General features: G+C 35.9%; 65 protein-coding genes and 1 other annotated feature (2 of these 66 running past the window's edge). Of the genes, 46 read left to right on the top strand and 19 right to left on the bottom strand.

From position 1 onward, the window contains the following. The 11 genes from M014_RS0108510 to M014_RS0108460 all read left to right on the top strand — a co-directional run. Positions 1-1,828, top strand: the 3' portion of a protein-coding gene (locus M014_RS0108510) for a sigma 54-interacting transcriptional regulator (RefSeq protein ID WP_026591343.1). Its footprint begins 302 nt before the window's first position; only the last 1,828 of its 2,130 coding nucleotides appear in the window; its start codon lies off the left edge, out of view; the stop codon is at positions 1,826-1,828. Positions 1,829-2,031: 203 nt separating this feature from the next. Continuing rightward, positions 2,032-3,525 carry an aldehyde dehydrogenase family protein gene (locus M014_RS0108505; RefSeq protein ID WP_026591342.1) on the top strand — a complete coding sequence of 498 codons (1,494 nt, stop codon included), beginning with the start codon at positions 2,032-2,034 and terminating at the stop codon, positions 3,523-3,525. Next, positions 3,526-4,908 (top strand): putrescine aminotransferase, encoded by a 1,383-nt coding sequence (locus M014_RS0108500; protein WP_026591341.1) that lies wholly within the window; start codon positions 3,526-3,528, stop codon positions 4,906-4,908. A gap of 99 nt (positions 4,909-5,007) precedes the next feature. Beyond that, positions 5,008-6,195, top strand: a complete 1,188-nt coding sequence (locus tag M014_RS0108495; protein ID WP_026591340.1) for a CaiB/BaiF CoA transferase family protein — start codon at positions 5,008-5,010, stop codon at positions 6,193-6,195. Between the two features lie 13 nt (positions 6,196-6,208). Beyond that, the gene (locus M014_RS0108490) at positions 6,209-7,426 is read left to right on the top strand and encodes an acyl-CoA dehydrogenase family protein (RefSeq protein ID WP_026591339.1); all 1,218 of its coding nucleotides are present in this window, start codon (positions 6,209-6,211) and stop codon (positions 7,424-7,426) included. Between the two features lie 126 nt (positions 7,427-7,552). Further along, the gene (locus M014_RS0108485; RefSeq protein ID WP_026591338.1) at positions 7,553-7,930 is read left to right on the top strand and encodes a GntR family transcriptional regulator; all 378 of its coding nucleotides are present in this window, start codon (positions 7,553-7,555) and stop codon (positions 7,928-7,930) included. Next, positions 7,930-8,628 carry an ABC transporter ATP-binding protein gene (locus M014_RS0108480; protein WP_026591337.1) on the top strand — a complete coding sequence of 233 codons (699 nt, stop codon included), beginning with the start codon at positions 7,930-7,932 and terminating at the stop codon, positions 8,626-8,628. Before M014_RS0108485 ends, M014_RS0108480 begins: the two co-directional genes overlap by 1 nt. Continuing rightward, positions 8,625-9,416 carry a hypothetical protein gene (locus tag M014_RS0108475; protein WP_026591336.1) on the top strand — a complete coding sequence of 264 codons (792 nt, stop codon included), beginning with the start codon at positions 8,625-8,627 and terminating at the stop codon, positions 9,414-9,416. Before M014_RS0108480 ends, M014_RS0108475 begins: the two co-directional genes overlap by 4 nt. 14 nt (positions 9,417-9,430) lie before the next feature. Further along, on the top strand, positions 9,431-10,333 hold the full coding sequence (locus tag M014_RS0108470) for an ABC transporter ATP-binding protein (RefSeq protein WP_026591335.1): 903 nt from the start codon (positions 9,431-9,433) through the stop codon (positions 10,331-10,333). After that, positions 10,333-11,109 (top strand): ABC transporter permease, encoded by a 777-nt coding sequence (locus M014_RS0108465; RefSeq protein ID WP_026591334.1) that lies wholly within the window; start codon positions 10,333-10,335, stop codon positions 11,107-11,109. Before M014_RS0108470 ends, M014_RS0108465 begins: the two co-directional genes overlap by 1 nt. A 293-nt stretch (positions 11,110-11,402) precedes the next feature. Continuing rightward, positions 11,403-12,413, top strand: coding sequence for a CPBP family intramembrane glutamic endopeptidase (locus M014_RS0108460; RefSeq protein ID WP_026591333.1), 1,011 nt, complete (start codon positions 11,403-11,405; stop codon positions 12,411-12,413). 60 nt (positions 12,414-12,473) lie between these two features. Here the strand turns inward: M014_RS0108460 and M014_RS0108455 are convergent, their stop codons facing one another. Further along, positions 12,474-12,656 (bottom strand): DUF3913 family protein, encoded by a 183-nt coding sequence (locus M014_RS0108455; RefSeq protein WP_026591332.1) that lies wholly within the window; start codon positions 12,654-12,656, stop codon positions 12,474-12,476. A gap of 102 nt (positions 12,657-12,758) precedes the next feature. Further along, the gene (locus tag M014_RS0108450) at positions 12,759-13,211 is read right to left on the bottom strand and encodes an Lrp/AsnC family transcriptional regulator (RefSeq protein ID WP_026591331.1); all 453 of its coding nucleotides are present in this window, start codon (positions 13,209-13,211) and stop codon (positions 12,759-12,761) included. 123 nt (positions 13,212-13,334) lie between these two features. Between M014_RS0108450 and M014_RS0108445 the strand changes: the two genes are divergently transcribed. The 3 genes from M014_RS0108445 to M014_RS0108435 all read left to right on the top strand — a co-directional run bounded on the left by M014_RS0108445 (position 13,335) and on the right by M014_RS0108435 (position 14,828). Beyond that, the gene (locus M014_RS0108445; protein WP_231503918.1) at positions 13,335-13,751 is read left to right on the top strand and encodes a carboxymuconolactone decarboxylase family protein; all 417 of its coding nucleotides are present in this window, start codon (positions 13,335-13,337) and stop codon (positions 13,749-13,751) included. After that, complete coding sequence (locus M014_RS0108440) at positions 13,748-14,332, top strand: cysteine hydrolase family protein (RefSeq protein WP_035414773.1); 585 nt, start codon at positions 13,748-13,750, stop codon at positions 14,330-14,332. Before M014_RS0108445 ends, M014_RS0108440 begins: the two co-directional genes overlap by 4 nt. Positions 14,333-14,429: 97 nt before the next feature. Beyond that, positions 14,430-14,828 (top strand): SseB family protein, encoded by a 399-nt coding sequence (locus M014_RS0108435; protein WP_026591328.1) that lies wholly within the window; start codon positions 14,430-14,432, stop codon positions 14,826-14,828. 190 nt (positions 14,829-15,018) lie between these two features. On the opposite strand, the gene M014_RS0108430 is transcribed toward M014_RS0108435, so the two are convergent. Then, positions 15,019-15,930 (bottom strand): S66 peptidase family protein, encoded by a 912-nt coding sequence (locus tag M014_RS0108430; RefSeq protein ID WP_026591327.1) that lies wholly within the window; start codon positions 15,928-15,930, stop codon positions 15,019-15,021. A gap of 117 nt (positions 15,931-16,047) precedes the next feature. Here M014_RS0108430 and M014_RS0108425 point away from each other — a divergent pair, with 117 nt between their 5' ends. After that, positions 16,048-17,145 carry an NAD(P)H-dependent flavin oxidoreductase gene (locus M014_RS0108425; protein ID WP_026591326.1) on the top strand — a complete coding sequence of 366 codons (1,098 nt, stop codon included), beginning with the start codon at positions 16,048-16,050 and terminating at the stop codon, positions 17,143-17,145. 17 nt (positions 17,146-17,162) lie between these two features. On the opposite strand, the gene dltD is transcribed toward M014_RS0108425, so the two are convergent. The 5 genes from dltD to M014_RS0108400 all read right to left on the bottom strand — a co-directional run bounded on the left by dltD (position 17,163) and on the right by M014_RS0108400 (position 21,481). Further along, positions 17,163-18,338 carry a D-alanyl-lipoteichoic acid biosynthesis protein DltD gene (gene dltD, locus M014_RS0108420; RefSeq protein WP_026591325.1) on the bottom strand — a complete coding sequence of 392 codons (1,176 nt, stop codon included), beginning with the start codon at positions 18,336-18,338 and terminating at the stop codon, positions 17,163-17,165. Next, complete coding sequence (dltC, locus tag M014_RS0108415; RefSeq protein ID WP_003196126.1) at positions 18,335-18,574, bottom strand: D-alanine--poly(phosphoribitol) ligase subunit DltC; 240 nt, start codon at positions 18,572-18,574, stop codon at positions 18,335-18,337. Before dltC ends, dltD begins: the two co-directional genes overlap by 4 nt. Before the next feature lie 70 nt (positions 18,575-18,644). Beyond that, a complete protein-coding gene (gene dltB / locus M014_RS0108410; protein ID WP_026591324.1) occupies positions 18,645-19,811 on the bottom strand; it encodes a D-alanyl-lipoteichoic acid biosynthesis protein DltB in 1,167 nt (388 codons plus the stop codon). Beyond that, a complete protein-coding gene (dltA, locus tag M014_RS0108405) occupies positions 19,808-21,322 on the bottom strand; it encodes a D-alanine--poly(phosphoribitol) ligase subunit DltA (RefSeq protein ID WP_026591323.1) in 1,515 nt (504 codons plus the stop codon). The genes dltB and dltA overlap by 4 nt, the downstream gene beginning before the upstream one ends. 12 nt (positions 21,323-21,334) lie before the next feature. After that, a complete protein-coding gene (locus M014_RS0108400) occupies positions 21,335-21,481 on the bottom strand; it encodes a teichoic acid D-Ala incorporation-associated protein DltX (RefSeq protein ID WP_003206349.1) in 147 nt (48 codons plus the stop codon). Positions 21,482-21,795: 314 nt separating this feature from the next. On the opposite strand from M014_RS0108400, the gene M014_RS0108395 reads away from it, so the two are divergent. The 4 genes from M014_RS0108395 to M014_RS29595 all read left to right on the top strand — a co-directional run bounded on the left by M014_RS0108395 (position 21,796) and on the right by M014_RS29595 (position 24,881). Next, positions 21,796-22,974: an amidohydrolase gene (locus M014_RS0108395; protein ID WP_441296552.1), complete on the top strand. Its 1,179-nt coding sequence runs from the start codon at positions 21,796-21,798 to the stop codon at positions 22,972-22,974. Positions 22,975-23,353: 379 nt separating this feature from the next. Further along, positions 23,354-23,800 (top strand): flavodoxin, encoded by a 447-nt coding sequence (locus M014_RS0108390; RefSeq protein ID WP_026591321.1) that lies wholly within the window; start codon positions 23,354-23,356, stop codon positions 23,798-23,800. Positions 23,801-23,823: 23 nt separating this feature from the next. Beyond that, entirely contained in the window at positions 23,824-24,606 is a 783-nt protein-coding gene (locus M014_RS0108385; protein ID WP_155924323.1) for a hypothetical protein, read from the top strand. 101 nt (positions 24,607-24,707) lie between these two features. After that, positions 24,708-24,881 (top strand): hypothetical protein, encoded by a 174-nt coding sequence (locus tag M014_RS29595; RefSeq protein ID WP_026591319.1) that lies wholly within the window; start codon positions 24,708-24,710, stop codon positions 24,879-24,881. Here M014_RS29595 and M014_RS0108375 read toward each other — a convergent pair. Further along, entirely contained in the window at positions 24,878-25,774 is an 897-nt protein-coding gene (locus M014_RS0108375; protein ID WP_026591318.1) for an aminoglycoside phosphotransferase family protein, read from the bottom strand. The two genes, M014_RS29595 and M014_RS0108375, sit on opposite strands and share 4 nt — an antisense overlap. 105 nt (positions 25,775-25,879) lie before the next feature. Here M014_RS0108375 and M014_RS0108370 point away from each other — a divergent pair, with 105 nt between their 5' ends. After that, positions 25,880-26,401 carry a biotin transporter BioY gene (locus tag M014_RS0108370; protein WP_155924322.1) on the top strand — a complete coding sequence of 174 codons (522 nt, stop codon included), beginning with the start codon at positions 25,880-25,882 and terminating at the stop codon, positions 26,399-26,401. An 88-nt stretch (positions 26,402-26,489) separates the two neighbouring features. On the opposite strand, the gene M014_RS29590 is transcribed toward M014_RS0108370, so the two are convergent. The 3 genes from M014_RS29590 to M014_RS0108355 all read right to left on the bottom strand — a co-directional run bounded on the left by M014_RS29590 (position 26,490) and on the right by M014_RS0108355 (position 28,270). Next, positions 26,490-26,639, bottom strand: a complete 150-nt coding sequence (locus M014_RS29590) for a hypothetical protein (RefSeq protein ID WP_026591316.1) — start codon at positions 26,637-26,639, stop codon at positions 26,490-26,492. 18 nt (positions 26,640-26,657) lie between these two features. Then, entirely contained in the window at positions 26,658-26,837 is a 180-nt protein-coding gene (locus M014_RS0108360; protein WP_026591315.1) for a hypothetical protein, read from the bottom strand. A gap of 74 nt (positions 26,838-26,911) precedes the next feature. Beyond that, complete coding sequence (locus tag M014_RS0108355; RefSeq protein WP_026591314.1) at positions 26,912-28,270, bottom strand: MATE family efflux transporter; 1,359 nt, start codon at positions 28,268-28,270, stop codon at positions 26,912-26,914. 193 nt (positions 28,271-28,463) lie between these two features. On the opposite strand from M014_RS0108355, the gene bacA reads away from it, so the two are divergent. Further along, positions 28,464-29,258, top strand: a complete 795-nt coding sequence (gene bacA, locus M014_RS0108350; protein WP_026591313.1) for an undecaprenyl-diphosphate phosphatase — start codon at positions 28,464-28,466, stop codon at positions 29,256-29,258. A 28-nt stretch (positions 29,259-29,286) separates the two neighbouring features. Here bacA and M014_RS0108345 read toward each other — a convergent pair whose 3' ends face one another. Together M014_RS0108345 and M014_RS0108340 are read right to left on the bottom strand one after the other, a co-directional pair. After that, positions 29,287-29,841 (bottom strand): thioredoxin family protein, encoded by a 555-nt coding sequence (locus M014_RS0108345; protein ID WP_026591312.1) that lies wholly within the window; start codon positions 29,839-29,841, stop codon positions 29,287-29,289. 66 nt (positions 29,842-29,907) lie between these two features. Further along, on the bottom strand, positions 29,908-30,351 hold the full coding sequence (locus tag M014_RS0108340; protein ID WP_026591311.1) for a YrvL family regulatory protein: 444 nt from the start codon (positions 30,349-30,351) through the stop codon (positions 29,908-29,910). 340 nt (positions 30,352-30,691) lie between these two features. Here M014_RS0108340 and M014_RS0108330 point away from each other — a divergent pair, with 340 nt between their 5' ends. From M014_RS0108330 to M014_RS0108320, 3 genes are all read left to right on the top strand, one after another. After that, positions 30,692-31,111 carry a MarR family winged helix-turn-helix transcriptional regulator gene (locus M014_RS0108330; protein WP_026591310.1) on the top strand — a complete coding sequence of 140 codons (420 nt, stop codon included), beginning with the start codon at positions 30,692-30,694 and terminating at the stop codon, positions 31,109-31,111. Positions 31,112-31,328: 217 nt separating this feature from the next. Beyond that, positions 31,329-31,484 carry a hypothetical protein gene (locus M014_RS0108325; RefSeq protein ID WP_026591309.1) on the top strand — a complete coding sequence of 52 codons (156 nt, stop codon included), beginning with the start codon at positions 31,329-31,331 and terminating at the stop codon, positions 31,482-31,484. Positions 31,485-32,763: 1,279 nt separating this feature from the next. Further along, a complete protein-coding gene (locus M014_RS0108320) occupies positions 32,764-34,107 on the top strand; it encodes a TrkH family potassium uptake protein (protein WP_026591308.1) in 1,344 nt (447 codons plus the stop codon). Positions 34,108-34,140: 33 nt separating this feature from the next. Here M014_RS0108320 and M014_RS0108315 read toward each other — a convergent pair whose 3' ends face one another. Then, positions 34,141-34,503, bottom strand: coding sequence for an imidazole glycerol phosphate synthase (locus M014_RS0108315; protein ID WP_081810996.1), 363 nt, complete (start codon positions 34,501-34,503; stop codon positions 34,141-34,143). A gap of 199 nt (positions 34,504-34,702) precedes the next feature. Here M014_RS0108315 and ytfJ point away from each other — a divergent pair, with 199 nt between their 5' ends. Both ytfJ and M014_RS26615 read left to right on the top strand, forming a co-directional pair. After that, positions 34,703-35,104 carry a GerW family sporulation protein gene (gene ytfJ / locus M014_RS0108310; RefSeq protein ID WP_026591306.1) on the top strand — a complete coding sequence of 134 codons (402 nt, stop codon included), beginning with the start codon at positions 34,703-34,705 and terminating at the stop codon, positions 35,102-35,104. Between the two features lie 115 nt (positions 35,105-35,219). Then, entirely contained in the window at positions 35,220-35,309 is a 90-nt protein-coding gene (locus M014_RS26615; RefSeq protein ID WP_000608217.1) for a hypothetical protein, read from the top strand. Positions 35,310-35,692: 383 nt separating this feature from the next. Here M014_RS26615 and M014_RS0108300 read toward each other — a convergent pair whose 3' ends face one another. Then, the gene (locus M014_RS0108300; protein ID WP_026591305.1) at positions 35,693-35,932 is read right to left on the bottom strand and encodes a YkuS family protein; all 240 of its coding nucleotides are present in this window, start codon (positions 35,930-35,932) and stop codon (positions 35,693-35,695) included. A 189-nt stretch (positions 35,933-36,121) separates the two neighbouring features. Beyond that, positions 36,122-36,361 carry a DUF3911 family protein gene (locus tag M014_RS0108295; RefSeq protein ID WP_026591304.1) on the bottom strand — a complete coding sequence of 80 codons (240 nt, stop codon included), beginning with the start codon at positions 36,359-36,361 and terminating at the stop codon, positions 36,122-36,124. Positions 36,362-36,773: 412 nt separating this feature from the next. Here M014_RS0108295 and ilvE point away from each other — a divergent pair, with 412 nt between their 5' ends. From ilvE to M014_RS0108195, 20 genes are all read left to right on the top strand, one after another. Continuing rightward, positions 36,774-37,667 (top strand): branched-chain-amino-acid transaminase, encoded by an 894-nt coding sequence (gene ilvE, locus M014_RS0108290; RefSeq protein ID WP_026591303.1) that lies wholly within the window; start codon positions 36,774-36,776, stop codon positions 37,665-37,667. 27 nt (positions 37,668-37,694) lie between these two features. Continuing rightward, positions 37,695-37,924: a binding site (T-box leader), on the top strand. A 73-nt stretch (positions 37,925-37,997) separates the two neighbouring features. After that, positions 37,998-39,695 (top strand): acetolactate synthase large subunit, encoded by a 1,698-nt coding sequence (gene ilvB, locus M014_RS0108285; protein WP_026591302.1) that lies wholly within the window; start codon positions 37,998-38,000, stop codon positions 39,693-39,695. Next, positions 39,695-40,207 carry an acetolactate synthase small subunit gene (ilvN, locus tag M014_RS0108280; RefSeq protein WP_026591301.1) on the top strand — a complete coding sequence of 171 codons (513 nt, stop codon included), beginning with the start codon at positions 39,695-39,697 and terminating at the stop codon, positions 40,205-40,207. The genes ilvB and ilvN overlap by 1 nt, the downstream gene beginning before the upstream one ends. A 27-nt stretch (positions 40,208-40,234) precedes the next feature. Continuing rightward, positions 40,235-41,245 (top strand): ketol-acid reductoisomerase, encoded by a 1,011-nt coding sequence (ilvC, locus tag M014_RS0108275; protein ID WP_026591300.1) that lies wholly within the window; start codon positions 40,235-40,237, stop codon positions 41,243-41,245. Position 41,246: 1 nt separating this feature from the next. After that, complete coding sequence (locus M014_RS0108270) at positions 41,247-42,767, top strand: 2-isopropylmalate synthase (RefSeq protein ID WP_026591299.1); 1,521 nt, start codon at positions 41,247-41,249, stop codon at positions 42,765-42,767. An 81-nt stretch (positions 42,768-42,848) separates the two neighbouring features. After that, the gene (gene leuB, locus M014_RS0108265; protein ID WP_026591298.1) at positions 42,849-43,913 is read left to right on the top strand and encodes a 3-isopropylmalate dehydrogenase; all 1,065 of its coding nucleotides are present in this window, start codon (positions 42,849-42,851) and stop codon (positions 43,911-43,913) included. Then, positions 43,913-45,307, top strand: coding sequence for a 3-isopropylmalate dehydratase large subunit (leuC, locus tag M014_RS0108260; protein WP_026591297.1), 1,395 nt, complete (start codon positions 43,913-43,915; stop codon positions 45,305-45,307). Before leuB ends, leuC begins: the two co-directional genes overlap by 1 nt. Further along, complete coding sequence (gene leuD / locus M014_RS0108255) at positions 45,285-45,863, top strand: 3-isopropylmalate dehydratase small subunit (protein WP_026591296.1); 579 nt, start codon at positions 45,285-45,287, stop codon at positions 45,861-45,863. Before leuC ends, leuD begins: the two co-directional genes overlap by 23 nt. A 348-nt stretch (positions 45,864-46,211) precedes the next feature. After that, positions 46,212-47,474 carry an ATP phosphoribosyltransferase regulatory subunit gene (hisZ, locus tag M014_RS0108250; protein WP_026591295.1) on the top strand — a complete coding sequence of 421 codons (1,263 nt, stop codon included), beginning with the start codon at positions 46,212-46,214 and terminating at the stop codon, positions 47,472-47,474. Continuing rightward, positions 47,450-48,085 carry an ATP phosphoribosyltransferase gene (gene hisG / locus M014_RS0108245; RefSeq protein WP_026591294.1) on the top strand — a complete coding sequence of 212 codons (636 nt, stop codon included), beginning with the start codon at positions 47,450-47,452 and terminating at the stop codon, positions 48,083-48,085. The genes hisZ and hisG overlap by 25 nt, the downstream gene beginning before the upstream one ends. A gap of 13 nt (positions 48,086-48,098) precedes the next feature. Beyond that, a complete protein-coding gene (gene hisD / locus M014_RS0108240) occupies positions 48,099-49,388 on the top strand; it encodes a histidinol dehydrogenase (RefSeq protein WP_026591293.1) in 1,290 nt (429 codons plus the stop codon). Continuing rightward, positions 49,388-49,972, top strand: a complete 585-nt coding sequence (hisB, locus tag M014_RS0108235; RefSeq protein ID WP_026591292.1) for an imidazoleglycerol-phosphate dehydratase HisB — start codon at positions 49,388-49,390, stop codon at positions 49,970-49,972. The genes hisD and hisB overlap by 1 nt, the downstream gene beginning before the upstream one ends. Beyond that, positions 49,973-50,602 (top strand): imidazole glycerol phosphate synthase subunit HisH, encoded by a 630-nt coding sequence (hisH, locus tag M014_RS0108230; RefSeq protein ID WP_026591291.1) that lies wholly within the window; start codon positions 49,973-49,975, stop codon positions 50,600-50,602. It abuts the gene before it with no gap. Next, a complete protein-coding gene (gene hisA / locus M014_RS0108225) occupies positions 50,575-51,294 on the top strand; it encodes a 1-(5-phosphoribosyl)-5-[(5-phosphoribosylamino)methylideneamino]imidazole-4-carboxamide isomerase (protein WP_026591290.1) in 720 nt (239 codons plus the stop codon). Before hisH ends, hisA begins: the two co-directional genes overlap by 28 nt. Beyond that, a complete protein-coding gene (hisF, locus tag M014_RS0108220) occupies positions 51,288-52,046 on the top strand; it encodes an imidazole glycerol phosphate synthase subunit HisF (protein ID WP_026591289.1) in 759 nt (252 codons plus the stop codon). Before hisA ends, hisF begins: the two co-directional genes overlap by 7 nt. Beyond that, on the top strand, positions 52,043-52,348 hold the full coding sequence (hisI, locus tag M014_RS0108215) for a phosphoribosyl-AMP cyclohydrolase (RefSeq protein ID WP_026591288.1): 306 nt from the start codon (positions 52,043-52,045) through the stop codon (positions 52,346-52,348). Before hisF ends, hisI begins: the two co-directional genes overlap by 4 nt. Positions 52,349-52,360: 12 nt before the next feature. Then, a complete protein-coding gene (gene hisE, locus M014_RS0108210) occupies positions 52,361-52,684 on the top strand; it encodes a phosphoribosyl-ATP diphosphatase (protein ID WP_026591287.1) in 324 nt (107 codons plus the stop codon). A 12-nt stretch (positions 52,685-52,696) separates the two neighbouring features. After that, positions 52,697-53,719: a histidinol phosphate phosphatase domain-containing protein gene (locus M014_RS0108205; RefSeq protein ID WP_026591286.1), complete on the top strand. Its 1,023-nt coding sequence runs from the start codon at positions 52,697-52,699 to the stop codon at positions 53,717-53,719. A gap of 68 nt (positions 53,720-53,787) precedes the next feature. Further along, positions 53,788-53,952: a DUF4025 domain-containing protein gene (locus M014_RS28095; protein ID WP_081810991.1), complete on the top strand. Its 165-nt coding sequence runs from the start codon at positions 53,788-53,790 to the stop codon at positions 53,950-53,952. A gap of 150 nt (positions 53,953-54,102) precedes the next feature. Beyond that, complete coding sequence (locus tag M014_RS0108195; RefSeq protein WP_026591285.1) at positions 54,103-55,074, top strand: NAD(P)-dependent oxidoreductase; 972 nt, start codon at positions 54,103-54,105, stop codon at positions 55,072-55,074. Between the two features lie 32 nt (positions 55,075-55,106). On the opposite strand, the gene pssA is transcribed toward M014_RS0108195, so the two are convergent. Both pssA and M014_RS0108185 read right to left on the bottom strand, forming a co-directional pair. Next, entirely contained in the window at positions 55,107-55,814 is a 708-nt protein-coding gene (gene pssA / locus M014_RS0108190) for a CDP-diacylglycerol--serine O-phosphatidyltransferase (protein WP_026591284.1), read from the bottom strand. Between the two features lie 285 nt (positions 55,815-56,099). Then, on the bottom strand, positions 56,100-57,671 hold the 3' portion of the coding sequence (locus M014_RS0108185; protein WP_026591283.1) for an LTA synthase family protein. 315 nt of this gene lie beyond the right edge of the window; only the last 1,572 of its 1,887 coding nucleotides appear in the window; its start codon lies off the right edge, out of view; it ends in the stop codon at positions 56,100-56,102.

The following is a 57,671-nucleotide window of genomic DNA, read 5'->3' as shown; positions in this document are numbered from 1 at the left end:
AAGAGGAGAGTTAACGGGATACATAAGAAGAGAAGATGTTTTTGCAGAACTATTTAAACAAGAAAATAAAAGTGTAGATATACTGAAAATTATTTTAACTTCCATTCCAATGGGGATTTTTGTAGTAGACCGTGAAAAGAAAATTGTAAATTGTAATGAATCTGGTTTGAAGATGATTAAATCTATTCCTGAAAAAGTAATGAATGTACCAGCAGAACAGATTTTTAATGGGGAACATATAAATAATGCATTTGCAACAGGAAAAACGATTTTAAATCAATTACAAATAACAAATGAGATGGGAGTATTAGTTGACTACAGTCCTATACCAAGCTTCGATCAAAGCATCGAAGGAATGGTTATTATTGTGCAAGATTTACCGATGGTCGAGGATATGGCTATGGAAATTGAATATATAAAGGATTTAAATAAAGACTTACATGCAATCTTATCTAGCATTTATGATGAAATATTAGTGGTCAATCATAAAGGGGAATTAATCCGTTATAGTGAAACCGTTGTTAATGATTTTTGGGGAAGAGATTTGAAGGATCTTTTAGGAAAAAATCTTTTAGATTTAGAGAAACAAGGGTTATTTAGTCCATCTGTTACGCGATTAGTGTTAGAACAAAAGAAGAAGGTATCGATTGTACAAGAAACAAAAAGTGGCAGAAAGATATTAGCAGTTGGAAATCCTGTGTTTAATGAAAATGGGGAGCTTCACCGCATTATTATTGCCTCAAGAGATATTACAGAAGCAACAAGATTAAAGACGGAATTACATGAGATAAAAAAGATATCTGAACAATATAAGAAAGAGTTAGACAGCTTTAAAAGTAAAGATCGTTTTTTGAAGAAACTTATTTATTGTAGTCCGAAAATGGAGCAAATTATTAATCAAGCAAAAAAAATAGCTGACTTTTCTTCAAATGTGCTCATTACTGGAGAATCGGGTGTTGGAAAGGAAGTGATTGCACAAGCGATTCACCAACTTGGAAACAGATCTTCAAAGCCATTTTTAAAATTAAATTGCGGTGCAATCCCAGAGACATTATTAGAAAGTGAACTGTTCGGTTATACGAAGGGTGCTTTTACCGGTGCTGATAAAAATGGAAAAGAAGGATATTTTAAGCGAGCGGATCAAGGGATTTTATTTTTGGATGAGATTGGAGAAATGCCTTTACATCTGCAAGTGAAATTACTCAGAGTATTGCAAGAACAAGAGGTAATTCCGATTGGTAGCACAATACCTACGAAAATCAATGTTCAAATTATTGCCGCGACGAATAAACGTCTTGAAAAAATGGTGGAGGCTGGCACGTTTAGGGAAGATTTATTTTATCGCTTAAACGTCATTCCACTGCAAGTTCCACCGCTAAGAGAACGGATGGAAGATGTTCCGCTACTCGCGTTTCATTTTTTACAAGAGTTGAATGAGAAATATAACAAGAACTATCATTTAACTCCTGATGCACTGAATTTACTAGAGTTTTATTCATGGCCAGGGAATGTAAGAGAATTGCAGAATATGATTGAACGTTTAGTAGTATCTGCAGATGATTCAGTCATTGATGCTGAATTTGTTAGTAAATTCCTTAATCCTGGATATGATTTTAAAAAATCAAAACCATTGATCACAAGGGTTTTGCCATTACAAGAAGCACTGCATTCTGTAGAAGAACAATTAATTTTACTTGCAATGAAGCAGTATAAAACGACAACAAAGGCAGCAAAAGCTCTTGGGATAAGCCAGTCTTCTGTAAGTCGTAAATATCAAAAAGTCATGAATGAAAAGGAAATAGCAATTGATACAATTTCATATTTTTAAAGGGGAAAGGGGGAGTCTACATAGACTGCCTCTTCTCTTTGGTGTAATTATGCGAAATATCATAACCTATGCAAATATGCATAATTTTGTGTAGGTTATTTAAGGAAATCATCAATTTTTGTATGGTTGCTTCGTATTTTAAATGTTGGCACAATTCTTGCTTATATAATATATGAATGATTTACAAAGGGGGACTATATACAGTGCTAGATTTAAAAATGTATCTAAACGGTGAATGGAGAGATTCTAGTAATCAAGAGAAAAGACCGATTATTAACCCTGCGAATGGCAAGGTTATCGCATATGCACCTGAAGGAACAATCGAGGATGCAAAATACGCGATTGAAGTGGCACGAGCTACTTTTGATAGCGGAATTTGGTCAGAAACATCCGCTGCGGAAAGAGCATCTTATTTATTTAAAATAGCAGATGAAATTGATAAAAATTTAAAAGAACTTGCGCAACTTGAAACAATGGACAATGGAAAAACATATCGAGAGGCAGAAGGAGATATTGGAGATGCGGCAGCCTGTTTCCGCTATTATGCGGGGCTTATTACAAAACCAGACGGACAAACGTATCATGTAGCCGATCCGATGCAAGCTATGGTAGTGAGAGAGCCAGTTGGTGTTTGTGGTTTAATAGTTCCTTGGAATTATCCGTTATTAATGAGTGTTTGGAAAATTGCACCTGCTTTAGCAGCTGGAAACACAATTGTATTTAAGCCTTCTGAGGTTACACCAATCACTGCAACAAAATTATTTGAAATAATGGAAAAAGTAGAATTGCCAAAAGGTGTTGCCAATATGGTAATGGGAGCCGGACCAATAGTAGGAAATGAGATTGCAGCAAGTAATAAAGTTGATATGATTTCTTTTACAGGTGGAACAAAAACAGGAAAGCACATTATGAGAACAGCGGCAGATAATATGAAGAAGATTTCGTTAGAACTTGGTGGGAAATCTCCAAATATTATTTTTGCAGATGCAGATTTTGAAACAGCTGTTGATTATGCGCTGTTTGGTATTTATGCAGGTACTGGACAAGTATGTTCAGCAGGATCAAGGATTCTTGTAGAAGAAAGCGTTTACGATAAATTTGTTAATTGTTTTGTAGAACGAGCGAACCAAATTAATGTTGGACCTGGTGATAATCCAGAATCAGAGATGGGGCCACTTGTAAGTCAAGAGCATATGGAAAAAGTATTACGCTATATAGAGATTGGAAAAGATGAAGGAGCAGAAATTGCTTGCGGAGGAAAGCGTATAATGGCGAATGGGAAAGGTGACGGTTTCTTTATTGAACCAACGGCCTTTGTCAATGTGAAACCTGATATGCGTATTGTACAGGAAGAAATTTTTGGACCGGTTGTAGTAATCCAGAAGTTTAAGAATGAACAAGAAGCGATTGAGCTAGCAAATGGTACAGATTACGGCTTAGCCGGAGGTGTATTTACAGTTGATGGTGCCAAAGCGATGCGTGTAATCCGCAAGCTTCGCGCAGGAATTACGTGGATTAATAGTTATCACCCAACATACAACGAAGCACCTTGGGGTGGGTATAAGCAAAGTGGTATCGGTCGTAGTTTAGGAACGTTTGGTTTAGAGGAATTTCAAGAAATTAAGCAGATTAATATAAATCTAGAAGTAGAACCAATTGGTTGGTTTGCAAATAAAAAAACTATAGAGGTGAAATAGATGGGAACGAATGTGAAAAGTAAATCAAATGAGCAAGATGTGAACAATACAAGTGTAAATGAGTATATTACGAAAGTACTGCAATTAATTGAAAAAGATAAAGTGTCCGAGGAAGAAGCAAGCTGGATTACAAAAGAAACAGTAGATGGGTTCCGTGAACATGTAAACCCAGGCTTCCTTGCATATAGAAAAACGGTAACAAAAGATGGACAGTTCGCGGCAGTAGAATGGTCTGATGAAGGGTCTTGCTTCATGGATATCAATGGTAAAAAATATATTGATTGTTTAGGTGGATTCGGGATTTATAATGTTGGACACCGTAATCCAAAAGTGGTAAAGGCTGTAACGGATCAATTAAAGCGTCAAGCATTGCATAGTCAAGACTTATTAGATCCACTTCGTGCAATTCTTGCAAAGATTTTAGCGGATATTACACCGGGAGATTTGAAATATGCATTCTTTACAAATAGCGGGACAGAAAGTGTAGAGGCAGCATTAAAACTAGCAAAAATGTATAGTGAGCGAACAACTTTTATTGCAACAACGCGCGCCTTCCATGGTAAGAGCCTTGGTTCATTATCTGGAACAGCAAAAGGAATGTTCCGTAAGCCGTTCTTACCATTAATTCCAGGCTTCCGTCACGTTCCATTTGGTGATATCGAGATGATGAGAAAAACATTTGAAACGTGTGCTTTAGTAGGAGAAGATGTTGCAGCTGTTATCTTAGAACCAATTCAAGGCGAGGGTGGTATTATTTTACCTCCAGAAAACTACTTGAAACAAGTAAGAGAACTTTGTGATGAATTCGGATCACTACTTATTTTTGATGAAGTACAAACTGGAATGGGACGCACTGGGAAAATGTTTGCTGCGGAATTATACGATGTAGTACCAGATATTATTTGTCTTGCGAAAGCATTTGGCGGAGGGGTAATGCCAGCAGGTGCAATTGTGGCGAAAGAAAAAGTATTTAAAAGTTGGTTTGATAATCCATTCATGCATACAACAACGTTTGGTGGGAACCCACTTGCATGTGCAGCTGCAATCGCAACCATTCATGTGTTATTGGAAGATAAATTACCAGAACGAGCTGCGGAAGTTGGAGAGTATTTCTTAAATGGATTGAAAAAAGCAGCGGAAGGACATGAGGACAAAGTTTTTGAAATTCGTGGTCAAGGCTTAATGATTGGGATTGAATTCCATAAAGATGAAATTGGCTATGAAGTATCGAAGGCAATGTTTGATCAAGGTATTCTTGTTGCCGGAACACTAATTAACTCAAAAACAATTCGTATTGAGCCATCGCTAACAATTAGTTATGAAGAAGTAGATACAGTAATCAATGCATTTAAATCCGTGTTATCACAAGTGAAAGCACAATAATTCTTTTACACAATAACTTTTAAATACAAGCCAGTAAAACCATCATGCCGCTTTTCTTTCTAATTGGTTTTACTGGTTTTTACTATAGGAGGATAAGAAGTGGAAGGAGCACTACAAGGGATTACAATTATTGATTTATCTCGGGTTCTTGCTGGTCCTTTTTGTACGATGATTCTTGGTGATTTAGGAGCCAAAGTGATAAAAGTTGAAAATGTAGGAAATGGTGATGATACGAGAGGGTGGGGGCCCCCTTTTGTAGGAGGAGAAAGTGCGTATTTTCTTTGTGCAAATCGTAATAAAGAATCTATTACATTAAATTTAAAATCAGAAATGGGAAAGGAAGTTTTGACAAAGCTTATTTCTCATGCGGATATCGTTGTGCAAAATTTTAAGCCTGGAACACTTGAGCGAATGGGACTTGGGTATGAAGTATTAAAAAAGATGAGGGAAGATATTATTCTCGCCTCTATTAGTGGATTTGGTCAAAGTGGTCCTACTTCCCAACTTCCTGGCTATGATTATATGATTCAAGCAATGAGTGGACTTATGAGCATAACCGGAGGTAGAGATGAAGGGCCTGCAAAAGTAGGGGTTGCCATTTCAGATGTACTCACAGGGCTTTTTACGTGTATCGGAATTTTAGCCGCTTTGCAGCACCGAAATAGAACGGGAGAAGGACAAGAAATTGATATTTCATTATTTGATTCACAGTTAGCAGCATTAGTAAATGTAGCGAGCAATTATTTATGTACAGGTGAATTACCAGAGAGACTGGGCAATCAGCATCCGAATATTGTTCCGTATCAAGTATTTGAAGCGGAGGATGGTGATCTTGTTGTTGCGGTCGGAAACGATGAGCAGTTTTATAAGTTCTGTTTGTTGTTAGATAGACAAGATTTATCCAGCCTAGAACGTTATAAAACAAATGCAGGCCGTCTTCAGCATAAAGATGAGCTCGTCAATATGATTGCAAATGAAATGAAGAAGAAAAAGAAAAAAGAATGGAAACAACTTTTGGATGAAGCGGGGATTCCAAATGGACCAATCCTCAATGTGAAAGAAGCGCTAGAAACAGAGCAGGCAGTGGCGCGAGGTATGACAATTCATATGGAGCATCCGACAATCGAAAACCTTAAACTTGTAGGTTCACCACTAAAGCTTTCAAAGTCACCAGTTCAGATGCAGAAACATCCGCCACTCCATGGGGAACATACAGAAAAGATTTTGCAAAGCCTTGGATATTCACAGGAAATCATTATGGAAATGACAAAAAATCAATACATATAAGGAGGCATTACAAATGAATTTTTCATTAACAGAAGAACAACAAAGTGTTAGAAAAGTAGTGAGATCGTTTGTGGATAATGAAATTATTCCATACATTAAAGAATGGGATGAAAAAGGACATTTTGAACAAAAAATCTTGAAGCGTTTAGCAGAATTACAATTTATGGGCGTTTGTATCCCAGAACAATATGGCGGAGTGGGCATGGACTATAATACACTAGCTATTATTTGTGAAGAATTAGAACGTGGTGATACTGCTTTTCGTACAGCTGTATCTGTACATACGGGGCTAAATAGCATGACACTTCTTCAATGGGGAACAGAAGAGCAGAAACAAAAGTATCTTGTTCCACAAGCGAAAGGTGAAAAGATTGGGGCGTTCGGTTTAACGGAACCAAATGCAGGATCAGATGTCGTTGCTATGCAGACTACAGCAGTAAAACAAGGCGATTACTACGTATTAAATGGATCTAAAACATGGATTTCGTTATGTGATGTTGCAGATCACTTCTTAATATTTGCAAAAACAAATCCGGAATTGAAGCACCGAGGTATTTCTTGTTTTATTGTAGAACGAACATTTCCAGGAGTATCAACAAAAGCAATAAAAGGAAAGCTTGGTATTAGAGCTGGAAATACAGGTGAAGTGTTTTTAGATGATGTAAAAGTACCGATAGAGAATCTCCTTGGAGAAGAAGGGGAAGGATTTAAAATTGCTATGTCTTCATTAGATAACGGACGCTTTACAGTAGCTGCAGGTGCATGTGGACTTATTCAAGCAAGTCTGGAAGCAAGTGTAAAGTATTGTGAAGAGCGTCAAACATTCGGAAAAGAAATTGGAAAACATCAGCTTGTACAACAAATGATTGCGAAAATGTCTGCAAATCTTGAAATATCACGTTTATTGGTTTATAAAGCAGGGTGGTTGAAAAACGAAGGGAAACGTAATACGCGTGAAACGTCTTTAGCAAAATGGATCGCTTGTGACGCTGCATTTGAAGCGGCAAATGATGCAGTGCAGGTGCACGGAGCATATGGATATTCAAATGAATTTCCAGTAGAACGATATTTACGAAATGCAAAGGCTCCAGTTATTTACGAAGGAACACGTGAGATTCATACCATTATGCAAGCGGAATACGCACTTGGTTATCGCTCTGATAAGGAACTTCGTAATATGTTACCGAAGTGGCCTTTTGAAGAAAGTGAGGCAGAAATGGTAACGAAATAAAATAGGAAGGCAGTGCAACGAAGGTTGCACTGCCTTTTTTGTTATCTTTTCAACTTACAAGTATTTACATACCTTTTGTCTTAGTGTACTATTTAACTAGTACACTAAGACAAAAGGAGGGGGGAAATGAAAATTGAGTTTTCTCCTAACATACCGATTTATATTCAGGTGATGGAATACATAAAAAAAGAAATTGTAACAGGTCATTTATTACCTGGTGAAAAAATTCCTTCTGTACGCGAATTAGCGAGTGAGTTACAAGTCAATCCAAATACAATTCAGCGTACATTTCAAGAACTAGAGAGAGAAGGTATCGTTGTAACACGCAGAGGAATGGGAAGATATGTAACGAGCGAAGGGGAGAAAATTATGGAGCTGCGCAAAGGTATGGCGAAAGAGTTGCTTCATTCTTTTATAAATGGAATGGATAATTTAGGATTTTCAGAAGAGGAAATTCTCTCGATTCTTCGTTCTTCATTGGAAGAGAAAAGGGAGGAGAAATGATGATGAACTTGCTCGAAATTAAGGAATTATGGAAGCGATATGGGTTAAAGGCAGTCATTCGCGATGTAAATCTAGTGATTACAGAAGGGAAAATCATTGGTCTTGTTGGCGATAACGGCAGTGGTAAGACAACATTATTAAAAATGATTGCAGGTTTGCAGCATCCTTCAGAAGGGAATATCAAAATTGCAAGAGAGAATGTAGGCTTAGAAACAAAAAAAATTGTTTCATTTATGCCAGATCGACCAGTATTTGATGAATGGATGACTGTAAAGGATGCTTTATTTTTCTATCGTGACTTTTATCCAGACTTTGATATTCAAAAGGCGGTTGATAAGGTCGCTGAATTTAAAATACCGCTGGAGGAAAAGATTACAGCTTTGTCAAAAGGAATGGTTGAGAAACTGCAGCTTATTTTAACATTTTCAAGAAAAGCGAAACTATATATATTAGATGAACCGCTTGGCGGGATTGATCCTGTTTCACGGGAGCATGTGCTAGAACTTATTTTGCAGTTTTATCGTGAGGATAGTACGATTTTAATTTCTACTCATTTAATTGGTGAAATTGAAAATATTTTTGATGAAGTTATTTTTTTGAAGGATGGAGAGATTGTACTACATGAGAATGTAGAAGAACTTCGTTTTAAAAGAGGGAAAGCGGTGACTGAATTGTTTAAGGATGTGTTTGGAAAATGAGTCAAACCCTTCGATATTTATACAATTGTAATAAAAAGAAGATATGGGCGATTTATTTTGGATTTATTACTATTTCATTAATTCTATTATTTAATATGAAGGGATGTACGGGAGTAAGGTTTTCAAGTAGACAAGATATAACATTAATCATATTTATATTCTTATTTTGTATAACTGCATTTTCTATCTTCTTACTAGCGCTTTCTTCTTTCCGACAAATAGTAAGAGGCTCTATGATTTGGTATGCAGCAATTCCATCAAAGAAATATATATACGCGAATTTGTTATTATTTGTAATCATGTTTAGCTTGTTGTCTTTAATAGGAATTGCTTTTTTACATTTTCTTTCCATAAACATATATGGGAATAAAGCAAATGGAGAGGTACAGCAAGCCATTAGTAGCTTATACAATTATGGCCTATTACACCACCTGTTCTCCCTCCTCTTATGGATTATAGATTTAGTAAGTACATTAGTTTCTCTGTATTTCATAATCATAGTTGTAAAACTATTTAATTTGAAATCTTCATTAAATAAAATGTTATTTATCATTTTATTTGTTGTTTTCGGTGGAATTCAGTTTTTTATAACTAATATGATAGATAAAATAAATATATATGTGTTTTCGATAAAAAATGTTGGGGTAATAGATAAAAATGGCTTTTTTGAAACATCTTTTTATTTGAGTGATACTTCAAATATTTCTTATCTAATTTTTAATTTATTATCAATTTATTTATTGGTGGTAATAACAAGTCATATCATCGATAAAAAACTAGAAGTCTAAAGGGGGAACAATCATTGGGAAACGTAGTAGTAAAATTAGAGAATGTCCATAAAAAAATAGGGAAAAACGAAATTATTCGAGGTCTTTCGTTTGAGGTATGTGAAGGGGAAGTATACGGATTTCTTGGTCCAAATGGGAGCGGGAAAACGACGACAATTCGGATGATGACCGGTCTTATTGCAATGACAGAAGGAGATATTACAATTTGTGGTCATAGCATTCGTACAGAACGTGAGAAGGCGTTAGAACACATTGGGGCTATTGTCGAAAATCCGGAATTATATGATTATATGACAGGGATGCAAAATGTAAAGCATTTTGCGAATATGGCAATTAAGCCGATTAGTAAAGAACGTATTACTGAAATTGTAAAACTTGTGGAGTTAGAGCATGCCATTCATAAAAAGGTAAAGACATATTCACTTGGAATGAAGCAACGTCTTGGAATTGCGCAAGCACTTCTTCATAATCCGAAAGTTCTTATCCTAGATGAACCAACAAACGGATTAGATCCAGCTGGTATTCGTCAAATTCGTGATTATTTACAACGATTAGCGAAAGAGGAAAATATCGCTGTCATCGTATCGAGTCATTTATTAAGCGAGATTGAACTGATGTGCGATCGTGTTGTTATCATTAAGAATGGTCAATTTGTACAAGCATATAACTTACATGAACAAGCGAAGAATGATGAAACGGTTGCTGTAACTTTTGAGGTGGATCAGATTCGGCGTGCAAATGAAGTGATTAAAGGTAAAGTGCAAGAAAATGTTGTTGTTGTCTCCGTAATGAAAGAAGAAATTCCGCAGATTGTGAAACAACTTGTGCATTTGGATATTCTCGTATATGGCGTTACAGTGCAAAATAAAACGTTAGAAGATGAGTTCTTAGCGATTACCGGGGGAGTGAAAGCATAATGTTAAAATTAATTCAAAATGAATTATTAAAGTTACATGCGAAAAAAGGGATGTATATATTGATAGGTGTGATTGCTACGTTAGAAATTCTTGGTGCTTTTGTAATGGTGAAATGGGGGGAAGCGAAAGATCTTAAAGGAACCTATCTAGATTATGCAATGACAGATACAGGTATAGTTATTTTATTTGTAACAATCTTTGGTATTACCATTGCATCGCGAACGATTACTGATGAATTCCAAAAAGGAACAATTAAGCAGCTGTTAATTCGCCCAAGAAAAAGGATTATGATTTTATTTTCTAAATATGTTTCGGTTTTATTAACGATGCTTTTTGTTATCGTTACAGGTACCTTAATTACAATGGTTATGGGTGCAATCGTTATGGATGGTGGTAAAACAGAATTAACGCTAGGGGTATTGTTTAAAGCGCTCTCATATAAACTTGTGTCTCCATTCTTCTTTGCAACACTTTCCTTCTTCTTGGCAAATGTTTTTCGAAAATCAGTATTACCATTAATCATTGCACTGTTTCTATTCTTCTTGCAAGGAGCAATTAGCATGATGCTCATGATGTTTGTTAAAGGAGTAGCTAAGTTTGTTGTATTCTCGCATTTAGATTTAAGTATATATGATGGTAATAAACTAATTAGCGGTGGTGCTACACCACGATTTACAGAATTCACTTTTACAACATCATTACTGCTCGTACTTGCTTATTTTGTAGTGTTACTTGTTTCATCAAGCGTACTATTTCAAAAACGTGATGTATTATAAACTGCTAATATATAGGAGCAGGTAAATGGAATCAATGTAATATTTGTTACGACAACAGGTGCATAATCCTCTTTATTCCTATTATAATAATATATTTTGGGAAAATAGGTATAAAAAAACGACATTTAACATTAAAACAGAAAATCTGATAAAGAAGAAATTCCGAAAAACAGATTTCGTATTATATAGTTTAATAGATATATTATGTAAGAGTAAACTGAGAAAAATAGGAAGAATTTTGATGATATTCATATTACAATATAACTATGAATATCATCTTGGGGGTGTTTTATATTCAGTACGCATTTTCACGTATACGACTTCGGAGTTTTTTTGCATGGATGATTTTAGGGATGTTAGTAACGGTGCTGCCGCTGGACATTATGGGAGCTTCAGATAGTGTCATGGATGTTGCGGTGCAAATTTCGGTGTTTTTTGTATTTCCACTATTATGGTTATATTTTAAAACAAGAAAAAACAATATTATATTTACTAGTTTCTTTGATAAATCTTCACGATTAAACTGGAAGTTGATTGTAATTGCAACTGCAATGGGAATGATTTTTTCATTCGGTGTATCTTTTATTCAATTTTACATACTAGCACATATTTTTCCTGATTTCTTGGTTGACATGTTGAACGATAATGGTGTGATTGATATGAGCAGTATTTCTACACAGATATTCGGTGTCATTTCAGCATGTATTTTTGCACCAATCATGGAAGAAGTCATTTTTCGAGGTTTCTTCTTACAGCGTATGACGTTTAAATGGGGAATAAAACGAGCTGTGATTGTGTCCTCCCTTATTTTTGGTTTAGGTCATTTTGATATCGTTGGTGCTTTTGTATTCGGTGTTGTGATGTGCCTTCTTTACATTAAAACGAAAAATATATGGACGAATATTGCTGTTCATGCATTGAATAATTGTATTGCAACCACCATCCAATTAACGAGTGGAGAAGGAACAGACGATGCTATTTCGATTGCTGAATTACAAGGACAAAGTAATTTATGGATTGGACTTATTGTGATTCTTATCAGTTTACTATGGTTAGTACCTTTTATTCGAAAAAATTGGCGAACTGTAAAAGAAGTAGGAGTACCGTCTCTTCGTTTCATCAATGAAGATAAGGCCTCTATACCATTACAGAAAAATGAAACATATAGTCAAGTCATTGTAACAGATCGACTCATGGCGGTAGAATTGCCGGATGAAGCCGTGAATCAGTTAGCACTAGAACAGAATGATTATGTAACGGTTACGGTAGAGGATAATCAAATTATTATAAGAAAAGCAAAATAGTAATAAAAGTATAAGAAACGAAAAGGCAGCTCTCCAATATTACTAAGGAGAGCTACTATTTTAATGGATAACAATTTCAACGTGAAAGTTGTTACCGTTTTTTACATATTTAATATCTGTGACTGTACGAACTGTTTTTAAAATTTCCACCTTTTCCCCAATTCGAGGGATGGTGGGAACATTGTCCCAAATGCCAAGTAAATCATCTACTTGAGTTGTTTTTTCGTAAAACCAAATTTTCAATGTAATGCCCCTTTCTCGAACTTTATGTATTTTAATACATAATAAATCATTTTTATTCTTTTTGTAAGGGGTTTTTTATGGAATTTTGAATAAAAATTAATTTTATTTTTCTGGAAAAATGTGTTCGATATCAGGAGTAAGGGATACTTCTGATAATACGATATGAGAAACGGTTGTTGCATATGAAGAAACATCATTAATAAATTCTTCAAGTTCAACTAATGACGGGACAGAAATTTTAACGATATAACAAAGGCTTCCTGTTACGCGATAGCAAAAGCTTGCGGATGGATACGATTGAATAAATTGTTGCATGCGCGTTGTATCACCATTTTTTAAGGTTATTTCTAAAATACAGTCTAAAACGAGTCCAGCTTTTTTATAATCAATATCAATTGTATACTTTTGAATGACGCCTTCACTCTCTAATTTACGAACACGTTCTGCAGTAGAAGGTGCGGATAAATTTACTCGTTTTGATAATTCCCGCATAGAGAGACGACTATCATTATATAATTCATTTAAAATTTTACGATCAATACGATCTAATTGCATTTGTAAATATACCTCCAATAAACTAATAATTTTTGTAAAGAAAATATATAAATTAAGATTCATATGAAATGTAAAACGGGTCCATTTTATTTTACAATAAAATAGAAAGGAATAGGGGGAGAAATGATGGAGAGAATTTCATTATCAGATGCAGGAGAAACAAAGTTTCAAAAATTATTAGGGCATAGCCCAGCTATATTACAATCTTGGAGTACACTTGAAAGGACCTTATATGAAAAGGGAAGTCTTTCTGAAGAGTTAAAGGAGCAAGTACGGAGAACACTTGCGTTTGGAAATGAATGTATGTATTGTATGGCAAAGGGAAAACCAGATGATGTACAAAAAATAGAGGAGATTAGTACCGCTGTTACTTTTGCACATGTATTTGTACATAATCGTTCAGCGATAGATGATAAGATGTTTGATGTGTTAAAACAGTATTGGAGTGAGGTAGAGATTGTAGAACTCTGTGCATATATTTGCTTTATTACAGCTTCACAACAACTTGGATTTTTATTTCAATTACAGCCAGGAGAATAGGAGGAGAAGTAGTGAATCAACCAGCACTAATTATAATTGATGTACAAAAAGCGTTTAATCTCCCGTACTGGGGAGAGCGAAATAACCCTTTAGCAGAAGAAAATATGAAGCGTTTATTAGAAGAGTGGAGAAGAAGAAGGCTACCAATATTTCATATTCAGCATGTGAATAAAGAAAATGTAGAGTCGATGTTTTATCTAAGTGCAGAAACCGTTCACTTTAAAGAAGAAGTCCAGCCATTACAAGGTGAAATTGTTATTCAAAAGAGTGTGAACAGTGCATTCATTGGAACTGATTTAGAAAAGCAATTAAACGAAAAAAACTGCGAGTCGATTGTTATTGTTGGATTAACGACGAATCACTGTGTCGAGACAACAACTCGGATGGCTGGAAACTTAGGATTTTCAACGTACTTAGTAAGTGATGCGACAGCTACATTTAACCGAAAAGGACCAGATGGAGTAAAATATTGTGCTGACGAAATTCATAATATGACACTAGTGAATCTGCATGAAGAGTTTGCTACTATTGTTACAACATTGGAGACAGTAGAGAAGATAAGGTTGAGTCAGTTAAATTGATACTATTTTAATAAAATATTTGAATAATTATGTAGAAAAAAATAAGAATATTTTGTATAATCAAAGTACAATTATTTTGAAACAGGGGTGGCAGCATATGGAGCAAATTCCAGTAAAGAAAATAGAAACAGTACTTGTTTTAGCAGAAGAGGATAAACAAAAACAAAAGGAATTTTATGAATTGTTGCTAACAACTCATTTTTATGTTGCTGGATCTATAGAGGCGGATGATTCTGCATCAGAAGGAACACTTCGTTTGCGTTATTTCCAAGGAGAGGGTAGATGGATTGTACCATTCTTTACACAATTAGAATTTGTGAAAGAAGTGTTGCCGGAAGAAACGCCCCTTATTACGATACGTGGAAAAGAATTGTTTGAAAATCTAGATAAAGAAGCAACAGCGGTATTGAATGTTGGTACGGAGATTAGTAAAACATTTATTCCAGAAGAAATTGCGGATATAGCATCTGGAAGAATTTTCAATTATTATCAATAAAAGAGTAAGTGTTGAAATTACTTTTTTGCAATTAACACAGCATAACAAAAAGGAAAAGCGATACATACTTTTCCTTTTTTTGTGTAAATAAAAAATTGCATCGAACACTTCTATTTATCGCAATATTGGTCAGTAACAAGGCTAATAATTAATGAAGGGGAAGAAAAACATTACGGATTAAAAGTTCATTTTATATGCATGTTACACCAGAAGGAATAGAAAATGTATTTTTTTCCGTATTTATTGTAGCAGTCACACCGAGTGGTATTCCGACATTTGGTTGTACATGCCCAATAGGAAGACCGAATAATACAGGAATATTGTATGGTGCGAGATAGTCATACAATATGTTTTGTAATGATAGGGACTGCTTTGAGGTAATACAGTTATGGCAGCTTGTGAATACAATCCCTGCACACTCATTCAATTTTCCTGCTAAATGTAATTGGTTGAACATGCGATCAATACGATACGGCTCTTCTCCAACATCTTCAAGTAATACAATTTTATTTGCTGTATAGATTTCATAGGATGTACCTAGTGTACTTACCAATACGGTTAAATTGCCTCCAGTTAATGGTGCAGAAACAATGCAGGTAGATGTGGCATTGATACATTCTGCTGCTTGTAAAATAGTAGAATACGGATGGAATAGTTGATTGAAAGAGGAGAATGAGAGAGAATCAATTCCTCTGCCTAATTCCTCAATCATCGGTCCATGGAAGGTAACAAGTCCTGTATATTGTGAAAAAGCAATATGCAAAGAAGTAATATCGCTATACCCCCAAAAAATTTTGGGGTTATTTTGAATGAGTTCATATTGAATATAAGGGAGAAGACGACCGCTCCCATATCCACCTCTTGCGCAAAAAATAGCTTTCACTTTAGGGTTTGCAAATGCTTCGTGTATATCATGAAGGCGGATTGCATTATTTCCAGCTAGATAGCCGTATTTCTCGTAAACACTTTGACCAATTATTACGGATAGACCCATTTTTTCCAATACTTTTTTTCCTGTAAGGACCTGGTCTATTACTGGTGGTCCTGCTGGAGCAATAATCATTACCGTATCGCCTTGTTGTAAGGCAGTTGGTTGAATCATGTAAATCTCCTCCTTCACTTTCAATATATTCGTTTATAGCCAGTTCAAGCCTATTAAAAGAAGGAAAAACTTGTTGAAACAAGAAGGTATAAGAGGGGATAGGAAGGGAGAAGAATGATGTTTACAAGCAGAGTAACTGATATATTACAAATAAAATATCCAATTATTCAAGCGGGCATGGCAGGAGCAATTACGACACCAGAACTTGTTGCGGCTGTAAGTAATAGTGGGGGATTAGGAACACTTGGGGCTGGCTATATGAGTCCAGAACAAATTCGTCAATCTATTTATAAAATACGAAAGTTAACAGATAAGCCGTTCGCAGTCAATCTGTTGCTTACGAAGGAAATACAAATTGAAGAAGAAAAAGTACAAACAGCTAGAATTTTATTAGCGTCGATACGAAAAGAATTAGATATTGATGAGTATAATCAACCCTTGCAACTTCCGAAAAGTTATAAAGAACAACTACAAGTGTTAAGGGAAGAAAAAGTTCCAGTTGTCAGCTTTGCATTTCACACGTTAGAACAAGAGGAAATGGCATTATTGAAGAAAGAGAACATAAAGATAATTGGCACAGCTACAAATGTAGCAGAAGCGAAGGTGCTTGCTGAATTAGAGGTAGATGTAATTGTTGGACAAGGTAGCGAAGCTGGGGGACACCGTGGGACATTTATTGGAAATGAGCAAGATTCTATGATTGGTACATTTGCATTAATTCCACAAATGGTAGCCGCAGTACCACATATCCCAATTATAGCGGCAGGTGGTATTATGAATGGACAAGGTGTTGTTGCAGCTTATGTATTAGGTGCAGAAGGCGTTCAAATGGGGTCTGCCTTTTTAACAAGCGAAGAGAGTATTACACACGATGTGCATAAAGAAGCAGTATTACAAAGTACAGATACAAGTACAACTGTAACAAGGGCATTTTCTGGGAAATACGCAAGAGGTATTCGGAATATATTTATAGATCGGTATGAGGGAAAAGAAGGCGGTCTCCCCATGTATCCAGTGCAAAATGTATTAACTTCGAAAATACGTCAAGAAGCAGCAAAACAAAATAAAGGAGAATATATGTCACTTTGGGCTGGACAAGCTTCCTCATTAGCAAGAAAAGACTCAGCAGAGCAAATTGTTAAACAGGTGATTGAAGAAGTAGAAGTAACGGTAAACAAATTGCAAGATGCATACACAAAAAGACCACTTGAATAAATCAAGCGGTCTTTTTGTTAGTTTGCTTTATAAAATTGCTGGATGGCTTGGTCGATGTATACCCAACCTTTCCAGCCTAAGTGCATATGATCTTTTAAGAAGTACTTGTCATACTCATGGTTTGAGAAGTCAGCAATTGGATAGCCAGCTTGCTGAATTTGCTCATGAACTTTCTTATAGTATAATTCGCGTCGTTCTTTCGGGAATCCAGCATAATCATACCAAGGGCCTTTTACAGGAACAGAAATGAAGAGTGGTTTTGCACCGGATTGTTTTAATAAATCAAGCGCAATTTGTAAATCTTCATATTCTGGAGAGTTTTCATAAGAATCATGTTTTAAGTAACCTTTGCGTTGTTTCAATTTCTGTTTAATTTTGCTATTGAAATAACCATCCTCGATACCATATTCATTTGATTGAGATTCTAATTTACCAGTTTGATCTGCCTGTTTACGTACTTCTTCCCAGTTCATTTGTTTCAATGAAGGATCAAGCTTTTCTTTATGCGGTTTAATATCGAACATTGCTGTAAATATGTCCTTACGATCTAATATATTGCGGTAAAGATAAGCGAAAGGTTTCGCAGCAAGTGCTTTTATTTGATGCGTCGTATCATCATAGACAATACCTTCTAAAGATGTTTTTAATAGCGTTTCTTTCTTTACAATTTCAAAGTTCAATAAACGCTTTGCAATCTTCTTTTTCATTTCAGGCTTTAAATCATTGTTAAAAATGAGGTGGTAGCCTTGTTGTTTTGAAAAGTTAGGTGCAAAGTGTGTTTCATCAATTCCCTGTGGTACAAACCACTGTGGTGAAAGGACAAAAATCATTTTTTTATCTTTTAATTGATCCATTGTAGATGCAAAGTTTAGCACATGGACAAGGTCCTGTGTTCCGCCACGACCAAGAAGGAATGGCGTGAATCCTGCGGGTTTTACTTTAAAGTAATTGGATGGGTGAAAAGCATCCATTCTTGCAAATTCCGATGAACCATACATCGGAAGGTATTTCGGATCTTCTAACATTTTTTGCTGTAAAACCATACTTTGTATTTTCTCTGGTTTTAGAGAAGTTGCCGCTTCCTCTACTTTTTTATCACTTACAAGTGGAAGGAGAAAGCGTGTTGGAATAAGTAAGAATACAGCAAAAAGGGCCAATGCTAAGAGCATCGGTCCAAAGGTTGCTTTTTTCATCGGATTTCTTCCAACTTTTTGATAATCATGTTTGGTGTTGCCCACTCATCACGATCAAAATCAGAAATAGATACTTCGATATCTAGACGTTCTTGGAATTCTACTAATAAAGATACTGTACCGAAAGAATCAAGGATACCTTCTTCAAATAATTGTACATCTGGATTTTCTTTTACAATATCATTTTCACAAACTTCTTCTAAAATATCTAATACTTGATCTTTAAATTCTGCCATTTTTAAAATCTCCTTTATATCCGAAATATATTATGTGTAACTTCTTAGCTGTAAGAAAAGAAGTTATTCATTAAAAGTATCTGTTAAGGTGACCAGAGAAGATTAGGAAACCGAAACATACGAAATGGAACGTAATTACAATTGCAAGGACATGCATGAATTTATTATTTGGCCAAAACTTATGCTTTTTGTTTTTTCGTTCAAAAATATCAAACAAAATAAACAGAGCTGCATGATATAGGCCGTAAATAATGTATTGATATACATGTTCACCTAAAATGTGCCATACGCCCATAATGAAAAAGTTTAAGAATGCGCCGATATATGAAATCGTATATCGATTCTTAATTAACTTTTTCTTTGTTGCAAAAAAGACAAAGCGCATATAAATAAAGTCACGGAACCAGAAAGATAGGCTCATGTGCCAACGGTTCCAGAAATCTTTAATGTTGCGACTGATGAACGGTTTATTAAAGTTTTCTGGCGTTTTAATACCCATCATATAACTTACACCGATTACGAATGCACTATAACCAGCAAAATCGAAGAATAGGTATAAACTATAACTATACATATAAATAACATTAGATAAAAACGTATCTTGATTTGCAAATACTGCATCAACAAAATGCTTCTGTAGTAAATAAGCAATTATAAATTTATACAGAAACCCTTGGAAAATACGGTTCATCCCTGTGTATAGTAACTGTTGATATTCTTCAGCACTTGGCGGTTTTTGAATATCCTTTTGGAATCTTCGATAACGATCGATAGGTCCAGTTGAGATAGCTGGGAAGAACAGAACGAATTCCCAGAAGTTAAAGAATGTGAATTCTTTAATTAAACCATCACGAACTTCAAACACCATTTGTACGGCCCTAAATGTCACATAAGACATACCAAGGAAAACAATGAACTTTAGTTCAGGTACGAATGGTGCGATTTTTGCTAACACTAGTGGCAAAATCGATAAAATAACAGCCATGCAAAACATGAACGTATTATTATTTTGTTTTCGTAATAGTAAATAGCCTTTAATCAGGATGTATTGCCAAATGATAAATACTGCCAACATCAACGCTTGCTTTGGTTTATCAGAGAAAATAATTGCAAGCATAACTAATGTTAGAACAGCATTATATTTGCGCAACATTTTACCTTTTAATCCAGCTATAATAGTAGGTATTAATAAAATGCCCACTATGGCGAAAAAATAAAATGATCCGTATGCGGTCATGCTGTAACCTCACTCAATAATTTTTTGCGATCTACCTTTCCATTTGGTGTCATTGGAATAGAAGATTGATACATGAATTTTCTTGGAATCATGTAATTTGGTAATCGCTCATTGAGTTCTTTTTTGATTGCAGATGTTAATTTGAATTCTTTTTCAAATGAATGCTCTCCTGGAACAACAACCGCTAATAAGTAATCGTATTTCTCACCTTTTTTAATGGGAATTACGACAGCTCCTTCTACATAAGAGCAACCGCGAAGGTGATGTTCGATTTCTTCTAATTCCATTCGATAACCATGTAATTTAATTTGGAAATCAAGACGACCATTATAGAAAAGACGACCATTTTCTACATAGCCAGCATCACCTGTTTTGTAGGCACGTTCGCCATCAATAACCGTGAATGCTTTGTCTGTTAATTCAGGGCTTCCTAAATATCCAACACTTACGCTTGGACCAACGATTACGATTTCACCTTTCTCACCATCTGGCGCAATCGTACCATCTTCTTTCATAATAAGAATACGGCAATCAGATTTACAATAGCCAACTGGAAGTGATTGATAGGTATCAACGACTTCTTGTGTAACATGAATACCTGTTACAGCTACAGTTGCTTCTGTTGGACCGTACGTATTCATAATTGTTGCTTTTGGGAAACGTTCAATTAGTTTTCTTGCAACGTCATTTGATAATACTTCACCGCAGAATAAGAATGTTTTCATGTTTGGTAGCATACTTTCAGAGAAAGATGGCTCCATTAAACACATTTCTGCAAAAGATGGTGTGGATGTCCATACTTGTACATCAGATTGTTCTAAAGAAGCAAACAAGTCTTTTGGACGTGCAATCATATCTTTATCAATTGCCCAAAGCGTACCACCTGTTACTAACGATGGATAAACATCCATCACAGATAAATCGAATGAGAAAGGTGCTTGGTTTAAGAAAACTTGCCCTGTTTGTAAGTTGAAATCTTCGACCGCCCATTTTGTAAAACTTACAAGACAATTATACGTAATTTGTACACCTTTTGGATTACCTGTGCTCCCTGAGGTGTAAATAATGTAGAAGTTTTCATCATCTTTTACCGCATGAGTAGGGTTTGGTGTTTCTCCTTTATGAGTAAAGAGAATATCTTTTAAGTCGTTTTCAGATATGATGCGAACTGGTAAATCAGTTACTGTTACTTCTACCGGTGATAGAAGTAATTTCGCACCAGAACTTTCAGCAATACGTTGTACACGATCAGCTGGAATAGATAAATCTACTGGAATGTAAGCATGTCCAGCTTTGACACACCCTAAAAAGCTAGTGATCATCTCTGGCTGCATATGGCCATAAACCATAATTGGTGAGCGATCATCGGCATACTCAGAAGAAATCCAATGGGCTAGTGCATCGGAGTCTTCCTTTAATTGTCTGTACGTAATTTTCGCATCTCGCCAAACGAAAGCGGTTTGGTCTGGAGTTTCAACTGCCCACTTTTCGATTTGTTCTAATAACTTCATAACGTTCCCACCCTAAAATTCATTGTAAATAAATGTGCTTGTGTTCGTATCATGGAAACCATACAACCAAAGCAAAGCAAATAAAATTGCAAGGTAATAAAAAGTTTTTGCAAACCATTGTGTGAGTGGTCGAGACCATATCTCTTTTAATCTTTCCATGTCTTTCCCTCTCTTATGAAATAGTAACTGTATGTAGATATCATATCCTACATTGTTGTGAAAAAAACAAAATTCCACATTTTAGGTAAATATAAGACAAAAAGGCTCTTTTTTGATAGTAGCACTAAATACTAAAAAAGAAAATCCCTAACTTAGCAATTATATTACATTCTATATGAATTTGTAATGGATTTGTCTTTTTTTAAATAAGCAGGGAATAAATAAAGCGTTTTTATAAATGAAAATCTTACAAGAAAATTGAATTATCACAGTGAAATAAGAAATGTGAACAATAAAAAAGGAGGTCGTCAGGAATGGAGCATGTGAATAAAGGATGGCCGACATACGTGTCAGAGGAAAATATTATAAAGTGGCGGAGGCATCTTCACCAATTTCCTGAGCTATCATTCTATGAAGAAAAAACTTCACAATTTATATATGATACATTGTGTTCATTTTCAGCTTTCGAGGTGACAAGACCGACGCCATATAGTGTGATGGCAAAGAAAAAAGGGCATAAGACTGGAAAAGTTGTAGCAATTCGTGCAGATATGGATGCATTGCCAATTCAGGAAGAGACGTATAAAGCATATGCATCACTTACTCCAGGAGTTATGCATGCATGTGGGCATGATGCCCATACTGCTATTTTATTAGGCACGGCAGAAGCACTAGGGAACATGGATGAGGAGTGGGAAGGAGAAATTCGCCTTTTATTTCAGCATGCTGAAGAAGTGTATCCTGGCGGGGGACAGGAAATGGTGAAAGCAGGTGTCATGAACGGGGTAGATTATATTATCGGTTTGCATGTTATGTCTGGATTAGAAACGGGAAAGATTGGGATTGTATATGGACCGATGATGGCTGCCCCCGATGTATTTACAATAGAGGTAAAAGGAAGAGGAGGGCATGCTGCTAGGCCAGAAGAAACGGTAGATCCGATAGCAATTGGTGCACAAATTATTACGAATTTACAGCATATTGTCTCTAGAAATACAGGTGCTTTTATGCAAAGAGTTGTGTCAATAACACAATTTCATGGGGGAACAGCGGATAATATTGTTCCTGATACAGCATATTTGATGGGAACAGTTCGCTCTTTCGATCAAGCATTGAGAAAAGAAGCAGAGGAGAGGATTGAGCAAATTGCTAAGGGAATTACAGAGGCACATGGTGCAACGTATACGTACGCATATCGTTATGGATATGACCCGGTAATCAATGATACGTTTATTACAAAAATAGTAGAAGAAAGCGCGATAGAGTTGTTTGGAAAAGAGAGAATTGTAAAACTTGCTCCTTCAATGGGAGGAGAAGATTTCTCTGCATATTTAAAAGAAGCACCAGGCTGCTTTATTAAATTAGGAACTGGAAATGAGAAAACAAACACTTGTTATCCCCACCATCATCCAAAATTTGATGTGGATGAATCAGCTTTAATTAGTGGGGCAGAGCTATTTTTACGGGCGACAATGAATTTACTAAAAGCTTAAAAATAAAAAAGGGCAACTGCAATTACTGCAGTTGCTTCTATTTCTTTCCGTTAGAGAGGGCTGAGAAAGAACTATGCTCATTTATAGTATATGAACTGTTACCGGACAAGCTTGTACTTTTTCATTATTTTTCCAAAAAAACATTGACTTTGATAATCGTTTTCAATTAATCTAAATGCATGGTTGGAATTGATAATTATTATCAATTAATTAACAGACGGTAGAGTGGATGAGAGAAATGAAATAATATTCCGCTTTCGACAATGGGAAATGAAAGATAAAGATATAGTATGGCAACGGCGAATAATCCGTGCTGAATATGTAGATGAGAAAAACAAATAACACAGAAAAAATAGATATAATCAAGGGAGAGAGCCAGTTGGGTAAATGTGTAATGATTTTTGCAAGTATGAGTGGAAATACAGAGGAAATGGCTGATCATATAGCTGGAGCCATTCGGGAAACAGGAAATGAAATCGAAGTCATTGACATTATGACGACGCCAGAGGCTTTTATATTAGAAGAATATGATGGAATTATTTTAGGAGCATACACGTGGGGAGACGGTGAACTTCCTGATGATTTCTTAGATTTTTATGATGAAATGGAAGAAATTCATTTAACTGGTAAAAAAGCAGCGGTATTTGGATCTTGTGACTCTGCTTATCCGAAATACGGAGCAGCTGTTGACATTTTAGAAGAAAAATTACGAGAGCGCGGTGCTGAAGTTGTAATGGAAGGGCTAAAAATAGAATTAACGCCAGAAGATGAGGATGTAGAGAAATGTCTTCAGTTTGGTGCTGAATTCATAAAACACCTTTCTTAATGGCGAGAGGGAGATGAAGATGGGTGCAGGGGAAAATATCAATTAAAACGATGACAGATTATCATTTATATGATTTTATACGTTGTCCGCATAAGTTTTATTTTCGCCATATAAAAAGAAGAGAACCTTCTTCATTTGAATGGCAACAAATGGTTCAAGCGATTGTAAATCAAATTATTATTGATTACTACACATCACCCGTAGAAAAACAAACAACAATGCTTCTGTTAGAACGATTAGAGAGACATTGGGGGAATGTGCGTATTGATATGTTCTCTTCTAAAGTGGAATATTATATTGTTCTCGCAAAGTTAACGGACCATTTACTACAGTTTGTGAAGAATGACGTAAGTAAAATACCACCTTTATTTTTATATGAGAAGTTACAAACCTATATGGAAGAGCTAGGGGTGCATATTTCATTAACGTTTGAAGTGGGGGAATGGTCTACAAAATCGTTTGTAATTAAAAAGTATGTTGTTGATGCAAATGAAGAGATGCTAGCTCTTTTTCAAAAGCTTACAGCAGTGTTTAGTTACAAAGCTTTTGGAATTCTTGCTGAAAGAATTGAAATTGTTAATTTAATAGAAGGAACTAGGTATGAATATGTTCCAAAAGAGAGAGAGAGTGTGGACGGAATGAAGGATTTATATAGAATGAAAGAGATATTACAGCAACCGGAACTGTACACAGAACGTACAGTTCGTACAGTTCGTTCTGAATGTATTGGATGTGCCTTTCGTAATGAATGTAAAGTAGACGAGGTGCAACATCTACCAGTTCGAAAAAATTCTATATTTCATTAAAAAAGGGTGCAAAATTGCATCCCTTTTTTGTTATTGACATGAAAAGCTTTTCATCATTTACGGTATAGATGTAGGGGAACTTGTGAAGGGAGAAATGATCAATGAAAAATGAAGCGAGAGTATTTCAGTGGTTACAAGAACAACAGGCTCCTTTTTGGATCCAATTGCAGATTTTGCAGGCGTTTCAAATGTATAAATTAATTATAGAAATGGATAAAAAATTAATAATCTATGAGGAAAAGGCGAATAGGGAAAGAAATGAATTCATTCCCTAAAGTATAGTTTGTAAATGTCTTCGATTTTTCTGTACCTCTTGTTCATTATTTGTTTCAAAGCTGTAAACAAGGTTATGGAGTAATGGGCTATATTGATAAAATTGCATAACACGCCTAAAGAAAGTTGAATCATGGTGGGGAGTGAGAGCACAGTATTGTTTATAGATGTCATTTGTAAATTTACTACCAAAATCACTATATAATCCAGCAAAGTCAAAGGCAGGATCTCCAACTTGAGCATCACCAAAATCGATAATACCAGCAATGCTTCTTTTCTCCTCATCAAATAAAATGTGATGATGTGTAAAGTCAGCATGGATCATTGCTTTTTGGAAATCAGATGCATGCATAAGTTCAAAAAAATCCTCAAATAAACAATCAAAAGCTTTTCTTTCTAACGATGTAATTGTGTGTGCAAGATAATCGTGTAATTTCGTTTGAATCTCTCGCCAATATGAGATAGGCTTCTCGATATCAAACTCCCATTTTATAGCATGTTCTATTGGGATAGTATGTAAAGAAGCAAGAAAGGTAGCAAGTTGTGTGATTACTGTTTCACGTTCTTTTACAGTTAATCTTTCTATTGTTTTTACTGTTAGTGGTTCTCCGTGAATGAGTTTATAGTAACTACAAAATGGAATTAAATCTGATTTGTTTTTATATAAAACATGGTAGTTAGGAACTTCTACCTCTTGTAATGATTGAGAAAGTCTCTTGCACAGCTCTTTTTCGCGAGGTATTCGCCATGCATACTGGGGATTACGTGGAAAACGAAAGAGCCATTCCTTGTTAATAATAATGGCTACATTATCCCAGCCATTATCATTTTGTTCATAAGAGTGTATGGTGATACTTGGTAGCGCTTGTTCTATATGTGTCCTGTAAGAGTACATATAACTTTCCTCATTTCTCTCCTTGATTCGTTCGTTTTATTTTATAATAACAGAATTTTCTTTCTTTGTGATAAGATAATATAAATGATGGAATAGAGAGGGTAAATGATGCGAAAGAAAAACAAAAAGATGGCAATGTGGATATTGTTCGTTTGTGTTTTGTTTTTAGGAATGTATAAAATTCAAGCTTTTGCGAAATTTAAGCAAAAAAGTGAGTATCAGATATCTGACGAATTAAAGGGAAAAGAAGTAAAACAGCTAACTTTTGATGAAAAGAAAAAAATCGGTGAGTATTTTATTACAGCACAATTATCTGTTTTTGCGATTCAGGATAAAGAGGAGATAAAAAAGATAGGGATGGAAATATTTTCGGAAGATCATATAGAGAGCGGTTATGGACAATTAATGAGAAATTATTATCCAAATCGTTTTCATACTTTAGAGTATAAATTTTCTAATGAAGAAATATGTGAAGAATCTGATGAAAGTTTTACTTACTGTGCCATAGCTTATGTTTCAGGTATTGAGAATGGTAAGAGAGATGAAATGAGTTTAAACTATGAAATGAAGATTGTAAAAGAGAAGCATACATTCAAGATCGCAGAGCAGCGGCAATATGTAGAATGAAACATCCTCAGAAACTGAGGATGTTTTCGGTTTTTACAGTATTCTAAAAGAAGTCTCTTTCCTTAAACACTTGCAAGAAAGGGGACATTCATAGGTTCTCGTTTTGTTGTCCAATTTCTTTTTTGGCGATTTCTAGATTGCCTTGTTCGACTTGCTTATGCGCATTTACAGAATCACCAGCATAACCTTTTTGTGTTTTTACAACTCTTTTAGAGAAAGTTGGGGATTGCTTTGTCATAATATAGTTCTCCCTTCATTAAAAGTAGACAAAAATAATAAGTACAAGTAATATTGCTCCGAAAATACCAATTCCAATTAAAAACGAAGTGGAAGTGTTTTTATATTGAGGTGGCTCATGAATATCTTGCCTATATCCAGGTGAGATTTCAGGAGCAAATTCTTCATCATAGAGCTGCTGTTTTTTCTTTTCATCCATAGATTTACACCTTTCTTTTTCATTATGTTACACGTTTAAAGAGGAACTATGCATGATGAAAAAAGTCGCTACGATTAGCGACTTTTTTGTGATGTATATTTACGTTGTACTTGAAAGAGACGAACAAGAAGAAAGGTAGCGCCAAATGCTAGCCCTATAATAAGACCAATCCAATAACCTTTAGCTGCCCAAGAGGTATAGGTTGCTAATATATAACCGAGTGGCAGACCGATGATCCAGTAGGCAATTAGTGTCATTATTAAAGCAACATTTACATCTTTATAACCACGGAGAGCACCTTGCACGGGAGTAGCGATTGCATCGGAAATTTGAAATAAAATCGCAAAAATAAGGAACTCTTTTGCTAAATCATGAACAGCAATATCTGTTGTATAAATAGATGCAATTTGATCGTCAAAGAAAAAGAGTAGAATAGAATATAATAAGGCAAAAGTGAGCGCCAAACTAATTCCGATAAAACTGTATTGCTTTGCATTTTCAGAGCGGTTTGCTCCAACTTCAAAGCCAACTGTAATTGTTAGGGCCATCGCTAAACTTAAAGGTGTCATATATAGAAGCGAAGCAAAGTTCATCGCCGCTTGATGTGCAGCAATTGTTGTTGTACTAAAATTACTCATCATAAGTGTAACGGCGGCGAAAATGCTCGTTTCAAAAAAGATGGCAAACCCGATAGGTACTCCAAGCTTTAATAATTCTTTCCAACTTGAAAGAGAAAGGCGGTATAAGCGCCTAAAGATACCGAAAGATGCAAATGGTTCTTTCGTACTGATAATAATAATGGTAATAAATAAAATGCACCAATATGTTGCGGTAGAAGCAATTGCTGCACCAACGCCTCCTAGTTTCGGAAAGCCAAAATTCCCAAAAATAAATACATAATTTAAAATGACGTTAATCGGTAAGGAAAGTAATGTAATCATCATCGTTGTACGTGTTTTCCCTAATGCATCAATAAATCCACGCAATACAGTATAGACAAATAAAGGAATGATACCAATTGCAATAATACTTAAAAATTGAGAAGCGATGTGTTCAACCGGCGGTTCTAAATGCATGCCTTTTAAAATGGGTGAAACGGCAAAGAAGCCGATGAGAATAACGAGTAAACTTACTCCAATTGCTAAATATACGGCTTGTATTACGATATGAGGAACAGCTTTTTTTTGTTTTGAGCCAACAAGCTGAGCAATAATAGGAGTAGTAGCCATTAAGATTCCTGTTAGTCCAGTACTAATCGGAATCCATACGCTTGTTCCAATTGCAACCCCGGCTAAATCGGTAGCGCTTGCGTGTCCGGACATTGTAGTATCAAAAAAGCTCATTGCAAATAAAGACATTTGCGTTATAAAAATCGGGAAAAATAGTAATACAAATTGTTTTATTTTTTGTAAGAATGAATGTGTTTCTTTCATAAAAGCTCCTTTCTACGCGAGACCAAACTCTTTCTATCATACAATTTAATAAGAAAATAGAAAAGAAATACACATATGTGAACGTATTGTTATATTTTGAACGGTTGAAAAAAAAGATGCACTTTGAAAATGGATGAGGTATTATGATAAGGTGTGAAAAAAGTATATATAAGGTATTAAGGAGGCACTATCCGTGGCTGATTGGTTAATTGGTTTAATCATGGGAGCTGTTGAGGGGTTAACGGAGTTTTTACCCGTTTCATCAACAGGACACATGATTTTAACAGGACATTTAATAGGGTTTGATGATGATAGAGCAAAAGTATTTGAAGTTGTCATCCAATTGGGATCGATTTTAGCAGTTGTTGTTGTATTTTGGAAACGTTTATGGTCATTAGTTGGAATTGGAAAGGTAACACAAGGGCCATCTTTAAATTTATTACATATCATTATCGGTATGATTCCAGCAGGTGTACTAGGTGTTTTATTCCATAGTAAAATTAAAGAAGTTTTATTTGGACCAGGACCCGTTGTTGTGAGTTTAATCGTTGGTGGTATTTTAATGATTGTTGCTGAGAAGTTTTCACGACCAAGTACAGCAAAGACATTGGACGAGATTACGTATAAACAAGCATTCACAATTGGCATGTTCCAATGTTTAGCGTTATGGCCAGGATTTTCACGTTCTGGATCTACAATAAGTGGTGGATTATTAGCTCGTGTATCTCATACAGCAGCAGCTGAATATACATTTATTTTAGCGGTACCTATGATGGTTGCAGCATCAGGATTAGATTTAATTAAAAGCTGGGACGTATTAAGTTCAGCAGATATCACATTATTTGCAACTGGTTTTATTACAGCTTTCCTTGTAGCAATGCTTGCGATTGTTTCATTCTTAAAATTATTAGCTCGTGTAAAGTTAACACCATTTGCTTATTATCGTTTTGTGTTAGCTGCGGTGTTCTATTATTTCTTCATTATGTAATAAAAAAAAACTGCCATTGGCAGTTTTTTTATTTTACAATTTTTTCGATCATACTATCCATCACATGTGCCCAAAGTGATGTGTCATCAGCTAATGTAGCGCGGAAATTCGCATACATTTCTTTCTGTTTTTCTTCAAATTGTGGATCGTCTTTTTCAGGTAATGTAGCACGCATAGAAGTAACTAATTCTTGTACTTTTGGAGCGCGTGGTCCCCAAACAGCTTGTTCCTTTCCATCCTTATCAATAAAAATAAAGATTGGAATGGCACGTGCTGTTCCATTCGTTAAATATTGATCCATTAGTTCTAAATTTTCATCACGGATGAGTAATTTCATTTCAATATTGGAAACCTCACAAATACGTTTCATAACAGGTACGCAAAGAAGGGCGTCTCCGCACCAATCAGCGGTTAGTACAATAACGCGCCAGCCGTCATTTTGGCGTTCTTCTAAAACAGGAAGTAATTCGTTTGGAATTAAAAAGTTATTATAAATATGTAGTAATTCATATTGATTCACAGTCATGTTATTTACGTATGTATTAAAGGATATACCTTTATTGGCCCATTGTTGTAATGTCATATGTAACACCCCTTCAATATATTTTGCTTTTATTGTATCAATTTTTATAGAGAAAAGCTTGTAATCTTACTCTTTCTTTTTGTTATCAGTAGGCCATAATTTATCTAACATAAAAAAGACAAGGACAATGAGCAGTTCAGCTCTATTTGAAATTGTAATGCTTTCCATCCAATCATCTGCAGTGTGAATAACGAGCCAATCAAGTGAGATTTCGATGATAGAAAGCAGAAAAAAGGTGAGCCATTTTGGTATTTGTTTCAGTATTGGTTGTAAAAGTGCTTTAAAAAATAACATAAAAAAATGACTAACGCCATCCAAAAATAGGAGTAAAATAAAAAAGAAAAATAGTGCAGTTCTTGATGTATATTCAACACCGATGAGGCGAAAAACTCCAACATGTATAAAGAAGATAAGGGCAAAAACAATCATTATAAGAAGGGTAATACTACTAATAGCAATCGTTTTATCTTTGCTATTTAAATCTGAAAACTTCTCTTTATCTAGATTCATACTACACCTCCAAATAATTCGGGTTGCGGGACGGAAAATATTTCATAATCCATTATAGCATGAATATTTAATAAGAAACCAAAACAAAAAGGGGTGCGATTTATCGCATCCCTTTTTGTGGCTGATGTGAGCTTCAGCATGTTAGAAAAGCAACCTGTATCATTTATTTCCAAATGGATATTAAACGATACGTACTTTGATAAATAAAGAATAATTTTAACGGTGTCAATATGTATATAGATGAATTGTATAGGAAAAAAGGTGACAAAATGTAAAATATGAGGTAATATAATTCATAAAGTTTTTATTTAACTACATGAATTAAAAGGAGATGTAAGCGGTGTCTCATAATCGTGAACAATTAATGGAGGATTTATCTGCAAATGTTTTCGCTATGTTTCGTTCATTGCGTAATGATATCGGAAAAATTTTTGGAGATTACATACCATGGAATGAGTTTCTCGTGCTCCGTATATTAAATCGTAATGAAAAAGAAATGGTTTCTCGTGTAGCAAATGAACTACATGTATCAAACAGTCATATTACAGCTGTTACAGAAAAGTTAATTCATAAAGGTTTTGTGACGCGTTCACGTTCTACATCTGATCGTCGTGTTGTATATTTGGAAATTACGGAACAAGGAAAAGAGTTAGTTGAAAAAATGGAATTGGCAAAAAAGCAGTATTTAAAAGAAAGGTTTTCAGCACTATCTGAAGAAGAAATGCATGTAATGGTATCTATTTCAAAAAAACTTATATAGAAAAAGCCATATGAATTATAGCTAATAGAGGATCCTTCCATGTTTTGGGCAGGATTTTTTTATTTAATCGGTGAGTGCCTCAACAACCATTGATTATCAGACTTCACTAGTCGGGATAAAATGAAAAGTTGAAACTTGTTATATAGAAGCACGCTATGAGTATGATTATGAGAAGAAAGCCATACTAACAATAATGGAAGAAGAAAGGGGGGGCAAGATGACGAATCGCAATGGGAGTCAAGGAAGTGGAAACCAAGGTTCACCGAAAACAGGACAGTTCCAACAAGAGTTTAGTTCTGAGTTTTCAACTGGTAATGATAATAAAGGGAAAGAATATCGTTCGAAAAAAGGAAGTAAATCAAAAAAGGAGTGAGGATTCTCACTCCTTTTTTTTTGTTCGGAAATTTGAATTGTATTTTAAGGTAAAAAATAGGCCATCTTGTCGGTACAAGATGGCCAGGGAAGGGGACAATTTATGTCAATTTTAATTGGGTATGGAAAGCTGTTCAAGACACTGGGGAATGCCTCGTTATTAGGGAGGAACAGCTTTGATAGTTATAATATAAAAGATAGATGTGACTTCAATGTGAATCTGAAGTGAAAGGTATGAGGATTTTAAAATAATTGTTTCATATTTTTTGATAAATAGAAGAAGGATAGAAAGTAGTTAGGTAATCTATAGATGAATAATTTGTCGTTAATGGATAAGGGGATTATTTAGTAGTAGGTGATAAAAAATAGGCCATCTTGTTGGTACAAGATGGCCAGGGAAGGGGACAATTTATGTCAATTTTAATTAGGGATGGAAAGCTGTTCGAGACACTGGGGAATGTCTCATTATTAGGGAGGAACAGCTTCGATAGTTATAATATAAAAGATAGATGTGACTTCAATGTGAACTTGAAGTGAAAGGTATGGGGAATTTAAAATAATTGTTTTATATTTTTTTGATAAATAGAAGAAGGATAGAAGGTAGTTAGGTAATCTATAGATGAATAATTTGTCGTTAATGGATAAGGAGATTATTTAGTAGTAGGTGATAAAAAAATAGACCATCTCGTTCATACAAGATGGTCAGGGAAGGGGACAATTTATGTCAATTTTAATTAGGGATAGAAAGCTGTTCGAGACACTGGGGAATGTCTCATTATTAGGGAGGAACAGCTTCGATAGTTATAATATAAAAGATAGATGTGATTTCAATGTGAACTTGGAGTGAAAGATATGGGGATTTCAGAGGTATGTTTAATTTTTTTTGAATGATAGATGGAAAATAAAAAAGTAGTTAGGTATTCTCTTAGAAAAAAGTAAGGATTATCATGAGCATATTTAGGCAGAATGAGAGTGAAGAACGAGAATGATCGTAAAACTCTGTTTTAGTAAGATGGTTCTAATAGGTAGAATGGGTGCGTTAAGTGAATGAATACTTGTTATACTGCCTGTGAAAATAAAAGTTGAAATCTATGGAAAAAAGGATTATGCTCAACTATATTATGAGGGTATAAAGATTAATCCGCACTAATGAGTTCACTCTAAAAGTATGAGGAATTGAAAAAGTTAGGTGGAGAATTACTTTCTATGAGATTTTGTTCAAGTGAAATAAGCTATCAGCCTACGGATAGATGTTTTACTTTATTAAGGGAGTTAGTGATATGGAAGCAACAAAAAAACAAGGATTTTATAATCGTCTTATACGATTAAGTCCGCCGCAAATTTTAGCAATGGGCTTTTTTTGTTTAATTGTTGTCGGGGGAATGTTATTGAAACTACCATTCGCGACAAAAGAATCAATTAGTTGGGTGGATGCGTTTTTTACAGCAACATCGGCAGCGACAGTAACGGGGTTAGGAGTTGTAGATACTGCTAGTACTTTTACAACATTTGGCCAAATTATCATTATGTTATTAATTCAAACAGGTGGACTGGGATTAATGACAATTGCAATTTTAATTGTTTGGGTACTAGGAAAGAAAATTGGACTTCGCCACCGATTATTAATTGGAGAGGCATTTAATCAAACGAATATAGGTGGGCTTGTAAAGTTAGTGAAGCGAGTCTTTATTTTTTCTATTTGTATTGAGTTAGTGGGAGTTGTTTTTCTATCCATTCGATTTATTCCAGAATTCGGTTTTGGTAAAGGTTTATATTATAGTATCTTTCATGTTATCGCCTCATACAATAATGCGGGATTTGCCTTATGGCCAGATAATTTAACAAGATATGTAGGGGATCCTATTATTAATATTGGGATCTGTTCTTTAATCGTTATAGGTGGTTTAGGATTTACTGTATTAATTGATATATGGTATAGCCGTAGTTTTCGGAAACTATCACTTCATTCGAAAATTATGATTATCGGAACAGTAGCGCTTAATGTTATTGCGATGATTGTAATTTTTATATTGGAGTATAACAATGTGGAAACATTAGGGCCTTTATCTTTAAATGAGAAGTTATGGGCCTCATTCTTCCAAGGAATTACACCAAGGACTGCAGGATTTAATACAGTTGACTATGGAGGAATGGAAGAGTCATCCATACTGTTTACAATGATTTTAATGTTTATAGGTGCAGGAAGTGTTTCAACAGGTGGAGGAATTAAGTTAACGACTTTTGTAATTTTAATTACATCGGTTATTTCCTTTTTTAGAAAGAAGGAAGACTTTGTTTTATTCCAGCGTACAATCAGAATGGCAACGGTAACAAGAGCGTTAGCAATTGTGGTTGCTAGTCAAATTCTTATTTTTACAGCAGTATTTTTATTAATGCTTACAGAAAACTTTAGTTTTATTCAACTTTTATTCGAAACAATTTCAGCGTTTGGGACAGTTGGATTAACGATGGGAATTACTGCTAAATTATCAGCTGTTGGAAAATGTATCATCATGTTTGTTATGTTTTGTGGATTAATTGGTCCGTTAACGCTTGTATTTTCACTGGCGCGACCAGCGAAGCAAAAAATTCGATATCCATCAGAAGATGTTTTCACAGGATAAGGTATCTCGCTAAAAGCGAGATACCTTTTTTCTTTAAAAGAGTGAGAAAAATAAACCAATAATTGCAGCTCGGAATATGAGAGCGACAATTGCAGAAATACCACCGATAATAGCTGCGATACTACCGGTTACAGTAGCACCACGATTATAGGCGTAAATGCCAAGTAAAACGGAAACAAGTCCAAAAAGTGTCGGGAATGTAAAGAGAGATAATACGGCAAGAGCAAGTGCGATGAAACCAGCTGTTGAACCCGCTGTTTTTGACTTTACTTCATCTTTATCGTTATAGTTGACATGCTGAGGAGCAACCTCTGCCGCGTACTCTTCTTTATAGTCCCCTTCTTCAGTTCTATGTTGTTCATCAAATTTATCAGTCAAAGCAATGTCTCCTTTCATAACAAGGTTCATTAGTAGTATGTATATCTTTTTCTTTTTTTATCCCGTAAGAAATAGATAGTCGATTTACATTTCGCTTAATCAAGTTGAAGAAAGTTGATAATAGAGCAGTGTTGTTTATGAATTGTAAAACTTGGTATGAGTTTCTCTATTTTGGAAAGCATAAAAAAGAATTAAGAGGAAAAAGGTGGCTGAAATGATGGAACATCCAATTGAAAACTTAATGAAAACCGCAATGACAAATTTAAAAGAGATGGTTGATGTAAATACAATTGTCGGAAGTCCTGTTTCAACAGCGGACGGACATGTTGTTTTAACTGTCTCAAAAGTTGCTTTTGGGTTTGGGGCAGGGGGTAGTGATTTTAAAGGAGAAAGGTCTATAGGAAAAAGTGTGACTGGACAAGGTCAGCAAAAAGAGTTGAAACAAGGGCACCCGTTTGGAGGCGGAAGTGGTGCAGGAGTTTCAATTGACCCGGTTGCGTTTTTAGTAGTAGGATCTGGTGGTGTGCAAGTGTTACATTTACATAGTGGTACACATTTGATTGAAAAGGCTTTGAATGCGGTTCCAAGTACAGTGGATAAGTTTGTAAATGGTCGTTAAAAAGTAAAGTTGCATTTTTTAGGAATTGTGATATATTAGAAAAAGTGTGCTTCGGGATAATGAATATAATTGAAATGTAAATATATATGATTTATGAAATAAGGGAGAGGTAGTTATGATTAACATCAAGAATTTTACCGTCGGTTTATGTATGTTAGTAAGCGGATTTGTTGTATATGTAGTAAAAGAAAAGGCTCCATTCTAAAACAGACAGATTACGATGTCTGTTTTTATTTTGTTAAAATAAATATTGACGAATTTATTATGAAGTGTTAAGATTATATTTCGTGTCTCGGTTACAGCTAGTATATATTGGATATTTTTTATAAATGCGACATGAAAAATTTGCGAAGGATCGGGTAATTTTACCAACAACTTTTGTGAATAAACCCAAAAAGTTGTATTTGTAAGCTTATACACATACTAGTGTATCAAGGAGCGGTCAGAGGAACCGTGTTGATGAGAGAGAGGTAGGGCTTTCATCCAGTATATGTTACTTTCCCGTTAGGTGAATATAAAAAGAAAAGTCTCCTTGAATAGGAGACTTTTCTTTTTATAAATTTTTGCATTTTGTAGTCATATCATTTTTTAAAGTCGACTTTCGACTTGTTGACAAATTTCATCAGTTGTTAAGCCACTTGCTTCAATGACAGATCCTTTCATCGTTACATTACTAATTCCCATCACATTAGAATCTTGTCCAGTTACAACACAACAATCACAGTTTTGCGCATCGTTTTCAGATTGCAGTGAAATAACTTCATGTCCTTGTTGTTTCAATGCTTGTTGAACATCTGTTAATGAATTTTCAACACCAATTTTCGCCATTTCCTTCACCTCCTACCATCTAGTAATATGCACTGTTTTTTGGAAAATATTTATGTTTGTAAGAAAAAGATGGTAGAAAAAGGAGAGCTGCTTGCGGTAGCAAGATCCCCCACCTTGAGACGTAGAAGTAGGTAGGGGATAACTGTCTATAAAAGCACGATCAGTGCTCCTTGAAGTTTTAATCATATATTAGTCGTTGTACACACCTGTAAGCATTTGACTGACGAACTGATCATTTAATTGATCTTGAGCAGAAGCATCATTGGATTGAATATCAATTGAGGCGATGAAGTTGTTATTTTGTTTTTCATTTGGATACACCTCTACGTAATTGTCGAATTTACAAAAACCTTTCGTATCCATTAAATCAAATAGTTGTAACATTTCTACTACCTCTTGTCTTGTTCCTTTAATTTGTACACACGCCATATTATTTTCCTCCTTCATTTGACAATTTGTTTTTTTAAAATAGGCTTATGAAAGCTGCGTGAAAAATATGATTGTTACTTTTATACAATTTTATTTTGAATGTATTCCTCCTTTTTAATTAAAAGTCGTTTTTATTGCCGAATATATGAAATCGGACGTCCGTTTATTGAATACAATAGATTCGCATTATTTGACAAAAATCCTTCTTCTAAACAAATATTTTTTTTGATGAAAAATGACGAAAAAAATTTTTGACATTTTGTAAACGTTAACAATGTTGATAAATCAATATAAATGAGTCTGTCTATAAATTAAAAATTAAAAATTTTCTAAAAATTATCTTGATTTATTTAAAAAGGAGAGTAAACTAGGAAACAATAAAAAATTCACAGAACATAGGAGGCGCTTTTAAGTGAATGAGCAACGGATTTTCTTAAATGGAGAATTTGTTCCAAAAGACGAAGCAAAAGTTTCAGTATATGATCATGGTTATTTATATGGCGATGGGGTGTTTGAAGGGATTCGTGTCTACAGTGGCAATGTCTTTAGACTTAAAGAACATCTTATTCGTTTATATGAGTCAGCAAAATCCATTATGTTGGAAATTCCATATACGTTAGATGAAGTGATAGATATTGTTATTGAGACGATTCGTCAAAATAAGCTATCTAACGGATACATTCGTTTAGTTGTATCACGAGGTGCTGGGAACCTTGGATTAGATCCTGATTCTTGCTCAAAACCGAATGTAGTCGTAATTGCGGAACAGTTATCACTATTTCCGTCGGAATATTACGAAAAAGGAATACCGGTTGTGACAGTTGCCACACGTCGAAATCGTCCAGATGTATTAACACCGCAAGTAAAGTCTTTAAACTATTTAAATAATATTTTAGTTCGAATTGAAGCGAAGCTTGCTGGTGTACAAGAAGCCCTTATGTTAAATGAACAAGGTTATGTTGCAGAAGGATCTGGTGATAATGTGTTCATTGTAAAAGGCAATAAATTAATTACACCACCAAGTTCTGCAGGGGCATTAGAAGGTATTACAAGAAATTCCATTTTGGAAATTGGAGAAAAACTCGGGTATGACGTAAGAGAAGAATTATTTACAAGACACGATGTATATGTAGCAGATGAAGTATTTTTAACAGGAACTGCTGCTGAAGTTATTGCAGTGACAACAGTTGACGGAAGAACGATTGGGGCCGGAAAAACGGGTCTACATACAAATCGTTTATTAGAAGAGTTTCGTAAATTAGTTATAGAAGATGGAGAGAAAGTTTACGAAGAAAATAAAGTTTAATGATAGCAGTGTAATGAATGATAAATTTGTAAAGCGTTGATAGGGAGGAGTAGTTGATTGTGAAGCCTCACAGAGAGTCGGTGGTTGCTGGAAACCGATGGTTCACGTCGACGAACATCGCCTTTGAGTGCTAAACTGAAGCGTTTGTCTAGGTTTAGACGGTAGCTCCGTTATTAGCTAGACTCATCCCCTGAGTCACTGAGGCAAGAAGTATTCTTGCGAAGAAGGGTGGTACCGCGAAATCTTTCGTCCCTTCAGCACATAGCTGGAGTGTGGACGTAGGATTTTTTTATTGTAAAAAAACAATTTTAAAGGAGGTTCATAAGAAAAATGCCTTCAAAAACGGAAGATAAAATGGCAACTGGTGCACAACTATTGTTAGAAGCGTTAGGAAAGGAAGACGTAGAAGTTATTTTTGGTTATCCAGGAGGTGCTGTTCTACCGCTCTATGATGCAATTTATGATTGCGAAATTCCTCATATTTTAACAAGACATGAACAAGGAGCGATTCATGCAGCTGAGGGGTATGCACGAGTTACAGGAAAACCTGGTGTTGTTATTGCGACAAGTGGTCCTGGTGCGACAAATGTAATTACGGGTCTTGCAGATGCAATGATTGACTCATTACCGCTTGTTGTTTTTACTGGTCAAGTAGCTACAACGCTGATTGGAAGTGATGCTTTCCAAGAAGCGGATATTATGGGGCTTACAATGCCAGTAACAAAACATAATTATCAAGTGCGCAGGGCATCAGATTTACCAAGAATTATTAAAGAGGCCTTTCATATTGCGAAAACGGGTCGACCAGGACCGGTAGTTATCGATCTTCCTAAAAACATGGTAGTAGAAAAAGGAGAGCGATGTAGTAACGTACAAATGGATTTGCCAGGATATCAACCAAACTATGAACCAAATTTATTGCAAATTAACAAATTATTACAAGCGATTGATGTTGCTGAGAAGCCGTTGATTTTAGCTGGAGCAGGCGTATTGCATGCAAAAGCTGCACAAGAATTAACAGATTTTGCACAAATGTATCGTATACCTGTGGTTCATACACTTCTTGGATTAGGTGGATTTCCTCCTCATGATGAGTTGTTTCTAGGAATGGGAGGGATGCACGGTTCGTATACAGCAAACATGGCGTTATATGAGTGTGATTTACTCATAAATCTCGGTGCGAGATTCGATGATCGTCTCACAGGAAATCTGGAATATTTTGCGAAAGAGGCTATAGTCGCACATATTGATATTGATCCAGCAGAAATTGGAAAGAATGTCCCTACAGAAATTCCGATTGTAGCAAGTGCAAAGCATGCTTTGGAGTCACTTCTTGTTTCTAAAGGGAAAAAAGAGAATCATAGTGCATGGTTATCACTTTTGAAAAGTAGAAAAGAACAATATCCTTTTTCTTACGATCAAGATTCTGATGAGATTAAACCACAATCGGCAATTGATATGCTATACGAAATCACAAAAGGCAAGGCGATTATTACAACAGATGTTGGACAGCACCAAATGTGGGCAGCTCAATATTATCCGCTTAAAGATCCAGATAAGTGGGTAACATCTGGAGGGCTTGGGACGATGGGATTTGGATTTCCAGCTGCTATTGGTGCACAAATTGCAAAGCCAAATGAGTTAGTTGTTGCAATTGTTGGGGATGCTGGTTTTCAAATGACATTACAAGAATTAGGTGTATTAAAAGAACATTCCTTGCCGGTTAAAGTTTTGATTTTAAATAATGAAGCTTTAGGCATGGTAAGACAATGGCAAGATGAATTTTATAATCAAAGATATTCTCATTCTTTGCTTTCTTGTCAACCGGATTTTGTAGCACTTGCACAGGCGTATGGGCTAAAAGGGATTCGCATTGAAAATCCATTATTAGCAAAGGAACAGTTAAAAGAGGCGATTGCTTTACAAGAACCAGTTGTAATTGATTGCAGGGTACTACAGTCCGAAAAAGTGATGCCGATGGTTGCTCCTGGAAAAGGGGTTCATCAAATGGAGGGGGTGGAAAAGTGATGAAAAGGATTGTTACGGCAACCGTTCGAAATCAAAGCGGCGTATTAAACCGAATTACCGGTGTTATGACGAGGAGGCATTTTAATATTGAAAGTATTTCTGTTGGGCATACAGAATCGTCTGATATTTCACGGATGACATTTGTTGTTCATGTTGAAAGCGAACAACAAGTGGAACAGCTCATTAAGCAACTGCATAAACAAATTGATGTGTTAAAAGTATCTGATATAACGGAAGAGGCGATGATTGCAAGGGAACTCGCTCTCATTAAAGTAGCAACAACAAGTGTATCAAGAGCCGAATTGTATAGCTTAATTGAACCGTTCCGAGCCACTGTAATAGATATTGGAAAGGATTCCATCGTGGTGCAAGTAACAGGTACGCAAGAAAAGGTAGAAGCGTTAATTGAGCTCTTGCGCCCATATGGCTTAAAAGAAATTGCAAGAACAGGTGTCACAGCATTCACGCGTAGCATGAAAAAACAAGATAAACAAATTATGTTAATTCAGTAATCATTTAAATATAGGGGGAGAAAGAATATGGCAAAAGTTTATTATGAGAAAGATGTAGCAGTAAATGTATTAAAGGGAAAGAAAGTAGCAATTGTTGGATATGGATCACAAGGTCATGCTCATGCACAAAACTTACGTGATAACAATTTTGAAGTAGTAGTTGGATTAAGGCCAGGAAAGTCATGGGAAAAGGCGGAAGGGGATGGCTTTGCTGTATATTCAGTGGCAGAGGCAACAAAGTTTGCGGATGTAGTAATGATTCTATTACCTGATGAACTACAACCAGAGGTATATGAAGCAGAAATCGAACCGAATTTACAAGCTGGAAATTCACTCGTGTTTGCACATGGGTTTAACGTTCATTTTAATCAAATTACACCACCAGAAGATGTAGATGTCTTTCTAGTTGCACCAAAAGGGCCAGGGCATTTAGTACGTCGTACATTTACCGAAGGCGGGGCAGTTCCGGCATTATTTGCTGTATATCAAGACGCAACAGGAGCAGCAACTGAAAAAGCATTATCCTATGCAGATGGAATCGGAGCAACGAGGGCTGGAGTATTAGAAACGACATTTAAAGAAGAAACAGAAACAGATTTATTTGGAGAACAGGCTGTACTTTGTGGAGGGGTTACTGCACTTGTAAAGGCAGGATTTGAAACATTAGTAGATGCTGGTTATCAACCAGAACTTGCCTATTTTGAATGTTTACATGAACTAAAGCTCATTGTTGATCTTATGTATGAAGGTGGACTTGAAAATATGAGATATTCTGTTTCTGATACAGCGCAGTGGGGGGATTTTGTATCAGGGCCACGTATTGTAACAGAACATACGAAGAAAGCAATGGATGAAGTGTTGAAAGAAATTCAAGATGGCACATTCGCAAGAGGATGGATTGCAGAGCACAAAGCAGGAAGACCACATTTCCATGCAACGAACGCTAAGGAGAATGGACATCAAATTGAGGTTGTTGGACGTAAATTACGTGAAATGATGCCGTTTGTACAACCGAAAGTAAAGGCGGAGGTTAAATAATATGAAACAGATTTTGTTCATGGATACGACGCTTCGTGATGGCGAACAATCACCCGGAGTCAATTTAAATGAACAAGAAAAGTTACAGATTGCCAAACAGTTAGAAAAACTAGGAATCAATGTGATGGAAGCAGGATTTGCAGCAGCTTCTGAAGGTGATTTTCGCTCAGTAAAACGTATTGCAGAAACGATTCAAAACGTTTCCGTTATGAGTCTAGCAAGAGCGAGGGAAAGTGATATTCAAAGAGCATATGAAGCTTTAAAACATGCAGCATCTCCAAGGTTACACGTTTTTTTGGCAACGAGTGATATTCATATGAAATATAAGCTTTGTATGTCAAAAGAAGATGTATTAGATAGTATTCATCGCTCTGTAACTTTAGGGAAATCGTTATTTCCCACAGTACAATTTTCAGCAGAAGATGCAACGAGAACGGCTCGTGCATTTTTAGCAGAAGCTGTGGAAGTTGCGATTCGTGCTGGAGCGGATGTTGTTAATATTCCGGATACAGTTGGTTATACCAATCCAGAAGAATACTACTCTCTTTTTAAATACTTACAAGAGTCCGTTCCTTCTTATGAAAAAGCTATTTTCTCTTGCCATTGCCATGACGATCTTGGAATGGCGGTAGCAAATTCATTAGCGGCGATTGAAGGCGGGGCCCTCCAAATAGAGGGAACAATTAATGGAATTGGAGAGCGCGCAGGTAATGCAGCTTTAGAAGAGGTAGCGGTAGCTTTGCATATTCGAAAAGACTATTATGAAGCCGATCCTTCTATGGTATTGAAAGAGATTAAGGCAACAAGTACATTAGTGAGTCGTTTAACAGGAATGGTTGTACCGAAAAATAAAGCGATTGTTGGAGCGAATGCGTTTGCTCATGAATCAGGTATTCATCAAGATGGTGTATTAAAAGAAGTAACGACATATGAAATTATTGCACCAGAGCTCATTGGTGAAGCGCAAAATTTGTTTGTACTTGGAAAGCATTCTGGTCGCCATGCGTTTACTGAAAAAATGAAGGAACTTGGCTATGAGTTTACGGAAGCAGAGCGAGATATAGCATTCAGCGCATTTAAGAGATTAGCAGATCGAAAAAAAGAGATTACAGAAGAAGATTTACGTGCATTAGTACTGGGAGAAACAGCATTTTCAACCCAGCAGTATAAAATTAAACAATTACAAGTACATTTTGTATCAAATAGTACGCAATGTGCAACAGTTGCACTAACAGATGAGGCAGGTAATGTGTACGAAGATGCAGCAACAGGAGCAGGGAGTATTGAAGCGATTTACAATGCAATTCAAAGGATTTTGGGACTTGAGTGTGAGTTAGCTGATTATCGTATTCAATCTATTACACAAGGTCAAGATGCACTTGCTCATGTTCATGTTGAATTGAAAGAAGGAACTCATCAAGTTACAGGTTTTGGTGTGGCGCAAGATGTATTAGAAGCATCAGCTAGAGCTTATGTACATGCAGCTGGAAAGTTAAAGGCTTTGTTATTGCTTGCAAAGTAATGTTTGATAAGTGGGGGAATACCCCCACTTCACTTAATTGAATTCAGAATAATCAGTAAAAACAAAGAGGGGTGCTGATCATTGGAAAAACGTATTGTTTGCTTAGCGGGTGATGGTGTTGGACCAGAAATTATGGAGAGTGCGAAGGAAGTACTGCACATGATAGAAAGGTTATATGGTCACCATTTTTATTTACAAGATGAACAATTTGGAGGAGCTGCGATTGATTCGTTTGGGCAACCATTGCCACCTCGAACATTAGCGGCATGTTTAGCAAGTGATGCGGTATTACTAGGTTCGGTTGGCGGACCGCGCTGGGACGACACGAAAGAAAGACCGGAAAAAGGATTGCTTGCACTTCGAAAAGGGCTTGGTGTATTTGCTAATGTTCGTCCTGTCACTGTAGATGCAGCGACTGCTCATTTATCTCCATTGAAGGCTGCTGATAAGGTGGATTTTGTTGTTGTTCGTGAATTAACGGGTGGTATTTATTTCTCTTTTCCAAAAGAAAGAACAGAAGAAGTAGCTACAGATACGCTTACTTATCATCGTCATGAAATTGAGCGCATTGTTTCATACGCTTTTCAATTAGCGAGTAAACGTCGTAAAAAAGTTACTTCTATTGATAAAGCAAATGTTTTAGAGTCGAGTAAACTTTGGAGGGAAGTAACAAAAGAAGTGGCACTTCGCTATCCTAATATTGAACTTGAACATATTTTAGTAGATGTAGCGGCTATGGAATTGATTCGCAACCCAGGCAGGTTTGATGTTGTTGTAACAGAAAATTTATTTGGTGATATTTTAAGTGATGAGGCCTCTGTATTAGCTGGGTCACTAGGGATGCTTCCTTCGGCAAGTCACGCAGAGAATGGGCCTTCACTTTATGAACCAATTCATGGATCAGCACCAGACATTGCAGGGAAAAATAAAGTGAATCCAATTGCGATGATGCGTTCAGTTGCGATGATGCTTGGACAGTCTTTTGAACTAAGAAGAGAGGGAGAAGCGATTGAAGAAGCAATTTCTTCAGTTCTTCGCTCTGGGAAATGTACAGTTGATATCGGCGGAAATGAAACAACAACTTCGTTTACAAAGGCTGTACTTCAAGAAATGGAAGAACAAGCGTTAGTAGGGAGAGGAAGATAATGGCTAAAAGGTTACTGGATAAGTTGTGGGAGAGACATGTTGTTGCGACAAATGAAAATGGATTAGATTTATTATATATCGATCTTCATCTCGTACATGAAGTAACATCGCCGCAAGCGTTTGAAGGCTTGCGGCTTGCAAATCGGAACGTTCGGAGGCCGGATTTAACATTTGCAACGATGGATCATAATATTCCAACAAAGGATGTTTGGAACATTACGGATCGTATTGCTAAGCAACAATTAGATACACTTCGTGAAAATTGTAAGCAATTTAATATTCCATTAGCGGATATTGAGGATGAACATCAAGGGATTGTTCATGTTATTGGACCGGAACTAGGACTTACACAACCGGGAAAGACCATTGTATGTGGTGATAGTCATACGGCAACACATGGAGCCTTTGGAGCGTTGTCATTTGGAATTGGTACAAGTGAAGTTGAACATGTATTAGCGACGCAAACATTATGGCAGAGAAAGCCAAAGGCAATGGGGATTGAATTAAAGGGGAAATTGCCTAAAGGAGTATACGCAAAAGATATTATTTTACACCTCCTAGCTACGCATGGGATAGCAGTTGGAACGGGATATGTGATGGAGTTTTACGGAGAAACAATTGTAAATATGGAAATGGAAGAGCGAATGACGCTTTGTAACATGGCAATCGAGGGCGGAGCAAAAGCAGGAATTATTGCGCCAGATGAAAAAACATTTGCTTATGTAAAAGGACGTGAGTATGCACCGGAAGAATTTGATTTGGCAGTAGCAAAGTGGAAGGAACTTTATACTGAGCCAGATGCAATATACGATACTTATATTTCAGTAGATGTTGCTAAACTAGTACCATATGTAACATGGGGAACAAATCCAAGTATGGGTATGCGTATTGATGAGAAGCTTCCAGAAACACATGATAAAAATGATGAACGAGCTTTAGCGTATATGGGGCTTCAGCCGGGACAGAGTGTATTTGATATTCCTGTTCAGCATGTATTTATTGGTTCTTGCACAAATTCTCGTTTATCAGATTTAGAAATCGCCGCGGCTGTTGTGAAGGGAAAAAAGGTAAAAGAAGGGGTGCGAGCGCTTGTTGTACCAGGGTCTAAAAGAGTACGAAAAGCAGCAATGGAAAAAGGATTGCATCGTATATTTGAAGAGGCGGGATTTGAATGGAGAGAACCTGGGTGTTCTATGTGTCTTGGGATGAATCCAGACCAAGTGCCTGAAGGAGAACATTGTGCATCTACTTCCAATCGGAATTTTGAAGGACGGCAGGGGAAGGGTGCAAGAACACATTTAGTCAGTCCTGCTATGGCAGCCGCCGCAGCACTTTATGGTCATTTCGTTGATGTAAGAAAGGAGAGTTATGATGGAGTCGTTTCGTATTCATAAAGGTACTGTTGCCGTACTAATGAACGATAATATTGATACAGATCAAATTATTCCAAAACAATATTTAAAGAGGATTGAACGAACGGGTTTTGGGCAATTTTTATTTGATGAATGGCGTTATGGGAATGACAGGCAAGAGAATCCGGATTTTCCATTAAATGCACCTGAGCGAAAAGGTGCAAGTATACTCATTACAGGTGAAAATTTTGGCTGTGGTTCATCACGAGAACATGCGCCATGGGCACTCGCTGACTATGGATTTCGTGTTATTGTTGCGGGGGGATTTGCAGATATTTTTTATATGAATTGTACGAAAAATGGCATGCTGCCAATCGTTATGGAAAAAGAAATGCGTGAAAAGCTAGCAGCTGTTGATCCAAGAGATGTCATCGAAGTTGATCTAGAGAATGAAGTGATTACAACCTCGCTACATCGTTTTCATTTTACAATTGAGAACATGTGGAAAGAAAAATTATTAAATGGTTTAGATGAAATCGGAATCACACTTCAATATGAGCAACAAATTCAAGAATATGAACGAAATACAGCTCGCTAATTTGTTTAGCGAGCTGTAATATAATATAAATAAGGTTTGAATTTTGTTTACATTCTGAATTTTGTGTTATATACTATGTGAAAATAAGAGGAGAAAGGGAGTAAGGATAATGTTTACATTACAATCTATTAATATGCTTACACAACTACATCATCATACATAAACCCTTGAACCTAGCGTGAACAACGTGTAGGTACAAGGGTTAGTCCCGTTGTACCTACACCCTATGAAAGGGCCTTGTAGGTATTTTTTCTACAAGGCCCTTTTTATTTTGTTCATGATTGCTATGGTGGGCATATATTAAAAGGGGAAATTTACTGATGAGAGCTTAAAGGAGTGTGAATCGGTATGACAAAATGGAAGCGAGCAAATCCAGATGGAACAAGAGATTATGTATTTGAAGAGTGTACGCTAATAGAAGAAGTTGAACAAAAATTACGACGTACTTTTTTAGAAAGAGGCTATGAGGAAATCCGAACGCCTACGATTGAATTTTATGATGTCTTTTCTTTTCGGAATCGTCCGATAGATGAAGAGAAAATGTATAAGTTCTTTGACCAGCAAGGACGCATTATCGTGTTAAGACCTGATATGACAATCCCACTTGCAAGAGTAATAGGAACTCATGGTGAGGAGGCACCAGTGAAATTAACATATAGTGGGAATGTGTTTCGAGCGAACGAGTCGCTAGCTGGAAAATACAATGAAATCATTCAAACAGGTATTGAAATAATTGGGATAGATAATATACGTGCTGAAATTGAATGTATCGTAAGCGCAATTCACGCTCTTCAAGCTGTGGGGATTCAATCTTTTACAATAGAATTAGGGCAAGTTCAGTTATACAAGTGTATCGTTAAAAAGCTGTCATTTGGAGAAGAGGAGGAGTCGCTTTTACGTACGTATATTGAAAGTAAAAATTATGCAGAACTATCCCGTTTTTTACAAGAAAGGAACTTAGATCGACGTGATGAAACTGTACAGTTACTTGAAAAGTTACCAAGATTATTCGGAAAACTTGAAGTAATTGAAGAAGCGGAAAAACTTGCTTCGAATTATGAGATGAAGCAAGCGATTGCGCGGGTTAAAGAAATTTATAAAACGATTGAAAAATTAGGATATGCTTCGTATATCTCGATTGACCTTGGAATGATTCAACATTTGCATTATTATACAGGAATTATTTTTAGAGGATATATATATGATGTTGGAGGAGAAATCGTTAGTGGCGGAAGATATGATGAATTGCTTGGTAATTTTGGGGAACCGATGCCAGCAGTTGGATTGGCTGTACAAGTAAATCAAATTGTCCGGATATTACAAGAACAGCAAAAACAATTCAAACGAAAAAAATTAGATATGATCATTCATTATTCTTTGGATCGGATAGCAGAAGCAGAAAGACTATGTGGTTTACTTCAGAAAGATGGTTGGAAAGTGGAGTTATCTATGTTTGAGAATTTGCAAGATACATTTCAGTTTGCGAAGAAGAATGGGATTACAAAAGTGATTGAAGCGACTGGAAAAGCATTAGTGGAATATATGTGGAAAGAAAAATGGGTGATACAGAAAGAAGGAGAAACTTCATGCGTAACATTCAAATTGCGTTAACGAAAGGAAGATTGGAGGAACATATTATCCCGCTTTTTGAAAAAATCGGTATAGATTGTTCGGAGCTGAAAGATAAAGGAAGAAGACTTGTTTTTCAAAGTGAAAATGCTAATATTTCGTTCATTCTTGTTAAAGCGGTTGATGTTGCAACATATGTAGAACATGGTGTTGCAGACATAGGTATTGTTGGAAAAGATATTTTAATGGAATATGAGAAAGATATATATGAAATGGTTGATTTAGAAGTAGGATGTTGTAAGTTTTGTGTCGCTTCTATTCCGACATATAATCCGAAAGGCTATCGAAAAAAGAGAATTGCTACAAAATATCCGCATATTACTTCCGGTTATTTTCGAGATAAGGGAGAAGATGTAGAAATTATTAAAATAGAAGGTTCAGTAGAAATCGCTCCACTTCTTGGATTAGCAGATGCGATTGTTGATATTGTAGAGACGGGAAAAACATTACAAGAAAATGGATTGATTGTATTTGAAGAAATGTATTCAATATCAGCTCGCATGATTGTAAATAAAGCTGCTTTAAAAACAAAAAAAGACGAAATATTCAATATTATAAATAAAATGGAGCGTGTCATCACTGCAGATAAATAAAGGGGGACTCTGGGTGGAAGTAATATCTGAAAACTACACGGAAGCGTTGAAGAGAATAAAACAGTTAAGAGAACAGGCTAATATAATAGAAGAAACTGTACAGATACGCGTAAGGGAAATTGTTGAGGGTGTGAGAAAAGGGAAAGATGAGGCACTATTTTCTTATACAAAAACTTTTGATGGAATTGAATTACAAAAATTACGTGTTGCAAAAGAAGAAGTTGAAAAAGCGAGTAAATATGTGGAATCTTCATTTCTAGAAGCATTGCAATGCGCAAAGGAAAACATCATCTCATACCATGAAAAACAAAAAAGACAATCCTTTTTAGATTGTGAAAATGAGGGTGTGATTCGTGGGCAACTGATTAGACCATTGCAAACAGTTGGTGTATATGTACCAGGAGGAACTGCATCGTATCCGTCATCTGTACTTATGAATGTATTACCTGCTAAAATTGCCGGTGTTCAGAAGGTTGTAATGGTAACACCGCCAGGGAAAGCGGGAATAGATCCACATATTTTAGCAGCTGCTGAAATTGCCGGTGTAGATGAAATCTATACAGTAGGTGGTGCACAAGCGATAGGAGCATTAGCATATGGGACAGAATCGATTCCGAAAGTTGATAAAATTGTCGGTCCAGGGAATATATATGTGGCTCTTGCAAAACGTGAGGTATTTGGAGTTGTTCATATCGATATGATTGCTGGACCATCTGAGATCGTTGTAATTGCTGACAAAACTGGAAATGCGTCTTTTATCGCAGCGGACTTATTATCTCAAGCTGAGCATGATGTGAGAGCAACAGCGATTTGTATTACAACTTGTGTAGAACTTGCTAAAGAGATAGAAAGAGAAATAAAGCAGCAACTTCGGGAATTGCCAAGAAGTGAAATAGCTTGTGAATCAATAGAAAGAAACGGAGCAATTCTCGTTGTTCCTTCGCTAGAGCACGCGTTTCAATTGTCAAATGAAATAGCACCGGAGCATTTAGAGTTGCACATAAAAGAGCCGATGAACGCTTTGGCATATATTCAGCATGCGGGTTCGATTTTTATTGGTCCGTATGCACCAGAGCCACTTGGAGATTATTTTGCAGGACCCAATCATGTACTGCCAACAAGCGGAACGGCGCGTTTCTTTTCACCGTTATCGGTTGATGATTTTGTGAAAAAATCGAGCTTTGTATCCTATACAAAAGAAGCGTTACAAAACGTTCAACATCATATTACAACGCTCGCTGATAAAGAGGGACTACATGCGCATGCAAGAGCAATACAAATTCGATTTGAGGAGGAGAAATAATGCGTGAGGCAAGTCAAGTACGAGGAACGACAGAAACAAAAATCAAACTGAGTTTACAACTAGATGAAAGTACAAATGTTGCGATTCAAACAGGTGTGGGGTTTTTTGATCATATGTTAACTTTGTTTGCAAGACATGGACGATTTGGTTTGCAAATCGAAGCAGAAGGTGATGTGTTTGTTGACGCTCATCATACTGTTGAAGATGTTGGTATTGTACTTGGAAATTGTTTGAAAGAGGCACTGCAAAATAAAGAAGGGATTAATCGTTACGGAGCGGCATATGTACCAATGGATGAAGCATTAGGCTTTGTAGCAATTGATATAAGCGGAAGGTCTTATCATGTCTTTCAAGGTGAATTGAAAAATCCTAAGTTAGGAGATTTTGATACAGAGCTGACAGAGGAGTTTTTTAGAGCGGTTGCCCACGCTGCCAATATCACACTACATGCTCGAATATTATATGGAAGTAATACCCATCACAAAATTGAAGCGTTATTTAAAGCGTTTGGACGTGCACTGCGTGAAGCGGTGGACAAAAATGACAAAATTGTTGGTGTAAACTCTACGAAAGGACTGTTGTAATTGATTGCAATTGTAGATTATGGAATGGGGAATATTCGCAGTGTTGAACAGGCGTTAACACGTATTGGGGCTAAGCATATTGTAACAGATGATAAAGAGAAGATATTACAAAGTGACGGTGTGATCTTACCAGGAGTTGGAGCTTTTCCAAAAGCAATGATTGCTTTGCAGGAAAAAGATCTCGTTTCAGTAATTCAAGAAATTGGAGCACAAGGAAAACCACTACTTGGTATTTGTTTAGGGATGCAGATTTTATTTGAAGAAAGTGAAGAAATAGAGAGAACAAAAGGATTAGGTTTGTTGCCAGGAGTAGTTCGAAAGCTGAAAGTCCCTTATAAAATACCGCATATGGGCTGGAATCAATTAAAGAAGAAACGGGAAATGGAGCTGTGGAATGGAGTAGAAAATGGTTCATTTGTGTATTATGTTCATTCCTATTATGTAGATTGTCCAAGTGAGATTGTATGTGGTAGTAGTGACTATAAGATTGATATTCCAGGGATTGTTGCGAAAGGGAATATATTTGGAGCGCAGTTTCACCCTGAAAAAAGCGGTGATATCGGAATACAAATGTTAAGAAACTTTAAAGGAGTGGTAGAATCATGGAAATCTTCCCAGCTATCGATTTAAAACAAGGGCGGTGTGTTAGGCTTTATCAAGGAGAATTTAATAAGGAAAAAGTTATGAATGAAAATCCAGTTGCTCAAGCATTATTATTTGAAAAATTAGGTGCAAGAACATTACACATTGTTGATTTAGACGGGGCGGTTGCAGGTCAATCAATGAATCTTTCTGTAATTGAGGATATATGTAAAGCAGTTCGAATTCCGGTTCAAGTAGGCGGAGGAATACGCTCTCTTAAAACGATTGAAAAGTTACTGTCAGTAGGAGTAGAAAAAGTTATTTTAGGAACGGCAGCATTGTACGATCGTCCTTTTTTAGAAGAAGCAGTTCGTTTATATGGAGAAAATATTATTGTTGGTATTGATGCGAAAAATGGTTTTGTTGCAACAAGAGGCTGGTTAGATGTGTCTGAAATTTCTTATATTGACCTTGCGAAGAAAATGGAAAGTGCCGGCGTGCAAACAATCATTTTTACAGATATTGCAAAAGATGGTACGTTAGAGGGTCCGAACTTCGAGCAACTGCAATTACTACAGAAAGCGGTGGCGATCCGTATTGTTGCATCAGGCGGCGTATGCTCATTGCAAGATATACAGAAGTTAAACGATATGAATGTCTATGGCGTTATTATCGGAAAAGCGTTATATGAAAAAACAATTGATTTAGAAGAGGCATTGCAGGTGACAAAGATATGTTAACGAAGCGAATCATTCCATGTTTAGATGTGAAAGATGGCCGTGTTGTAAAGGGTGTGAATTTTGTAGGATTACAAGATGTTGGTGATCCTGTTGAAATAGCTGATTTGTATAATAAAGCAGGTGCAGATGAAATTGTTTTTTTAGATATTACGGCGACGCATGAGGGGAGAAAAACAATTATAGATGTTGTAGAGAGAGCGGCGTCAAAAGTGTTTATTCCGCTTACAGTTGGGGGTGGGATTTCCACTATTCAAGATATATATGCCTTGCTAAGAGCAGGTGCGGACAAAGTTTCACTTAATTCAGCGGCAGTACGAAATCCAAAATTAGTTGGGGAAGGAGCCGAACATTTTGGTTCCCAATGTATTGTTGTCGCAATTGATGCAAGGAAAGTAAAAGAAAATAAATGGAACGTATATGTAAATGGTGGACGGATTGATACAGGAATTGATGCTGTACAATGGGCAAAGCAGGTAGAACAGTTAGGGGCTGGCGAGATTTTACTTACGAGTATGGATGCAGATGGGACGAAGGATGGCTATGATATTCGTTTGACTAAAACAATTTCAGAAGCTGTCTCGATTCCAGTTATTGCATCAGGAGGATGTGGAAGCGCGGAACATATTGTAAAGGTGTTTCAAAAAACATCGGTAAATGCAGCATTAGCAGCCTCTATTTTTCACTATGGTGAGGCAACAGTGCAAGAGGTGAAGAAAAAATTACAAGAAGGGAAAATTGAGGTGAGAATATGACGCCTGATTTCTCAAAGGGATTGTTGCCAGCTATTGTGGTAGAAGAAGAAACAAAAGAAGTTTTGATGTTAGCATATATGAATGAAGAAGCATATAAAAAAACGTTAGAGACGAAGAAAACATGGTTTTATTCACGCTCGCGGCAAGCGTTATGGAATAAAGGAGAAACGTCTGGGCACATGCAGTATGTTCAATCTCTGTATTTAGATTGTGATCAAGATTCGATTGTAATTATGGTTAAGCAAGTAGGACCAGCTTGTCATACAGGAGAGAAAACATGCTTTCATTATAAAATCATATAGGGGGATCTGAGGATGGAAGACGTACTGAAGTCTTTATATGAAACTATTGAGCAGCGTAAAGAAAGTCCAATTTCGGAATCATATACAAGTTATTTATTTACAAAAGGTGAAGATAAGATTTTAAAAAAAATAGGGGAAGAGTGTACAGAAGTTGTGATCGCTGCAAAAAACGATGATAAAGAAGAACTTATAAAAGAAATGGTCGATGTGATTTATCACTGCTTTGTTTTACTAGCCACAAAAAATATTCCATTAGAAGATGTGTTAGAAGAAGTGAAAGAGAGACAAGGAAAGCTCTCAAAAACAGGGGAACGAAAAGAAATTGATACATTATAAGGGGGGAAGAGTATGAAAGTAGATTATCACCTTCATTTAGAAGAAGGTCCGTATTCAATAGGATGGTTGGCGAGAATAAATGAATCGCTAGAACATTTTCAACCACTCAAAGAAGAAAAGCACTCTATTGAATGGCTCATGAAAACACAAGAACGTTTGCAAAAGCGTGTGCAAGACGGTCCGTTTACAGCGGAATGGATTGATTTATATTTAGAAGAAGCACTGCAAAAAGGAATAAAAGAAGTGGGGATTGTTGATCATCTCTATCGCTTTTATGAGGCAAAAGAGTATTACGAAAAATATGTAGACATTAGTGATTCAAAGCTCGGTCGACTGCAGAAAGAATGGCTAGATCAAGTGCGGGTAGCTTCCATTTCTGATTTTACAAAAGCAATTCAAGAGGCAAAGGAGCGTTGGAGAAAAAGAGGAGTAGTACTGCGCCTTGGGATTGAAGCGGATTATTTTATTGATGGAGAGAGAGAGCTAGAAGATTTGTTAGCATTAGGAGATTGGGATTATGTAATTGGTTCTGTCCATTTTATTGATGGATGGGGATTTGATAACCCAGATACGAAAGAATATTTCGAAAATCATCAGCTAAATACATTGTATGGTGCCTTTTTCACAACAGTAGAAAAGGCAGTTCGTTCGAGATTATTTGATATTGTAGCGCACCTTGATAATATAAAAGTATTTAATTATCGATTAGATGAAAATGTACAGATTCCATATTACGAAAGAATTGCTAAGGCATTAATAGAAACAAATACAGCAACGGAAGTAAATGCTGGATTATATTATCGTTATCCTGTTCGAGAGATGTGTCCAAGTCCGCTTTATTTACAAGCGTTAGCGCAGCATAAAGTACCGATTACTCTTTCATCAGATGCTCATTACCCAAATGACTTAGGAAATTATATCCGGGAAAATGTGAAAACATTACGTAATCATGGTATTTCTCATGTTGCTACATTTGAAAAACGGGTGAGGAAGATGAAGCTGCTTGAAGAAGAATCGGTAACTGTTTCAAAGTAAAAATGATTTTGTGATGAAAACCTTTCTTTTTGCTCAAAATAAAAAAGAATGATAAAGGAGGGTTTGAAATGACAAAACAAAACAACAAACAGAACATGAAAGTGACGAATCAAAGTTATGCTTCCCAAACGAACGAGGAAGTTGATTCTGTAGTGCAAGAACAAATTAGTGATACGGTAGCAGAAGGAACGATTGATGTAAAGCTTGGAAAACAATCTAGTGAAGAGCAATAAATAAAAGAGGAGATATCGATCTCCTCTTTTATTATGTGGAAAAGTGTCAGTTTTCGGAACTGTAATCAAATTTCTTGGCTTTTTTGATATAGATTTCTTACAATAAAATATAAAGGAGTTTTCATTTTTAAATAGAAGAGGTGCTTATTAGTGGCGAAAATATTAGTGGCAGGAAAAATTCCAGAAATCGGACTACAATTATTACAAAATCATGATGTGGAAATGTATGATAAGGAAGGATTAATTAGTGTAGAGGAACTAGCAGAACGAGTAAAGGAAAAAGATGCACTGTTAAGTTTACTTTCAACAAAGGTAACAAAGGAAGTAATTGATGTAGCACCTGATTTGGAAATCATTGCCAACTATGGTGCGGGTTACGATAATATCGATTATATGTATGCTGCAGAAAAAGGAATTACAGTTACAAATACACCAAAAGTTTCAACAGAAGCAACAGCAGAGTTAACATTTGCCCTTCTTTTAGCAGCTGCAAGACGAATTCCAGAAGGGGATACATTATGTCGTACTGTAGGATTTAATGGCTGGGCACCACTCTTTTTCCTAGGCCGAGAAATATATGGGAAAACAATTGGAATCATCGGCCTTGGTGAAATTGGAAAAGCAGTTGCGAAACGTGCAAAAGCATTTGGAATGAATGTGATTTATACAGGACCAAACCGTAAGGATGAGGCAGAAAGTGAATTAGAAGCAATATATGTAACATTAGAAGAACTATTACAAACAGCAGACTTTATTACGATTAATTGTGCGTATAATCCAAGTCTTCATCATATGATTGATGAAGAACAATTTAAAATGATGAAGAAAACAGCATATATCATAAATGCAGCACGTGGTCCAATTATGAATGAACTAGCGCTTGCTCATGCGTTAGAGACAAATGAAATTGAAGGGGCGGCTCTTGATGTATTTGAGTTTGAACCGAAAATTACAGAGAGATTAAAGGGACTGAAAAATGTTGTTCTTACTCCGCATGTTGGAAACGCAACGTTTGAAACACGTGACGCTATGGCTGAAATGGCAGTACGTAACATTTTAGCTGTATTAGAAGGAGAGGAACCATTAACACCTGTGAAACAAAAAGTATTAGTTACAAAATAGCAAGAACCCTTCCGAATTCGGAAGGGTTCTTGCTATTTTTCTTTATTTGCTCGTTTTTTATGAGATGGCCTTTGTCTAAGAAATTGAGATAACATAAACAAAATATAAAGTGGAATAGCAATGAATAGAAATACTGAAATGTTGCCAAAACTCGTTTTATACATTGTATAAATACTACCAATTAAAAATAGCGTAACAATAATGCTGTAACGTGGAATTGGTACATCTTTTAAACTTGGGATTCGAATACGACTTACCATTAAAAATGCAAACGTTACAAATACCGTAATGAGGACGATTTTTGGAATGGTATTTGAAAACAATGTTAAGAAGGCAACAAGTCCTCCTGCTGCAGTAATAGGAACACCAGTGAAATACTTCATAGAAGTAGAGGATGGCGTTACATTGAACCTTGCTAAGCGATATGCTCCGAATAGGGGGAATAGTCCTGCTATGTATAGTCCAATAATTCCGTAATTGGAAAAGGAGGTGTAGTACATTAAAACCGCAGGCGCAGCACCGAATGTTACAACATCTGCTAGTGAATCAAGTTCTTTTCCCATTTGTGAATCAACACGCAATAAACGAGCAACCCGACCATCAAGACTATCTAACATCATCCCGATTAGTACTAAAATAGCAGCTGGTTTATAATACCCTAAAGATGCATAGCCGATTGATAAAAATCCACTGTATAAATTTCCGAGCGTAAATAAGTTTGGAATTGCTGCTCTATACAAAATCTGATCCCTTGCTTTCTGTAATAAATTCTTAATTAGTGTATGAAAGTTTACTTATTTTATCATAACATAAATTTCTTTCGACGTACGAAAAAATTCCCATTTTGTGAAAGATTTCATAACGTGAAACCCTCATTTAGCTTAATGGTGGGATTCGATAAAGTGAGGGTTGAGCTAAGGGAGAGAGAGGGGTGCTAGATAAGATCGTCATGTTTATGAAAGAGTAAAGATTTAATTAAGAAAAAAGAAACCTCAAGTTGTTATCATTTGAGGTTTCTTTGAAATTTATTCAAATTTAGTTATCATTGATCCTGTTTTATATGTATTGTTAGGATCAAATCGTAATAAATCTCCATATATAAGTTTGTCGGAATAATTTAATTCTGTTTTTGCTTTTTCAATATATGGCTGGCAAATTGCTGAATCAATAGGTTCACCTGTGCTTTTTTTATAGCACATATTCTTTGTATAAACATAATCGTTTGTTACGAAACTACCATCACGCATAATCATAAGTGGATCTTCATTTTTTATAAATAAATCAGTACCAAATTCAATGGATTGGTTTGTTTTGATACCAAGTAAATGGAGCAATGTTGGTTTTAAATCGATTTGTCCAGATACTTTGGGAATGATTTTTCCTTCTTGACCAGGAACGTGAATAATAAGTGGTACACGTTGCAGCTGCATTGAATCAAATGGAGTTATGGATTCTTTACCGAGAAACTGTGCCATCGCAGTATTATGGTTTTCAGAAATACCATAATGATCTCCATAAATAACTATAACTGAATTATCATATAGCCCCTCTTCTTTTAATCGATTGATAAATAGTTTAAGAGCTTCGTCTGTATAGCGAACGGTTGGGAAATAACGATTGAATACACCACTCTCAGAATTATACTCATTAATGTATTGATCTTCTGGATTTAAAAGAAATGGGAAATGATTTGTTAATGTAATAAATTTTGTGTAAAACGGTTGTGGCAAGGATTTAAGCTTTGAAATCGATTGTTCAAAGAACTCTTTATCTTTTAGTCCCCAACCAACAGACATTTGTTCTGTTCCTGTATAATCATTGAGGTTAAAATAACGATCGTATCCGAGTGCTGGATACATTACATCCCGATTCCAAAAGGTTTTATCATTTGAATGAAATACAGCGGAATAATATCCGTATTTTTTTAACTGTTCAGGAGTTGCTGTGTATTCATTTTTTGCATGCGTAAAGAATACAGAGCCGCGGTCTAATGGGTATAATGAATTTTCTACAATAAATTCGGCATCGGATGTTTTTCCTTGTCCAGTTTGATGATAAAAGTTATCGAAGTAATAACTATCTTTTATAAATTGATTTAAAAATGGAGTAATTTCTTTTCCATTTATTTTTTTGTTGATAACAAAATTTTGTGTGGATTCCATTGAAATTAAAATGACGTTCTTTCCTTTTGCAGCTCCGAATAAATTTTTATCAACTTGTTTATCTTTTGAATTCACATAGTTTTTAATTTCAGAAAAACCGTCTCCACTTGCAAATACACGCTCTGCAGAAGATTTAGACTGAAGTGTAATGTCAAATAGGTGATACGTGTATAAACCTAGATTTTTCACAACAGTTTGACGATCAAAAGAGTGTGAAAATAACTGTGGCTTATGAATGACAGAAACAATAACTTGCAATGCTAATAGAGCTGTTACACCACTAAAAAAGGTTCGTTTTTCAGAGCGGGACAGTGGTGTGTTATCACAAAAGTTCGGGAACTTACGTGAAATAAAAATTAAGATCATCGCATCTGCAAATAGAAGTAATGTTTTGTACGTAAATAGTTCTTTAATACTTGTTCCTAAATCAGCCAT

The organism is Bacillus sp. UNC437CL72CviS29 (assembly GCF_000482345.1).
GTDB lineage: Bacteria > Bacillota > Bacilli > Bacillales > Bacillaceae_G > Bacillus_A > Bacillus_A arachidis.
The sequence above is the reverse complement of the archived record's forward strand: the minus strand, read 5'-3'. Positions and strand labels throughout refer to the sequence as shown.

Coding starts and splice junctions, on each gene's coding strand:
- M014_RS0108500 (WP_026591341.1), top strand. CDS start 3,526: ATGGGAACGAATGTGAAAAGTAAATCAAATGAGCAAGATGTGAACAAT.
- M014_RS0108490 (WP_026591339.1), top strand. CDS start 6,209: ATGAATTTTTCATTAACAGAAGAACAACAAAGTGTTAGAAAAGTAGTG.
- M014_RS0108485 (WP_026591338.1), top strand. CDS start 7,553: ATGAAAATTGAGTTTTCTCCTAACATACCGATTTATATTCAGGTGATG.
- M014_RS0108480 (WP_026591337.1), top strand. CDS start 7,930: ATGATGAACTTGCTCGAAATTAAGGAATTATGGAAGCGATATGGGTTA.
- M014_RS0108475 (WP_026591336.1), top strand. CDS start 8,625: ATGAGTCAAACCCTTCGATATTTATACAATTGTAATAAAAAGAAGATA.
- M014_RS0108465 (WP_026591334.1), top strand. CDS start 10,333: ATGTTAAAATTAATTCAAAATGAATTATTAAAGTTACATGCGAAAAAA.
- M014_RS0108450 (WP_026591331.1), bottom strand. CDS start 13,211: ATGCAATTAGATCGTATTGATCGTAAAATTTTAAATGAATTATATAAT.
- M014_RS0108445 (WP_231503918.1), top strand. CDS start 13,335: ATGATGGAGAGAATTTCATTATCAGATGCAGGAGAAACAAAGTTTCAA.
- M014_RS0108435 (WP_026591328.1), top strand. CDS start 14,430: ATGGAGCAAATTCCAGTAAAGAAAATAGAAACAGTACTTGTTTTAGCA.
- M014_RS0108430 (WP_026591327.1), bottom strand. CDS start 15,930: ATGATTCAACCAACTGCCTTACAACAAGGCGATACGGTAATGATTATT.
- M014_RS0108425 (WP_026591326.1), top strand. CDS start 16,048: ATGTTTACAAGCAGAGTAACTGATATATTACAAATAAAATATCCAATT.
- dltD (WP_026591325.1), bottom strand. CDS start 18,338: ATGAAAAAAGCAACCTTTGGACCGATGCTCTTAGCATTGGCCCTTTTT.
- dltC (WP_003196126.1), bottom strand. CDS start 18,574: ATGGCAGAATTTAAAGATCAAGTATTAGATATTTTAGAAGAAGTTTGT.
- dltB (WP_026591324.1), bottom strand. CDS start 19,811: ATGACCGCATACGGATCATTTTATTTTTTCGCCATAGTGGGCATTTTA.
- dltA (WP_026591323.1), bottom strand. CDS start 21,322: ATGAAGTTATTAGAACAAATCGAAAAGTGGGCAGTTGAAACTCCAGAC.
- M014_RS0108400 (WP_003206349.1), bottom strand. CDS start 21,481: ATGGAAAGATTAAAAGAGATATGGTCTCGACCACTCACACAATGGTTT.
- M014_RS0108395 (WP_441296552.1), top strand. CDS start 21,796: ATGGAGCATGTGAATAAAGGATGGCCGACATACGTGTCAGAGGAAAAT.
- M014_RS29595 (WP_026591319.1), top strand. CDS start 24,708: ATGAAAAATGAAGCGAGAGTATTTCAGTGGTTACAAGAACAACAGGCT.
- M014_RS0108375 (WP_026591318.1), bottom strand. CDS start 25,774: ATGTACTCTTACAGGACACATATAGAACAAGCGCTACCAAGTATCACC.
- M014_RS0108370 (WP_155924322.1), top strand. CDS start 25,880: ATGATGCGAAAGAAAAACAAAAAGATGGCAATGTGGATATTGTTCGTT.
- M014_RS29590 (WP_026591316.1), bottom strand. CDS start 26,639: ATGACAAAGCAATCCCCAACTTTCTCTAAAAGAGTTGTAAAAACACAA.
- M014_RS0108360 (WP_026591315.1), bottom strand. CDS start 26,837: ATGGATGAAAAGAAAAAACAGCAGCTCTATGATGAAGAATTTGCTCCT.
- M014_RS0108355 (WP_026591314.1), bottom strand. CDS start 28,270: ATGAAAGAAACACATTCATTCTTACAAAAAATAAAACAATTTGTATTA.
- M014_RS0108345 (WP_026591312.1), bottom strand. CDS start 29,841: ATGACATTACAACAATGGGCCAATAAAGGTATATCCTTTAATACATAC.
- M014_RS0108340 (WP_026591311.1), bottom strand. CDS start 30,351: ATGAATCTAGATAAAGAGAAGTTTTCAGATTTAAATAGCAAAGATAAA.
- M014_RS0108325 (WP_026591309.1), top strand. CDS start 31,329: ATGACGAATCGCAATGGGAGTCAAGGAAGTGGAAACCAAGGTTCACCG.
- M014_RS0108320 (WP_026591308.1), top strand. CDS start 32,764: ATGGAAGCAACAAAAAAACAAGGATTTTATAATCGTCTTATACGATTA.
- M014_RS0108315 (WP_081810996.1), bottom strand. CDS start 34,503: ATGAAAGGAGACATTGCTTTGACTGATAAATTTGATGAACAACATAGA.
- ytfJ (WP_026591306.1), top strand. CDS start 34,703: ATGGAACATCCAATTGAAAACTTAATGAAAACCGCAATGACAAATTTA.
- M014_RS26615 (WP_000608217.1), top strand. CDS start 35,220: ATGATTAACATCAAGAATTTTACCGTCGGTTTATGTATGTTAGTAAGC.
- M014_RS0108300 (WP_026591305.1), bottom strand. CDS start 35,932: ATGGCGAAAATTGGTGTTGAAAATTCATTAACAGATGTTCAACAAGCA.
- M014_RS0108295 (WP_026591304.1), bottom strand. CDS start 36,361: ATGGCGTGTGTACAAATTAAAGGAACAAGACAAGAGGTAGTAGAAATG.
- ilvB (WP_026591302.1), top strand. CDS start 37,998: ATGCCTTCAAAAACGGAAGATAAAATGGCAACTGGTGCACAACTATTG.
- ilvN (WP_026591301.1), top strand. CDS start 39,695: ATGAAAAGGATTGTTACGGCAACCGTTCGAAATCAAAGCGGCGTATTA.
- ilvC (WP_026591300.1), top strand. CDS start 40,235: ATGGCAAAAGTTTATTATGAGAAAGATGTAGCAGTAAATGTATTAAAG.
- M014_RS0108270 (WP_026591299.1), top strand. CDS start 41,247: ATGAAACAGATTTTGTTCATGGATACGACGCTTCGTGATGGCGAACAA.
- leuC (WP_026591297.1), top strand. CDS start 43,913: ATGGCTAAAAGGTTACTGGATAAGTTGTGGGAGAGACATGTTGTTGCG.
- leuD (WP_026591296.1), top strand. CDS start 45,285: ATGGAGTCGTTTCGTATTCATAAAGGTACTGTTGCCGTACTAATGAAC.
- hisZ (WP_026591295.1), top strand. CDS start 46,212: ATGACAAAATGGAAGCGAGCAAATCCAGATGGAACAAGAGATTATGTA.
- hisG (WP_026591294.1), top strand. CDS start 47,450: ATGCGTAACATTCAAATTGCGTTAACGAAAGGAAGATTGGAGGAACAT.
- hisB (WP_026591292.1), top strand. CDS start 49,388: ATGCGTGAGGCAAGTCAAGTACGAGGAACGACAGAAACAAAAATCAAA.
- hisA (WP_026591290.1), top strand. CDS start 50,575: ATGGAAATCTTCCCAGCTATCGATTTAAAACAAGGGCGGTGTGTTAGG.
- hisF (WP_026591289.1), top strand. CDS start 51,288: ATGTTAACGAAGCGAATCATTCCATGTTTAGATGTGAAAGATGGCCGT.
- hisI (WP_026591288.1), top strand. CDS start 52,043: ATGACGCCTGATTTCTCAAAGGGATTGTTGCCAGCTATTGTGGTAGAA.
- hisE (WP_026591287.1), top strand. CDS start 52,361: ATGGAAGACGTACTGAAGTCTTTATATGAAACTATTGAGCAGCGTAAA.
- M014_RS0108205 (WP_026591286.1), top strand. CDS start 52,697: ATGAAAGTAGATTATCACCTTCATTTAGAAGAAGGTCCGTATTCAATA.
- M014_RS28095 (WP_081810991.1), top strand. CDS start 53,788: ATGACAAAACAAAACAACAAACAGAACATGAAAGTGACGAATCAAAGT.